55 protein-coding genes (1 of these 55 cut by a window edge) are annotated in these 56,668 nt (G+C 68.9%); 22 read left to right on the top strand and 33 right to left on the bottom strand.

Annotation, left to right across the window (positions count from 1 at the left end):
• Positions 1-140: 140 nt before the first annotated feature.
• From LL239_RS02570 to LL239_RS02580, 3 genes are all read right to left on the bottom strand, one after another.
• A complete protein-coding gene (locus LL239_RS02570; protein WP_228161890.1) occupies positions 141-1,565 on the bottom strand; it encodes an MFS transporter in 1,425 nt (474 codons plus the stop codon).
• A gap of 419 nt (positions 1,566-1,984) precedes the next feature.
• Positions 1,985-2,548 (bottom strand): TetR/AcrR family transcriptional regulator, encoded by a 564-nt coding sequence (locus LL239_RS02575; protein ID WP_228161891.1) that lies wholly within the window; start codon positions 2,546-2,548, stop codon positions 1,985-1,987.
• 178 nt (positions 2,549-2,726) lie between these two features.
• Positions 2,727-3,485 (bottom strand): SDR family NAD(P)-dependent oxidoreductase, encoded by a 759-nt coding sequence (locus LL239_RS02580; protein WP_228161892.1) that lies wholly within the window; start codon positions 3,483-3,485, stop codon positions 2,727-2,729.
• 153 nt (positions 3,486-3,638) lie between these two features.
• Between LL239_RS02580 and LL239_RS02585 the strand changes: the two genes are divergently transcribed.
• Positions 3,639-4,535 (top strand): helix-turn-helix transcriptional regulator, encoded by an 897-nt coding sequence (locus tag LL239_RS02585; protein ID WP_228161893.1) that lies wholly within the window; start codon positions 3,639-3,641, stop codon positions 4,533-4,535.
• Between the two features lie 344 nt (positions 4,536-4,879).
• Here LL239_RS02585 and dnaB read toward each other — a convergent pair whose 3' ends face one another.
• The gene (gene dnaB, locus LL239_RS02590) at positions 4,880-6,247 is read right to left on the bottom strand and encodes a replicative DNA helicase (protein WP_228161894.1); all 1,368 of its coding nucleotides are present in this window, start codon (positions 6,245-6,247) and stop codon (positions 4,880-4,882) included.
• A gap of 591 nt (positions 6,248-6,838) precedes the next feature.
• Between dnaB and LL239_RS02595 the strand changes: the two genes are divergently transcribed.
• Positions 6,839-7,927, top strand: a complete 1,089-nt coding sequence (locus tag LL239_RS02595; protein WP_228161895.1) for a hypothetical protein — start codon at positions 6,839-6,841, stop codon at positions 7,925-7,927.
• An 81-nt stretch (positions 7,928-8,008) separates the two neighbouring features.
• Entirely contained in the window at positions 8,009-9,328 is a 1,320-nt protein-coding gene (locus LL239_RS02600) for a chaplin family protein (protein WP_228161896.1), read from the top strand.
• Positions 9,329-9,421: 93 nt separating this feature from the next.
• Here the strand turns inward: LL239_RS02600 and LL239_RS02605 are convergent, their stop codons facing one another.
• From LL239_RS02605 to rpsF, 6 genes are all read right to left on the bottom strand, one after another.
• Positions 9,422-9,853 (bottom strand): cupin domain-containing protein, encoded by a 432-nt coding sequence (locus LL239_RS02605; RefSeq protein ID WP_228161897.1) that lies wholly within the window; start codon positions 9,851-9,853, stop codon positions 9,422-9,424.
• Positions 9,846-11,171, bottom strand: a complete 1,326-nt coding sequence (locus LL239_RS02610) for an amidohydrolase family protein (RefSeq protein WP_228161898.1) — start codon at positions 11,169-11,171, stop codon at positions 9,846-9,848. The genes LL239_RS02605 and LL239_RS02610 overlap by 8 nt, the downstream gene beginning before the upstream one ends.
• Before the next feature lie 373 nt (positions 11,172-11,544).
• On the bottom strand, positions 11,545-11,997 hold the full coding sequence (gene rplI, locus LL239_RS02615) for a 50S ribosomal protein L9 (protein WP_228161899.1): 453 nt from the start codon (positions 11,995-11,997) through the stop codon (positions 11,545-11,547).
• Between the two features lie 10 nt (positions 11,998-12,007).
• Positions 12,008-12,262 (bottom strand): 30S ribosomal protein S18, encoded by a 255-nt coding sequence (gene rpsR, locus LL239_RS02620; RefSeq protein WP_013584646.1) that lies wholly within the window; start codon positions 12,260-12,262, stop codon positions 12,008-12,010.
• Between the two features lie 101 nt (positions 12,263-12,363).
• The gene (locus LL239_RS02625; RefSeq protein WP_228161900.1) at positions 12,364-12,870 is read right to left on the bottom strand and encodes a single-stranded DNA-binding protein; all 507 of its coding nucleotides are present in this window, start codon (positions 12,868-12,870) and stop codon (positions 12,364-12,366) included.
• A 5-nt stretch (positions 12,871-12,875) separates the two neighbouring features.
• On the bottom strand, positions 12,876-13,268 hold the full coding sequence (gene rpsF / locus LL239_RS02630; protein ID WP_134125563.1) for a 30S ribosomal protein S6: 393 nt from the start codon (positions 13,266-13,268) through the stop codon (positions 12,876-12,878).
• 187 nt (positions 13,269-13,455) lie between these two features.
• Between rpsF and LL239_RS02635 the strand changes: the two genes are divergently transcribed.
• Positions 13,456-14,544 (top strand): hypothetical protein, encoded by a 1,089-nt coding sequence (locus LL239_RS02635; protein ID WP_228161901.1) that lies wholly within the window; start codon positions 13,456-13,458, stop codon positions 14,542-14,544.
• Positions 14,545-14,683: 139 nt separating this feature from the next.
• Here the strand turns inward: LL239_RS02635 and LL239_RS02640 are convergent, their stop codons facing one another.
• Both LL239_RS02640 and LL239_RS02645 read right to left on the bottom strand, forming a co-directional pair.
• Positions 14,684-15,433: a 3-hydroxybutyrate dehydrogenase gene (locus LL239_RS02640; protein WP_228161902.1), complete on the bottom strand. Its 750-nt coding sequence runs from the start codon at positions 15,431-15,433 to the stop codon at positions 14,684-14,686.
• Between the two features lie 6 nt (positions 15,434-15,439).
• A complete protein-coding gene (locus LL239_RS02645; protein ID WP_228161903.1) occupies positions 15,440-16,798 on the bottom strand; it encodes an MFS transporter in 1,359 nt (452 codons plus the stop codon).
• Positions 16,799-16,901: 103 nt separating this feature from the next.
• On the opposite strand from LL239_RS02645, the gene LL239_RS02650 reads away from it, so the two are divergent.
• Complete coding sequence (locus LL239_RS02650) at positions 16,902-17,804, top strand: LysR family transcriptional regulator (RefSeq protein ID WP_228161904.1); 903 nt, start codon at positions 16,902-16,904, stop codon at positions 17,802-17,804.
• A gap of 170 nt (positions 17,805-17,974) precedes the next feature.
• Here the strand turns inward: LL239_RS02650 and sfnG are convergent, their stop codons facing one another.
• Positions 17,975-19,108: a dimethylsulfone monooxygenase SfnG gene (gene sfnG, locus LL239_RS02655; RefSeq protein WP_228161905.1), complete on the bottom strand. Its 1,134-nt coding sequence runs from the start codon at positions 19,106-19,108 to the stop codon at positions 17,975-17,977.
• Positions 19,109-19,230: 122 nt separating this feature from the next.
• Here sfnG and LL239_RS02660 point away from each other — a divergent pair, with 122 nt between their 5' ends.
• A complete protein-coding gene (locus tag LL239_RS02660) occupies positions 19,231-20,292 on the top strand; it encodes an LLM class flavin-dependent oxidoreductase (protein WP_228161906.1) in 1,062 nt (353 codons plus the stop codon).
• Between the two features lie 302 nt (positions 20,293-20,594).
• Here LL239_RS02660 and LL239_RS02665 read toward each other — a convergent pair whose 3' ends face one another.
• The gene (locus LL239_RS02665; protein WP_228161907.1) at positions 20,595-21,908 is read right to left on the bottom strand and encodes an O-acetylhomoserine aminocarboxypropyltransferase/cysteine synthase family protein; all 1,314 of its coding nucleotides are present in this window, start codon (positions 21,906-21,908) and stop codon (positions 20,595-20,597) included.
• Positions 21,901-22,842: an ATP-grasp domain-containing protein gene (locus tag LL239_RS02670; RefSeq protein WP_228161908.1), complete on the bottom strand. Its 942-nt coding sequence runs from the start codon at positions 22,840-22,842 to the stop codon at positions 21,901-21,903. The genes LL239_RS02665 and LL239_RS02670 overlap by 8 nt, the downstream gene beginning before the upstream one ends.
• A gap of 164 nt (positions 22,843-23,006) precedes the next feature.
• On the opposite strand from LL239_RS02670, the gene LL239_RS02675 reads away from it, so the two are divergent.
• The 11 genes from LL239_RS02675 (at position 23,007) to LL239_RS02725 (ending at position 31,235) form a co-directional block, all read left to right on the top strand.
• Positions 23,007-23,837, top strand: coding sequence for a class I SAM-dependent methyltransferase (locus LL239_RS02675; RefSeq protein WP_228161909.1), 831 nt, complete (start codon positions 23,007-23,009; stop codon positions 23,835-23,837).
• 111 nt (positions 23,838-23,948) lie between these two features.
• Entirely contained in the window at positions 23,949-24,473 is a 525-nt protein-coding gene (locus LL239_RS02680; RefSeq protein ID WP_228161910.1) for a hypothetical protein, read from the top strand.
• A gap of 25 nt (positions 24,474-24,498) precedes the next feature.
• Positions 24,499-24,729 carry a hypothetical protein gene (locus LL239_RS02685; RefSeq protein WP_228161911.1) on the top strand — a complete coding sequence of 77 codons (231 nt, stop codon included), beginning with the start codon at positions 24,499-24,501 and terminating at the stop codon, positions 24,727-24,729.
• Positions 24,730-24,817: 88 nt separating this feature from the next.
• Positions 24,818-25,114, top strand: a complete 297-nt coding sequence (locus tag LL239_RS02690) for a hypothetical protein (protein WP_228161912.1) — start codon at positions 24,818-24,820, stop codon at positions 25,112-25,114.
• A 50-nt stretch (positions 25,115-25,164) separates the two neighbouring features.
• The gene (locus LL239_RS02695) at positions 25,165-25,656 is read left to right on the top strand and encodes a hypothetical protein (protein WP_228161913.1); all 492 of its coding nucleotides are present in this window, start codon (positions 25,165-25,167) and stop codon (positions 25,654-25,656) included.
• Positions 25,657-25,724: 68 nt separating this feature from the next.
• On the top strand, positions 25,725-26,660 hold the full coding sequence (locus LL239_RS02700) for an ABC transporter ATP-binding protein (RefSeq protein ID WP_228161914.1): 936 nt from the start codon (positions 25,725-25,727) through the stop codon (positions 26,658-26,660).
• A 126-nt stretch (positions 26,661-26,786) separates the two neighbouring features.
• Positions 26,787-27,452 (top strand): ABC transporter permease, encoded by a 666-nt coding sequence (locus LL239_RS02705; RefSeq protein ID WP_267188889.1) that lies wholly within the window; start codon positions 26,787-26,789, stop codon positions 27,450-27,452.
• A gap of 20 nt (positions 27,453-27,472) precedes the next feature.
• On the top strand, positions 27,473-28,582 hold the full coding sequence (locus LL239_RS02710; RefSeq protein WP_228161916.1) for a sensor histidine kinase: 1,110 nt from the start codon (positions 27,473-27,475) through the stop codon (positions 28,580-28,582).
• A complete protein-coding gene (locus LL239_RS02715) occupies positions 28,579-29,184 on the top strand; it encodes a response regulator transcription factor (protein WP_228161917.1) in 606 nt (201 codons plus the stop codon). Before LL239_RS02710 ends, LL239_RS02715 begins: the two co-directional genes overlap by 4 nt.
• A gap of 220 nt (positions 29,185-29,404) precedes the next feature.
• Positions 29,405-30,290 (top strand): IS5 family transposase gene (locus LL239_RS02720; protein ID WP_228161918.1). Its coding sequence is split into 2 segments (ribosomal slippage): positions 29,405-29,755 and positions 29,757-30,290, totalling 885 coding nucleotides; the frame shifts between segments, so codons are not numbered across the junction.
• 105 nt (positions 30,291-30,395) lie between these two features.
• The gene (locus LL239_RS02725) at positions 30,396-31,235 is read left to right on the top strand and encodes a hypothetical protein (RefSeq protein ID WP_228161919.1); all 840 of its coding nucleotides are present in this window, start codon (positions 30,396-30,398) and stop codon (positions 31,233-31,235) included.
• Between the two features lie 200 nt (positions 31,236-31,435).
• Here LL239_RS02725 and LL239_RS17960 read toward each other — a convergent pair whose 3' ends face one another.
• The 3 genes from LL239_RS17960 to LL239_RS02740 are packed head-to-tail and all read right to left on the bottom strand — an operon-like array spanning position 31,436 to position 35,040.
• Positions 31,436-32,863: a restriction endonuclease gene (locus LL239_RS17960; protein WP_228161920.1), complete on the bottom strand. Its 1,428-nt coding sequence runs from the start codon at positions 32,861-32,863 to the stop codon at positions 31,436-31,438.
• Positions 32,864-32,866: 3 nt separating this feature from the next.
• Positions 32,867-33,940, bottom strand: coding sequence for a DNA cytosine methyltransferase (locus tag LL239_RS02735; RefSeq protein ID WP_228161921.1), 1,074 nt, complete (start codon positions 33,938-33,940; stop codon positions 32,867-32,869).
• Positions 33,937-35,040, bottom strand: coding sequence for a DNA cytosine methyltransferase (locus LL239_RS02740; protein ID WP_228161922.1), 1,104 nt, complete (start codon positions 35,038-35,040; stop codon positions 33,937-33,939). Before LL239_RS02740 ends, LL239_RS02735 begins: the two co-directional genes overlap by 4 nt.
• A 170-nt stretch (positions 35,041-35,210) precedes the next feature.
• Between LL239_RS02740 and LL239_RS17965 the strand changes: the two genes are divergently transcribed.
• The gene (locus tag LL239_RS17965; RefSeq protein WP_228161923.1) at positions 35,211-36,212 is read left to right on the top strand and encodes an HNH endonuclease; all 1,002 of its coding nucleotides are present in this window, start codon (positions 35,211-35,213) and stop codon (positions 36,210-36,212) included.
• Positions 36,213-36,492: 280 nt separating this feature from the next.
• On the opposite strand, the gene LL239_RS02750 is transcribed toward LL239_RS17965, so the two are convergent.
• The 14 genes from LL239_RS02750 to LL239_RS02815 all read right to left on the bottom strand — a co-directional run bounded on the left by LL239_RS02750 (position 36,493) and on the right by LL239_RS02815 (position 51,621).
• A complete protein-coding gene (locus tag LL239_RS02750; protein ID WP_228161924.1) occupies positions 36,493-36,879 on the bottom strand; it encodes a DUF779 domain-containing protein in 387 nt (128 codons plus the stop codon).
• A 188-nt stretch (positions 36,880-37,067) separates the two neighbouring features.
• Positions 37,068-38,618 carry an acetaldehyde dehydrogenase ExaC gene (gene exaC, locus LL239_RS02755; RefSeq protein ID WP_228161925.1) on the bottom strand — a complete coding sequence of 517 codons (1,551 nt, stop codon included), beginning with the start codon at positions 38,616-38,618 and terminating at the stop codon, positions 37,068-37,070.
• Between the two features lie 160 nt (positions 38,619-38,778).
• On the bottom strand, positions 38,779-39,303 hold the full coding sequence (locus tag LL239_RS02760; protein ID WP_228161926.1) for a hypothetical protein: 525 nt from the start codon (positions 39,301-39,303) through the stop codon (positions 38,779-38,781).
• A gap of 28 nt (positions 39,304-39,331) precedes the next feature.
• Complete coding sequence (locus LL239_RS02765; RefSeq protein WP_228161927.1) at positions 39,332-40,639, bottom strand: GAF domain-containing protein; 1,308 nt, start codon at positions 40,637-40,639, stop codon at positions 39,332-39,334.
• Between the two features lie 126 nt (positions 40,640-40,765).
• Entirely contained in the window at positions 40,766-41,617 is an 852-nt protein-coding gene (locus LL239_RS02770) for a LamG domain-containing protein (RefSeq protein WP_228161928.1), read from the bottom strand.
• A gap of 26 nt (positions 41,618-41,643) precedes the next feature.
• The gene (gene manD / locus LL239_RS02775; protein ID WP_228161929.1) at positions 41,644-42,873 is read right to left on the bottom strand and encodes a D-mannonate dehydratase ManD; all 1,230 of its coding nucleotides are present in this window, start codon (positions 42,871-42,873) and stop codon (positions 41,644-41,646) included.
• Between the two features lie 9 nt (positions 42,874-42,882).
• A complete protein-coding gene (locus LL239_RS02780; protein ID WP_267188869.1) occupies positions 42,883-44,133 on the bottom strand; it encodes a mannitol dehydrogenase family protein in 1,251 nt (416 codons plus the stop codon).
• A gap of 41 nt (positions 44,134-44,174) precedes the next feature.
• Positions 44,175-45,167 carry a dihydrodipicolinate synthase family protein gene (locus LL239_RS02785; RefSeq protein ID WP_228161931.1) on the bottom strand — a complete coding sequence of 331 codons (993 nt, stop codon included), beginning with the start codon at positions 45,165-45,167 and terminating at the stop codon, positions 44,175-44,177.
• Between the two features lie 50 nt (positions 45,168-45,217).
• On the bottom strand, positions 45,218-46,258 hold the full coding sequence (locus LL239_RS02790; RefSeq protein WP_228161932.1) for an NAD-dependent epimerase/dehydratase family protein: 1,041 nt from the start codon (positions 46,256-46,258) through the stop codon (positions 45,218-45,220).
• Positions 46,259-46,330: 72 nt separating this feature from the next.
• Positions 46,331-47,326, bottom strand: coding sequence for a LacI family DNA-binding transcriptional regulator (locus LL239_RS02795; RefSeq protein ID WP_228161933.1), 996 nt, complete (start codon positions 47,324-47,326; stop codon positions 46,331-46,333).
• The gene (locus tag LL239_RS02800) at positions 47,323-48,495 is read right to left on the bottom strand and encodes a Gfo/Idh/MocA family protein (protein WP_228161934.1); all 1,173 of its coding nucleotides are present in this window, start codon (positions 48,493-48,495) and stop codon (positions 47,323-47,325) included. The genes LL239_RS02795 and LL239_RS02800 overlap by 4 nt, the downstream gene beginning before the upstream one ends.
• Positions 48,492-49,403 (bottom strand): carbohydrate ABC transporter permease, encoded by a 912-nt coding sequence (locus LL239_RS02805; protein ID WP_228161935.1) that lies wholly within the window; start codon positions 49,401-49,403, stop codon positions 48,492-48,494. The genes LL239_RS02800 and LL239_RS02805 overlap by 4 nt, the downstream gene beginning before the upstream one ends.
• Positions 49,400-50,332 (bottom strand): carbohydrate ABC transporter permease, encoded by a 933-nt coding sequence (locus LL239_RS02810; protein WP_228161936.1) that lies wholly within the window; start codon positions 50,330-50,332, stop codon positions 49,400-49,402. The genes LL239_RS02805 and LL239_RS02810 overlap by 4 nt, the downstream gene beginning before the upstream one ends.
• A complete protein-coding gene (locus LL239_RS02815) occupies positions 50,329-51,621 on the bottom strand; it encodes an extracellular solute-binding protein (RefSeq protein WP_228161937.1) in 1,293 nt (430 codons plus the stop codon). The genes LL239_RS02810 and LL239_RS02815 overlap by 4 nt, the downstream gene beginning before the upstream one ends.
• 78 nt (positions 51,622-51,699) lie before the next feature.
• Between LL239_RS02815 and LL239_RS02820 the strand changes: the two genes are divergently transcribed.
• Complete coding sequence (locus tag LL239_RS02820; protein ID WP_228161938.1) at positions 51,700-53,235, top strand: glycoside hydrolase family 3 protein; 1,536 nt, start codon at positions 51,700-51,702, stop codon at positions 53,233-53,235.
• Positions 53,236-53,395: 160 nt separating this feature from the next.
• Here the strand turns inward: LL239_RS02820 and LL239_RS02825 are convergent, their stop codons facing one another.
• A complete protein-coding gene (locus tag LL239_RS02825) occupies positions 53,396-54,085 on the bottom strand; it encodes a Gfo/Idh/MocA family oxidoreductase (RefSeq protein ID WP_228161939.1) in 690 nt (229 codons plus the stop codon).
• A gap of 181 nt (positions 54,086-54,266) precedes the next feature.
• Here LL239_RS02825 and LL239_RS02830 point away from each other — a divergent pair, with 181 nt between their 5' ends.
• The 3 genes in view from LL239_RS02830 to LL239_RS02840 are tightly spaced (each overlapping or abutting the next) and all read left to right on the top strand, a layout consistent with a single transcriptional unit that may run on beyond the window.
• Positions 54,267-55,022, top strand: coding sequence for a 6-phosphogluconolactonase (locus tag LL239_RS02830; protein WP_228161940.1), 756 nt, complete (start codon positions 54,267-54,269; stop codon positions 55,020-55,022).
• Positions 55,019-55,759, top strand: a complete 741-nt coding sequence (locus tag LL239_RS02835; protein ID WP_228161941.1) for a sugar isomerase domain-containing protein — start codon at positions 55,019-55,021, stop codon at positions 55,757-55,759. The genes LL239_RS02830 and LL239_RS02835 overlap by 4 nt, the downstream gene beginning before the upstream one ends.
• Positions 55,756-56,668, top strand: partial view of an N-acetylglucosamine-6-phosphate deacetylase gene (locus tag LL239_RS02840; RefSeq protein WP_228161942.1) — the 5' portion only. The gene runs 224 nt beyond the window's last position; the window shows 913 of its 1,137 coding nt (coding positions 1-913); the start codon lies at positions 55,756-55,758; its stop codon lies beyond the right edge, outside the window. Before LL239_RS02835 ends, LL239_RS02840 begins: the two co-directional genes overlap by 4 nt.

Below are 56,668 nucleotides of genomic sequence, written 5' to 3' on the forward strand. Positions count from 1 at the left end.
GGCATCCATCTCGTCCGCGATGGCGCGCAGCCACCCGGCCCGGACCTCGCGGCTCGCCGCGCGCAAGGCCGGGGCCGGGGGGGGGGGGGGGGGGGGGGGGGGGGGGGGGGGCCCCCCCCCCCCCCCCCCCCCCCCCCCGCTCAGTTCTTGCGGGCGAAGCCCGTGGCGATGGCTGCGACGACGGCGACGACAGCTGTTCCCAGGAACAGCCAGGAGAAGCCGCTGGTGATCGCTTCGGGCGCGGCGACTCCGGACGCAAGTAGTTCATCGGTCCGGAGGGCTGCGATGGTGCCGAGGACTGCGAGGCCGAGGGCGCCGCCGATCTGTTGGCTGGTGTTGACCAGACCACCGGCAAGGCCCGACTCGCCGCCCTCGACGCCGTCGACCGAGAGCTGAGTGGTGGTGACGAACGCGCCACCCATGCCGACTCCGATCACGATGCTGGGGCCCAGGACGTGGACGAGGAACTGGGCGTCCGCAGGTGCGAACGACAGCCACACGAGCCCTGCAGCGAGAACGACGAGCGAGCCGACGAGCGTCGCCTTCGCTCCCACCCGTGCGATCACCGCCGGGACGACACCCGCGACGATCACCAGTGCCCCCGCGAGCGGCAGCTGGGTGAGTCCGGTGGTGAGGGCGTCATAGCCGAGGACGGACTGCATGTAGACCGACAAGGCGAAGAACAGTGCCACCATCGCGGCACCGATCAACAGCATGACGATGTTGCCGACGGTCAGGTTGCGGTTGCGGAAGACCGCGAGCGGCACGAGCGGCTCGGCCGTACGACGCTCGATGCGAACGAACGCCACGCCGAGGACGACGGATGCCGCGGCGAGCCCGATCGTCAGCGGGTGCGCGAACCCGACTTGCTCGATCGCGCTGAGCGCACCGACGGCGGCGACGAGGGCTCCCGTGATCGTGGCGGCGCCGGGGAGATCGAGCTTCCCGCGGGCGCCTGCGGCGTCGGGGGTGATGAGCAGCGGGATGGCGATGAGCACAATTGCGCCGATCGGGACGTTGACGAAGAACACCGACTGCCATCCCAGAGCGGCGGTGAGAACGCCGCCGAGCAGGACGCCGGCCGCGGACCCGATGCCAGCGACTCCGCCCCACACGCCCAGCGCCTTGGTGCGGTCACCGGTCTCGGGGAAGAGGTGGGTCAGCAGCGCGAGGGCAGCGGGGGCGAGCAGCGCGGCCGAGGCGCCCTGTAGCGCGCGGGCGGCGAGCAGCATCTCGCTGGTGAAGGACAGGCCGGCAAGAGCCGAGCTGGCCACGAAGCCGGCGGTGCCGATGAGGAAGATGCGGCGGTGACCGTAGCGGTCGGCCAGGCGGCCGCCGAGCAGGAGGAGTCCGCCGAAGGCGAGCACGTAGGCGGTGATGACCCAGGCGAGGGCGGCGGTGTTCATGCCGAGCTGCGCGCCGAGGACGGGGAGGGCGATGTTGACGATGGAGGCGTCGAGGACGACGAGGAACTGCGCGAGGGCGAGGATGCTGAGCGCGAGCCAGCGGCGGGTGCTGCGGGTTGTCGTGGCGGGCGCGGCGACCGGGGCGGTGAGGGTGTTCACGGGGGCTCCTTTCGAGAGGATGCGGGGCGTGCCCGGCATCCGTGGTTTTCAGTGGGGGCCGGGGCGGCAGTTGCCGCCACGGCTGTGGTTCTCAGTTCCAGAGGCCGAGCATCAGGACGATGGCGAGGGTGAGGGCGCTGAATGTGATCCACCACGCGGTCTTCTCGCGGCTTCGGGTGGTTGCTGCCGGGGGCGTCGGCTCGGTCATGGGGTTCTCCTTCGGGTGGGTGCGGGGATGGTGGGTGGTGAGGTCAGTTCCACTGGCTGAACATCGCCAAGATGATGAGCGCGAGGGGCGACAGGGCGACCCAGCGCATCGTGATCTCGTTCTTCATGTGGTTCTCCTTCTATGCAGGGAGTGAGTGATCACTCACTCTTTCGGACATGCGTCGGTGTTGTTGAGCATGACGGTGAGGGGGTCAGTCGGGGTGGCGGATCCCGCGCGAGAGCAGCTGGGCCCAGCTCGCCGAAGACTCCTCGATACGTGCGGTCACGATCAAGTGGCAGAGCTGGCCGTAGGCCATGAATCGCTGAACCTCCTCGTCACTGCCGGCGGAGCGCTCCTTGGCGAACTCGGTCACGCGCGCCAGCCCCGCGCGCAAGGCTTCGCCGATCTCGGGGATGTCAGCGACAGACTGTGCGTGCACCTGCAGCATGAGGAGGGTGCGGTCCCGGATGAGCGCGGCGTAAGCGCCGCCCATTGCGTCGAGGATGGCGCACGGGTCGGTCGAGCCGATGTCCTCCGTCCCCTCGTCCAGCGCCTGGACGACCGCGTCGAAGCATGCTTCCAGCGCGGCGGCGAACAGCGATTCCTTGCGCGGAAACAGCTTGAAGACGTACGCGGCTGAGATCTTCGCCTCCTGGGCGACGCTGGCGACGGTCGTGCCGTGGTAGCCACCCTGGGCGAACTCGCGCAGCGCGGCCGCCGCGACGGCGGGCCGGCGGGTGTCCGCCGTGGAGAGGATCGAGCTTCGCGATGTCATGAGAGTGACTGTACACTCACCATGAGTGATTGGTCAAACACTCACGCCGTACATGTGCAACCCGAACACTCCAGATCGGACGGTTCTCCTGGGGTGAATTTCCTCGGATCGCGGCCCCGATCCCAGTAAAAAGTGTTCGATGGCCGTTCATCCGGCCTGCGAAGTTCGTGCGATCCGATCAGGGCTGGTCGGTGGGTCGGATGACGATCTCGTTCACTGCCACCCGTCGCGGGTTCGTGACGATGAATGCAACGGCTTCGGCGATGTCCTCGGCGTGAAGCTTCTCCACATCCCCGAACGCCGCGTTGAAGTCCGAGTTCGAATTTGCCTTCTGGTCGAACAGCTCGCTTTCGGTGCGTCCCGGCTCGATCACCGAAAAACGCAGATTACGTGTGGTGTACTCCTGGCGCCACGCCTCCGTCGCGCCGGTGACGGCGAACTTGGTGGCGTTGTAGAGGGCAACAGTAGGGGCTGCAAACCGACCCGCGACCGAGGAGATATTCACCACGTCCGCAACACCGCGCGGGCTTGAGGCAGGCGCCTCCAGTAGGTGAGGGAGCGCCGCCTTCGTGACGTACATCAGCCCCCGCAGGTTGATGTCGACCATCCGGTCCCATTCCTCCAGCGGGGCCTCGTCGGAGGCCCCGTTGAGCATGACGCCGGCGGCGTTGACAAACGTGTCGATGCGACCGAACTCCGCGATGACCTTCTCGACCGCCCCGGCCGCCGCATCGGAGTCGGTCAGGTCGGCGGCGACGACCAACGCCTCTCCACCTTCGGAACGAATGCGCTCGGCCAGCTCATTCAGTCGGTCTTCGCGTCGGGCGATGAGGGCTAGGCGGGCTCCACTTGATGCGATGCGCAAGGCGCTGGCACGCCCAATGCCGCTGGATGCCCCGGTCACAACCGCGACAGTGCCGTTCAGGTTCTCGGTCATGTCTCTTCCTTTCGCCAGCCGGTGAACTCCGGTAATACGATCCGACCGCCCGAGTAAGCCCACCGGAAGGTGAACGCTCGCCCTGCCATACCTAGGACTCGCCGGGCGAGATAAGCACTCCCAGAAGCCGTTGTGACCGAGCACACTTGTGCCATGACCAGCCATGATCTGCGGGATTTTCTGATGTCGCGCCGCGCGCGCATCGACCCCACGAGCATGGGTCTGCCTGAATCGCCGGTGGCTCGTCGAAGTTCAGGGCTACGACGAGAAGAGGTCGCGACGCTGGCCGGTGTCAGCGCCGATTACTACGCGCGCTTGGAGCAGGGCCGCGTCGGCCAGGTGTCCGACCAGGTTCTGGATTCCGTCGCGACGGTCCTCCGTTTGGACGAGCTGGAGCGCGCGTACCTACGCACCCTGGTCGGAACCTCGCACACGACCGCGCGCTCCCTCAGGTCCCCGAAGAAGGTGCGGGCAGGCATTGCCAATCTCATCGCCGCAATGGATCCGATCCCCGTTCTCGTGCAGGACCCGCACATGCAGATCGTGGCGTGGAATCGCGCGGCCAGCATCCTTCTCACCGATTTCTCTGCGATGCCGACCCAGGACCGGAACGTGCTGCGTTGGCTGTTTCTCGATCCCACCACGAAGGTGCGCTACCCCGATTGGGAGGAGGTCGCCGGCGCCACGGTCGCAGCACTCCGCGCCAACCGCGACCCACGTCACCCCGACGAGACGCTCGAGAGGCTCGTAGGCGAGCTTTCCGTGGCGTCGGCGGACTTCTCGCGATTCTGGGCCGGCTACCGACTGTTCAAGCACGGCCACGGCGCCAAGCGCGTGTTCCATGAAGCCGTCGGCACCATCACCCTGAACTACGAGACGCTCGAGGTCCCCGGCCCCGAGGGCCTGTTCATGTCCATCTACACCACGGACGTCGGCTCGCCATCGGATGAGAAACTCCGCATCCTCCTCAGCTGGGAACAGGACCTGTCCGCAGTCGACCCCGCGGCGCAGTCCACAGCCGTGCACCGCCACCACGACTCCGACCGCTGACACAGGCGTGCCTACGAGCGCTTTGTCGGCGACATGTTCACAGCGAGAGCTCGGGGTATGGCGTCAAAGCTCGCGACGGTGCGCCGCTCTCACGACCGGCGGCGAGACGACACCTGATTCGAGCCGGCATCGGCGCCGACGCGCTGCCGCGTGACCTCGGCCCGCAGCAGTGGGCTCACCTGTGGAAGCACCTGGGTCGGCGTCAAGGCTCTCTCAGGTTGGGAGCGCTGATGCGTTGGTCAGCTGGCGCGGGCGATGTGGCCGGCGAGAAAGACGGCGCCTGTCAGGCGATGAGCACCGACCTGGCCGCTATATCTAGTGATCAGCCGGATTTACGCAGTCGGTCACATCCCCGGCGCCATATCCGCGAATCGCGAATAGTGCCCCTGGAACGCCACCGTGATCGTGTCGGTCGGGCCGTTACGGTGCTTCGCCACGATCAGGTCGGCCTCACCCGCGCGCGGCGAGTCCTTCTCGTACGCGGCCTCGCGGTGCAGGAGCACCACCATGTCGGCATCCTGCTCGATCGAGCCCGACTCACGAAGGTCGGACAGGGCGGGCTTCTTGTCGGCGCGCTGCTCGGGACCACGGTTCAGCTGCGACAGCGCGATCACCGGCACCTGCAGCTCTTTCGCCATGAGCTTCAGCGCACGCGAGAACTCACTGACCTCCTGCTGACGCGACTCCACACGCTTACCGCTCGTGAGCAGCTGCAGGTAGTCGATGACGACCATCTTCAGACCCTCGCGCTGCTTCAGGCGACGGCATTTCGCCCGAATTTCGACGAGCGTCATGTTCGGGCTGTCGTCGATGTACAGGGGCGCGTCGTTGATGCGGCCACGGGTCGCGGCGACGGTCGTCCAGTCGCGCGAGTCGAGCGTGCCCTTGCGCATGCTCTGCAGCGGGATCGCGCCCTCGGCGCTCAGCAGGCGCATCGCGATCTCACTGCGCCCCATCTCGAGGGAGAAGAAGATCGTGGGGGCGTTGCCCTTGATCGCGGCCGCGCGCGCGAAGTCGAGCGCGAGCGTCGACTTACCCATGGCGGGCCGCGCGGCGAGGATGATCATCTGCCCCGGGTGCAGACCGTTCGTCAGCTGGTCGAGCCCGGCGAAGCCGGTCGGGATGCCGGTCATCGAGCCGTCGCGACCGCGCGCGGCCTCGATCTCGTCGACCGCGGCATCCACCGCTACCGTCAGCGGCACATAGTCTTCGGCGCTGTCGTCGCCCGAGACGTTGTAGATCTCGGCCTGGGCGCTGTTGACGAGCTCGATCGGGTCGCCCTCGCCCGCATAGCCCATCTGCACGATGCGGGTGCCCGCCTCGACCAGGCGCCGCAGCAGCGCCCGCTCGGCGACGATCGACGCGTAATACCCCGCGTTGGCGGCCGTCGGCACGATCGAGGTCAGCGTGTGCAGGTAGTCGGCGCCGCCGGCACGCTGCAGCTCACCGGTCTTGATGAGCTCGTCGGTGACGGCGACCACGTCGGTCGGCTCACCGTGCGAGTAGAGCGTGAGGATCGCCTCGAAGATCAGCTCGTGCTTGGGCACGTAAAAGTCGGGCCCGCGGAGCGTCTCGATGACGTCGGCCACGGCGTCTTTCGACAGCAGCATGCCGCCCAGGGCGCTCTGCTCGGCCAGCATGTCGTGCGGCGGCGTGCGCTCCGGACGCTGGGACCCCCCGAGACGCTCTTCGGCGATGTCGGCAATCGACACAGGCACTCCTTCTCAGTTTCGGACGCGCTCCCCACCCCGCCGCAGCCGGGCACCGGACGCGTCGGAGGGATCGGGAAGACGACCTCGGGCAGCATCGAATCACGGACATCCGACATCGACGCGCGGGTGTGGAACGGGTGTGCCCGATGGGATGCACCCACGCTAGGGACGACCCCTTCTGCACGCAAACGACCCTGTGGATAACTCTGTGGACAGCTTGCGAGAAACGCCGCGATTGCTGTGCACAACTCCTGTGGAGAACTTCGTGGATGATGTGGAATCGCCTTTGCGAAACTGCTTCTGACCCGGTCTTTATCTGTCCACAGGAAACCTGGGGGAATCCTGGTTGAACCACGAGTTGAAGGTTCTCGGACTTGACAAAAGGGTGTGTACAACCCGGGGGATAACTCCGCAGGGCAGCTACTGACAACCGCTCCCCGTGTCAAGTCATGTTCACGTGCGGCGTGTCGGTAGGTTCCCCGGCAGACACCGCGTGGTAACTGAGGGTTCCCTGTGACTCTTTCCTCCCTCCGCTATGAGGCGTAAAGTCGCCCGTCATAGGTCACCGCCGATCGACTTTGGGGAGTTGAGATGGATGCCACGGCCCGGCGCCGCGCGGTTCCCGCGCTCCGCCTGCTCGGCCTGGCCTTCCTCGCGGCCCTCGCCTGGATCGTGCTCTCCCTGACCCTCTCGACGTCGTCCGCCTCGGCTGACGACTCCCCCGGCTCCGGCCTTCTGGGCGCTGTCTCCGACACCGTGAACCACACGACCGACGCGGTTGACGGGATCGTCGACGACGTCGACGACACCGTGGCATCCGTCGTCCGGGTGACCGAACCCGTGACCGCCCCCGTCGCGAACGCCGTGCCCGAGCCGGTTCGCGCCGTCACCGAATCGACGGTGGATGCCGTCGACACGGTGGTCGAGCGCGTGGACGACACCGCGACGAGCGCCGTCGACACCGTCACCGAAACCGTGTCGGACGTCGCCGAGACGCCGGTCGTGGGCGCCATCGTCGAACCGGTCGTGGAGACCGTGGTGTCGGTGCCCGTCGTCGGCGGGGTCGTCGACGACACCGGTCTCGACGACGTCCTGACGGGTGTGGCCGAGACCGTCGACGAGACGGTACCGGGCGTCGTCGGAGCGCCTGAGCCCCTCGATCCCGTGCTTCCCGCTACCCCCGGCGGCGCCGTGGATGAGGTCGTCGACACCGTGATCCCGGGCGACACCGTCGACGAGGTCATCGACACCGCGACCCCTCCCACGTCCGCGACGCCGGCACCCGGCATTCCGCTACCGGGCGAATCCGCCCTCCCCGCACCGACCGAGACAGCCCTCGCCTCCCCGCCCGCCGGCAGGACGGTCGCGGCCAGCGCCCCCTCCCCCGCCGAGGCCGTGCGCGCCGCCGCCGAAGCCTTCGCCGCGACCGCGACGACGGCGCCTGGCCAGAGCTCTGCACACGTCGAGCCCGCGGAAGATGCGCCGGCCACACACGGGCTGGGCGATGGCATCCCGGGCTCGTCGTCGGCATCCGTGTCGTCCGGCTCCAGCGGCCCTGCGGCCGCGCGCCTCGACGACCGCCCGGACTCGCCCACCTTCGTTCTCCTCTCCCGCAGCGCACTCGTCGACGACGATCTCCCCGGCGCTCCCACCTTCGCCACCGACGTCTCTCCTGACTGAGGCGGGCCGCGTCGTGCTCCGGCACGGCAGACGGTCCCGCGCGTCCCGCGCACCTCATTCACAACCCAGGAGAGATTTCTCATGCGCAAGATCTACTCGCGCGCCATCCTCGGCGCGCTGATCGGCGGCGGCTTGGCCGTCGTCGGAGCCGGCATGGCCAATGCCGCGGAGACGTCGGGCACCGACGGCCTCCTCTCGGGCGACCAGGCGATCATCTCGGTCGACCTGCCCGTCACCGTCGGCGGCAACGCCGTCTCCGTCATCGGAGACAGCCACAGCGAGGATGCCGAGACGTCGGCACCCGCGCCCGAACCCGCCCCCGAAGCCACCACCGACGGCACCGACGGTGTCGGTTCGGGCAACCAGGGCATCGTGTCGGTGAACGTACCCGTGACCGTCGGCGGCAACGCCGTGTCGGTCATCGGCGACAGCCACACCGAGGATGCCGGCACCGCGGAGCCCGCCGAAGAGACGGCGCCGGCTCCGGTCGCCGACGTCGAGACCGATGGCACCGACAGCATCGGCGGCGGCAACCAAGTCGTCGCGCCGGTCGAGGCGCCCGTAACCATCGGCGGCAACGCCGTGTCCGGCATCGGCGACAGCACCTCCGAAGACGCCACCACCACCGGCAGCGGCTCCAACGGCTCCGCCGGCGACGCCACCACCGACGGCAGTGACAGCCTCCTCGGCGGCAACCAGGCCGTCGCGCCGGTCGAAGCGCCCGTGACCATCGGCGGCAACGCCGTGTCCGTCATCGGCGACAGCCACACCGAGGACGCCACCACCACCGGCAGCGGCTCCAACGGCTCCGCCGGCGACGCCACCACCGACGGGACGGACAGCCTCCTCGGCGGCAACCAGCTGATCATCCCGATCAGCCTCCCCGTCACGATCGGCGGTAACGCGGTATCCGTGATCGGCGACAGCACCACGGTCGGTTCCGAGACCGGCACCCCCGGGACCCCCGGCACCCCCGGAACCCCCGGCACCCCCGGAACCCCCGGCACCCCCGGAACCCCCGGCACCCCCGGAACCCCCGGCACCCCCGGCACCCCGGGAACGCCCGGAACGCCCGGCACCCCGGGAACCCCCGGCACCCCGGGAACCCCCGGCACCCCCGGCACCCCCGGAACCCCCGGCACCCCCGGAACCCCCGGAACGCCCGGTGAGCCCGGCACCCCCGGTGAGCCCGGCACCCCCGGAACGCCCGGAACGCCCGGCACCTCGGTCGTCACCGGATCGGTCTCCTCGGCCGCGGCGGTTCAGCCGATGGCATCCGGTAGCGGCGCCCTGGCTGTCACGGGCACGGACGCCGGCACCCTCTGGGGCCTCGGCCTCGCGGCGCTGGTGATGCTCGGACTCGGAGGCGCGGTGCTCGCCCGCCGTCGCGCCACCGCCTGACACCGCGCCGGGAGGGGCTTCGGCCTCTCCCGACGAGGCACCGGATGCCATCGTCCATCGGGGCGTGGCATCCGGTGTCCGGCGTGTCCGGCGTCAGTCGGCCAGACGCCAGTCTTCGAAGCTGAAGCCGGGCGACACCAGGCAACTCACCACCGCTTCCGCGTCGTCGACGAGCCGCGCCGACTGCCACACCCCCGCGGGGACCGTGGCCTGCAGCCGCTCCCCCGCCGCCAGGTCGGCACCGAGCACCACGGTGTGCGCGAGCGCGGGCTCGGCACCGTCGCCACCGAACGACAGCTCGAGGCGACCGGGACCATGCCACAACCACACCTCGTCGCTCGTGACGACATGCCAGGCGCTGTGCTCACCCGGCGTGAGCAGGTAGTGGATCAGCGTCGCCGCGGGTCGCGCACCCGCGGGGGTGTCGACCGCGTACGTCCCCGTCCACATGCGGCGGAACCACCCGCCCTCGGGGTGCTCTTCGAGGTCGAGCAGCCGGGCGGTGGCGGGGCGGTCGTCAGTCACAGTGCACTCCGGTCTCTCGGGTGAAGGCGGCGGATGCGAAGCGCACCTCGCCGTCGATGAAGGTCGCCGCGGCACGCCCGGCGCCGTCGACGACGAGGTGCTCGATCATGTCGTCGGCGGCGGCGGCGTCGATGTCGAAGAAGGCGAGGTCGGCCACGGCGCCGACCGACAGGTAGCCCGTGCGCTCGGGCCCGGTGTCGAGTCCCATGGCGTGTGCTCCGCCGAGGGTCGCCGCGCGCAGCAGCACGGATGCCAGATCCCGGTGCGCGTACCCCTGATCACGCGCGAGGCGGTGAAGGGCCGCCACGTCGGCGAGCAGGTCGAGCGACGGCGAGGACGACAGCGAGTCGGTGCCCACCGCGATCGCGTTCCCCTCGACGAGGTACGCGGCCACGGGCGGCTCGTCGAGCCCGATCACGGCGTTCGAGCGCGGGCACAGCGCGACGGTCGTGCCGCGCAGCCGGAGCGTCGCGCGGTCGCGCGCGGTCATGTACACCCCGTGCGCGATATGGCAGTCGGGCCCCAGGACGCCGAGCTCGTCGACGAACTCCGTCGCCCCGGTGCCGAAGCCCTCGTCGCGCAGCGCCTGGAAGCTCGCCGGACGCCGCTCGCGCCACGGCATCGCCTCACCGTGCTCGCGCTCGAACGCGGCCTCGCCGAGGTGGATGTGCAGCCGGCTCCCCCGCTCGCGCACGATGTCGGGGATCTCCAGCAGCGGCTCGACGTCGAGCGAGTACGGCGCGTGCGGCGACAGGCCGGTTCCCGGCGGCGACGGCAGCGAGTCCAGCCGCGCCTCAACCTCGGCCCTCCCCCGCTCGGCCCATGCCGCGTTGGTCCAGCTCATCACCTCCCAGTAGGTGATGCCGTGCAGCCGCGCGTCGTGCAGCGCCGACGCCGCCTCGACGTCGGTGACGATGTCGGCCACCGCGGTCGTGCCCGCCGCGATCAGCTGTGCGGCGCCGGCTCTGGCATCCGCCGCCCAATCCAAGCCCGACTCGTAGACCGGCTGGAAAGCTGCGGCCCAATCCTCGAACCCCGTGTACGAGCCGCGCCCGACCTCGGCCATGCCCGTGTACTGCAGGTGGGAGTGGGCGTTCACCAGGCCCGGGGTCAGCACGCCCGGCCAGTGCACCTCGTCGAACTCGACACCGCGCTGGCGCAGCTCGTGCCGCACCCACTCGCGGTCGCCGACGTGGCGGATGCGGCCACCGGCCACGGCGATGGCGCCGTCGACGATGGGCGGCGCGGTGATCGGGACGACGAGGGATGCCGAGTACAGCACGACCCGCGGGCGCTCGGGTGCGCGATCGACGGTCATTCGCCCAGCCTAGGGACGCGGTGTGACGGACGCGTGTCGCGGAGATCCCCGCGATGCCGCGGTGACCTTCCCGGTTTGGGGCGGATTCCGCGCATCGGGGCGCACGATGCACGGCCCGAAGGCCGAATTGCGCCCCAAACCCTCGAAGCGGCGCGGCCGGACGCCGAAGCACCGCCGCGAACACCGGAAACCGTTGGGGCGGAATCCGCGCATAGGGGCGCACGATGCACGCCCCGAAGGACGAATCGCGCCCCAAACCGGGAAGAACCGCAGCCACCGCACCGCCCGCCCCAACCCCGACCAGAGCACCGCACGGACAACGCGGAACGGCCCCGGTCCGCCGAAGCGGGGCCGGGGCCGTTGGTGCAGCGAATTACTTCGCGGCGACCACCTGGAGGGTGATCACGGCGGTGACGTCGTCACGCAGGCGAACGGTCGCCTCGTGCTCGCCCACCGACTTGATCGCCGAGGTGATCTGGATCTTGCGCTTGTCGAGCTCCCCGAGGCCGGCGGCCTTGACCGCGTCGGCGACGTCGCCCGTCTTGACCGAACCGAAGAGGCGACCCTCAGCACCGGCCTTGACGGCCAGCTTGACGGTGTTCGACTCGAGGGTGTTCTTCAGGGCCACGGCCTCTTCGTGGTCGTGGATCGCGCGGCTCTCGCGAGCGGCGCGGATCGACGAGACCTGCTTCTCGCCACCGCGCGTCCACGCGACAGCGAAGCCCTGGGGGATGAGGTAGTTGCGGGCGTACCCGTTCTTGACCTCGACAACGTCACCGGCGCTACCGAGCCCGGTGACCTCATTCGTGAGAATCAGCTTTGCCATCGGGTGCTCCTTAGCGGCCGGCGCCGGCGTAGGGCAGGAGAGCCATCTCGCGCGCGTTCTTGATGGCGCGGGCGATCAGGCGCTGCTCCTGCACGGAGACACCGGTGATACGACGGGCGCGGATCTTGCCGCGCTCCGAGATGAACTTGCGGAGGGTCGCGACGTCCTTGTAATCGATGACGCCGACGCGGATCGCCTTCGCGGGGGCTGCGTTCTTGGCGCCCTTCCGCGGCTTGCGGCGGTCGCCAGTGGCCTTTCCAGCCATGCTTCCTTCTTTCGTGTGGGTTCGGATGCCGGGGGCACATGCGGCGCCCGGGCTCGGCATCCGGAATTTCGGGGGTCGTCACGCCGTGAGGCGTAGCGAGATCAGAACGGGGTGTCGTCTCCGTAGGAACCGGGAGTGCTCCACGCGTCGGCGCCGCCGCCCTGGTTCGACCCGGGGGTCGACCACGGCTCGTCGTTCGACTGCTGCACCTGCGGGCGTCCGCCGCCACCGCCGCCGCCCGAGGAGGCGGCACGGGTGACCTGAGCGGTCGCGTAGCGGAGCGAGGGGCCGATCTCGTCGACCTCCAGCTCGATCGCGGTGCGGTTGTTGCCCTCGCGGTCCTGGTACGAGCGCTGCTTGAGGCGACCGGTCGCGATGACACGGGAACCCTTCGTCAGCGATCCGGCGACGTGCTCGGCGAATTCGCGCCACACCGAGGCGCGCAGGAAGAGCGCCTCGCCGTCCTTCCACTCGTTCGCCTGGCGGTCGAACGTGCGGGGGGTCGACGCGATGGTGAAGTTCGCCACCGGAAGCCCGTTCTGCGTGTACCGCAGCTCGGGGTCGGCCGTGAGGTTCCCCACGACGGTGATGACGGTTTCGCCGGCCATCGTCGTTACTTCGCAGCCTTCTCGGCGGACTCGACCTTGCGGGGAGCGGCAGCCTTGCGGGCGGCCTTCTCCTCGGAACGCTTCGCCTCGGCGGCGACCTGCGCGATGGCCTCCTCGGCGCGGAGGACCTTGGTGCGCATGATCTGCTCGCTCAGCTTCAGCTGACGGTCGAGCTCCTGCGTGGCCTCGCTCGTGGCGGTGAAGTCGACGACGGCGTAGATGCCCTCGTTCTTCTTCTTGATCTCGTAGGCCAGACGGCGGCGTCCCCAGACATCCACCTTCTCGATGGTTCCCCCATCGTTGGTGATGACCTTGAGGAACCCGTCGAGCTTCGGAGCGACCTGGCGCTCGTCGACCTCGGGGTCGAAGATGACCATGAGTTCGTACTGGTGCGTCACTAACCCACCTCCTTCGGACTAGAACGGCTGACGGGCATTTCCCGGCAGCAGGAGGGTGTGTTGCACGTCGTCTCGGGCTTACACGCGCATGGGCGTCGCCAGACAACCTTCGTAGTCTAACGGATGCCGTGACCCAGCGCGGAACCCGACCTCCCGGCATCCGGCCGCCCCTCGGTAGCGTGGGGCCATGAGCGGCACGGCCCTGGACACTACTGCCCTGACGAGACCGGTCCCCCGCGCCGACGTGCGCGCGTTCACCGCGCAACTGCGGCGCGAGGGCAAGCTCACGAGCGTCGCCTTCACGGCGATCGGGATCGTGCTGGTGGGCGGCATCTTCCTCGTGGTGGCGGTGCTGATGGCATCCGTCGTCAGCTTCGGACTGTTCGCGACGGACGGGCGGCCGAGCCCGATCGGCATCGGCTTCCTCATCTTCTTCGCGGCGGTCATCGCACTGATCGTCTACGCGCTCATCGTGCTGTTCCGCGGCCGCGCGGAGCGCCGCTACCGCCTCGCGCACTTCGCCGAGGCGAACGGGATGACGTGGACGCCGACCGAGCCCGACCCCGCCCTTCCGGGCATGATCTTCGCCGAGGGGCGCGATCGCGAGGCGACTGACGTCATCCGCGGTCCCCGGCCGCGCCTTGTCGAAGTCGGCAACTACACGTACAAGACCGGCTCGGGAAAGAGCGAGCAGACGCACAAGTGGGCGTACGTCCAGATGCGGCTCGACACGCCGCTCCCCCACATCGTGTTGGACGCCGTCGGCAACAACGGCCTGTTCGGCATCTCGAATCTGCCCGCGACCTTCGGCCGCGACCAGCGTCTGAGCCTTGAGGGCGACTTCGACCGGTACTTCGCGCTCTACTGCCCCAAGGGCTACGAGCGCGATGCGCTCTACCTCTTCACCCCGGACGTCATGGCGCGGTTCATCGACAACGCCGCGGCCCTCGACGTCGAGATCGTCGACGACCGCCTCTTCCTCTACGCGCGGCGCGAGCTGTCGACCACCGACCCCGCGGTGTGGGAATGGGTCTTCGGCACGGTCGGGGCGATCGACGACAAGCTCGCGCAGTGGGCGCGTTGGCGCGACGAGCGCCTTGCCGCGGAGGAGGCGCCCGCCGCCTCGCGCGTGCCACTGCTCACTCCCCCACCCGCCGGCGTCGCCCGGGAGGGGCGCCGACTGCGCCGCGGTTTCTCGTGGATCACCGCGGCGTTCGTCGTGCTCGGCGTGGGGTGGTGGCTGCTCACGGTGGTCTTCGACATGTTCGTACGCTGACCGGCCGCGGCCGGGTGTCCGGGTGTCCGGGGCTCCGGAGTTCCGGCCTCTTTCGCCGGGGTTCGGCCGGATTGCTCGGCGTTCCGGCCCGTTACTCCGGAGCGCGGCACAAGGCCCGCGCCGGACACAACGGCCGCACTCAGTGCGCCGACCAGCCGCCATCCATGACGTAGCTCGTTCCCGTGACCATCGCGGCATCCGGGCCCGCGAGCCACAGCGCCAGCGACGCGACCTCGGACGGCTCGACGAGCCGCTTGATCGCGGCATCCTTCAGGAGCACCTGCTCGAGCACCTCGGACTCCGGGATGCCATGCGCTCGCGCCTGGTCCGCGATCTGCTTCTCGACCAACGGCGACTGCACATACCCCGGGTCGATGCAGACGCTCGTGACCCCGCGCGGGCCTCCCTCGAGGGCCGTGGTCTTGGACAGACCCTCCAGGCCGTGCTTGGCGGTCACGTACGCCGACTTATATGCCGATGCGCGTATACCGTGCACGCTGGAGACGTTCAGCACGCGCCCGAACCCCCGCTCGTACATCCCGGGCAGGGCGGCGCGGATCAACAGAAAGGGTGCCTCGAGCATCAACCGCAGCATGAAGGAGAAGCGCTCGGGGGCGAACTCCTCGATCGGGCTGACGTGCTGGATGCCGGCGTTGTTGACCAGGATGTCGACGTCGAGGCTGAGGTCGGCCAGGGCCACCGTGTCCGACAGGTCGACCGCCCACGCGCGGCCGCCGATCTCGGCGGCGAGGGCGTCGGCACCCTCGGCGTTGAGATCGGCGACCGTCACGGTGGCCCCGGCCTCGGCGAACGACCGCGCGATCGCCGCGCCGATGCCGCTGGCACCGCCGGTGACGAGGGCGCGACGTCCGCTGAGGTCGATGCTCATGTGGTCCTACTTCCTGCGCGCGGCGTCGGCGGCGTCGATGTCGCGCAGCGAGATCCCGCGCGTCTCCTTGAGCGACAGTACGGTCACCGACGTCAGCGCGCACGCGACGACGATGTAGATGGCGATGGGCAGCCACGAGCCGAAGTCGCGCAGCCACTGCGTCGCGAGGATCGGAGCGAGCGACCCCGCCAGGATCGCGGTGACCTGGGCCCCGAGCGACACCCCCGAGTAGCGCATACGCGTCGGGAAGAGCTCCGCCATCACGGCCGGCTGCGGCGCGTACATGCCGGCGTGGAACACCAGGCCGATCGAGACGGCGGCGACGATCACCACCGGGTTGAGCGTGTCGAACATCGGAAAGGCGAAGAAGGCCCAGGTCGCACTGAGGACGGCGCCGGCGAGGTACACCGGCTTGCGGCCGATGCGGTCGGCGAGGCGCCCGAGTGGGGGGATCACGGCGAAATGGATGACGTGAGCGATCAGCAGCGCGAGGAGCAGCTGGCTCGTGTCGTACGAGTGGACGAACTTCAGGTACACGATCGAGAAGCTGACGACGATGTAGTAGACGATGTTCTCCGCGAACCGCACACCCATCGCCTGGACGACGCCCTTCGGGTAGCGGCGCAGCACCTCGACGACCCCGAACGACGTGGCCTTCTCCTGCTCGACCTGCTGCTTGGCCTCGAGGAAGATCGGCGCTTCCTCGACATGCGTGCGGATGTAGAAGCCGACGAGCACGATCACGGCCGAGAGCCAGAACGCGATGCGCCAGCCCCAGTCCAGGAACGCCGCGGGCGAGAGCACGAACGACGTCACGAGCAGCACCATCGTGGCCAGGAGGTTTCCGACCGGAACGGCGGCCTGCGGCCAGCTCGCCCAGAACGCCCGCGAGCGGTTCGGGCTCTGCTCGGCGACGAGCAGGACAGCCCCGCCCCATTCGCCACCCACCGCGAAGCCCTGGATGAAGCGGAGCGCCACGAGCATCGCGGGCGCCCAGTATCCGACGGAGGCGAAGCCGGGAAGGCATCCCATCAGGAAGGTCGCCGCACCGACGATGATGATCGTCGCCTGCAGCGTAGGCTTACGGCCGAACCGGTCGCCGATCTGGCCGAAGACGATGCCGCCGAGCGGACGGGCGACGAAGCCGACGGCATACGTGACGAAGGCGGCGATGATGCCGTCGAGCGGTGAGCCCGACGACGGGAAGAAGAACGTGCCGAACACCAGGCTCGCGGCCGTGGCGTAGAGGAAGAACTCGTACCACTCGACGACGGTGCCGGCCATGGAGGCGGCGACGACGCGGCGGATCTTGCTGGTCGAGATATCAGGGGAGGCGCTGCGTTGCGCTGCGGTGGGGGATTCCATGCTGCTCCTTCGGTGTCGACGGTGACATCCGGGAAGAGTTTGCGCCGCGACCCGTGCTGCGGCAATGCCCAGAGATGCGGGTACGATGTGCACAATTGCACACATGGATGCCACGAACGTCCGCGCTGACGACCTCCTGATGCTCCTCGCGGTCGCTCGGACCGGCCGCTACACCGCCGCAGCGCAGGTACGCGGCGTCGACCACACCACCGTCGCGAGACGCATCGCCGCCCTCGAGGACGCACTCGGCGGGCGCGTCGTCGCCGCCTCGGGCCGCGGCTGGGAGCTCACCGCACTCGGGCAGCACGCCGTCGAGACGGCGGGCCGCATCGAGGCCGCGATGTCACGGCTGTCCGGCGGGGGAGAGGAGCCCGATCCGGTGTCCGGGGTCGTCAGGATGTCGGCCACCGACGGCTTCAGCGCCTACATCGCCTCTCCCGCGATCGCGGCGTTGCGTCAGCGGCATCCCGAGCTCTCTGTCGAGATCGTGGCGACGCAACGACGGGCCGCCCTGCACCGTCCCGGCCTCGACCTGGAGGTGGTGGTGGGGGAGCCGCAGACATCGCGTGGCACCGCGACCCGGCTCGGCACGTACACCCTCGGAATGTACGCGTCGCGGGCGTACCTGGAGCGCGAGGGGACGCCTCGCGACCTCGCCGAGCTGGAGCGCCACCGACTCGTCTACTTCGTCGACTCGATGCTGCAGGTGGAGGCGCTCGACCTTCCGCGACGGCTCGTGCCGCGCATGCGCGACGGCGTCACGTCGACCAATGTGTTCGTGCACGTGGAAGCGACACGGGTAGGTGCCGGAATCGGCATGCTTCCGTGTTTCGCCGCGGACCGGCACGACGATCTGGTGCGTCTGCTGCCCGAGAGCGTCGACGAACGCCTGCCGTATTGGATGATCGTGCGCTCGGATTCGTTGCGGATCCCCGCCGTGGCGGCCCTCGCGGACGCCCTCCGCGCGCAGACCGCGCTGTCTCAGCCCATGCTCGACGGCGCGTGAGTCGTATACGCGCCGCCGCATACCTCCCACGTCTCTCCTTCGCCGAGTGTCCAAGACACGCCGTATCCGGCAGTACCCATGCGGCGTGTCTTGGACACTCGACATGGAGCGGAGAGCCCGACGCGGAGGGCGGCGCGGAGCACTCGGCGCGGAGGGCGGCGCGGAGGGGGTCAGCGGCCGGCGACGCCGATCGGGTCGCCGGTGCGGGCGAGGTCGGCCTCGAGTTCGCGCACGATCGGGATCACGGTCTCGCCGAACCGCTCGAGTTCTTCCTGGAAGTGCAGGAACCCCAGAAGGAAGAGGTCGACGCCGCGCTTCTTGTACTCGATGATCCGCTCGGCGATCTGCTGCGCGTCGCCGAAGAGCTGGGTGCGGAACCCGTCGTTGTACTGCACGAGGTCGTCGAACGACGAGTCGGCCCACATGCCCTTCTTGTCGCTGGTGGCGTTGCCCGCCTCCTGCACGCTCTTGCGGAATCCCTCGACCGCGCCGTCGTCGGCGTGCGCGATGATCTCGCGCAGCTGCTGCTCGGCTTCGGCGCGGCTGTCCCGCTGGATCACGAAGCCGTTGAGGCCGAAGCGCGTCCGGCGTCCGTGCTCCGCCGCGACACGGGTGACGTCGTCGTACTGCTCGGTGAAGCCGTCGAAGTCCTTGCCGTTCGAGAAGTACCAGTCGGCGTAGGCGCCGCCGTTGAAGCGGGCCGCGGTGGAGTTGCCGCCCTGGAAGATGTCCGGGTGGGCGCGCCCCGGCACGTCGTACGGGAACGGACGCAGCGTGAAGTCGGTGATGTCGTAGTACTTGCCGTGGAACGAGAACTTCTCCTGCGTCCACAGGCCGCGCAGGACCTGGATGAACTCCGCGGCACGCTCGTAACGCTCGTCGTGCTCGAGCCACTCGAGGCCCAGGTCGGTGTACTCGTCCTTGAACCAGCCGCTCACGACGTTGACCGCGGCGCGGCCGTGAGAGAACTGGTCCGCGGTGTTGATGAACTTCGCGAGGACCGCCGGATGCCAGATGCCGGGGTGGATGGCCGAGATCACCTTCAGCTTCTCGGTGGCGAGCAGCAGTGCGAGGCTGATCGACGTGGACTCGTGCTGCTGTGCGGCGCCGTAGCTGGAGGCGTACCGCACCTGACTGAGCGCGTACTCGAAGCCGACGCGCTCGGCGGTGCGTGCGAGTTCGACGTTGTACTCCAGGCTCCAGTCGGTGCGCTGGGGGATCGAGCTGATCACCAGACCGCCGCTGACGTTCGGCACCCAGTAGGCGAACTTCAGCGGCTCATGCGTGGGGGCGATGTCGTTCATGGAACCTCCTCGTGACGGGACCCGGCTACGGTCGCACCCCCCGCGAGGGCGGTCAACGACATATGACGGCCCGTGTCCTCGCGTGACGACACACTCCGTACAGCCGGGTGAGGATGGATGCCATGACTTCCCCCCAGCGCGTCCGCTTCGGTTACTGGACCCCGATCTTCGGCGGATGGCTCCGCAACGTCGACGACGAGCAGACCCCTGTGTCGTTCGCGCACATCGCGGAGATCGCGCGCGCTGCGGAGGAGGGCGGCTTCGACCTGACGCTGATCCCCGAGTTGAACCTCAACGACATCAAGGGCGTCGAGGCGCCGTCCCTCGATGCCTGGGCGGTGACCGCGGGGTTGGCCGCCGTGACCTCGAAGCTCGAACTCCTCGCCGCTGTGCGGCCGGGCTTCCACAGCCCCTTCCACACCGCGAAGCAGGCGGCGACGATCGACGAGATAAGCGGCGGCCGGTTCACCCTCAACGTCGTTTCCGCGTGGTGGGCGGAGGAGGCCAAGCAGTACGACGGCCTCTTCAGCGCACACGACGACCGCTATGCCCGCACGATCGAGTGGGTCGAGGTGCTGCGCGGACTGTGGACGCAGACGCCGTTCGCCTTCGAGGGCGAGTACTACCGCACCGAAGGCACCTACCTCGAGCCGAAGCCCCGCGTGATCCCGCGTCTGTACGCCGGAGGCGAGAGCGAGGCCGGTCGCACGGCGATCACCCGCTTCGCCGACGCCTATCTCACCCACGGCGGCACCCTCGACGAGCTCGAGACGAAGGTGGGGGACATGCGGCGACGCCGCGCGGAGGCGGGCGCGACACCGTTCGAGGCCTTCGGCATGGCGGCGTACGCGATCGTCCGCGACACCGAGGAAGAGGCGCAGGCCGAGATCGACCGCATCACCGACGTGCGCGGGGGAGCGGCCTACGGCTCGTACCAGGAGTTCGTGAGCAAGTCGAAGCTCGACACCCAGGTCGACCTCAAGGAGTACTCGGTCTCGAACCGGGGCCTCCGCCCCAACCTCGTCGGTACGCCCGACCAGGTCGCCGAGCGCATCATCGCGTTCGCGAACGTCGGCGTCTCGACGCTGCTGCTGCAGTTCTCGCCCCACCTGCCTGAGCTGCAGCGCTTCGCCGCCGAGGTGATCCCGCGCGTGCGGCGCCTCGAGGCGCTGCGCGACGCCTGACGCCGCGCTGCGGGTTCCGCGTCGCGACCCGGGTCCGGGTCCGGGCTACGCCGGGGACCCGGGGCGGGTCCGGGCTACGCCGGGGACCCGGGGCGGGCCCGGGCTACGCCGCACCCCGTTGGGTCTCCCACCAGCCGACGCGGACGCCGGCGCGTCGACGCCGGCCAGGACGCCGGCGCACGCACGGACGCCGGGGTACCGACGCCGATCGGGACGTCGGCGCACGCACGGACGCCGGCATGTCGACGCCGGGGCGCGCACGGGAAGGCCTAGAACCGCCCCGCCTCCCGGAATCCGGCCCCTTACGCCGCCGCGCGGAGCGCCTGGTCGAGGTCGGCGATGAGGTCGGCGGCATCCTCGAGTCCGATCGACAGGCGGATGAGCCCGTCGTGGATGCCGAGGCGGTCTCGGATCTCCTGCGTGAAGCCGAGGTGCGTCGTGGTGGCGGGGTGCAGCGCCATCGACCGCGTGTCGCCGATGTTCGTCATACGGCTGAACAGGCGCAGTGCGTCGAAGAAGCGCTCGGCGCCGTCGCGTCCGCCGCGCACCGTGAACGAGAACACCGACCCGGTGAGGCCGCTGTAGTCGCGGACGGCGAGCGCATGCTGCGGGTGCGAGGGGAGGCCGGCGAAGTCGACGCTCTCGACGAGCGCATGTCCGTCGAGCCATTCGGCGATCTCGCGGGCGGATGCCAGGTGCTGACGCATCCGCACCGAGAGTGTCTCCATGCCCTGCTGCAGCAGGAAGCCGTTCAGCGGCGACAGTGCGGGGCCGGTGTCGTTGGCGATGCCGAACCGGAGATACAGCTCGAAGGCGCGGGGACCGAAGGCGTCGACGAACGAGGCGCGTCCGGCGATCGGGGTCTCGGTGATGCCGGGGTAGGGACGCGTGGCTCCGGCCCAGTCGAACGTTCCCCCGTCGACGATGGCGCCGGCGAGGTTGGCACCGTGACCGGAGAGGAACTTCGTCGCGGAGTGCACGACGACGTGGGCACCCTGCTCGAAGGGACGAAGCAGGAACGGCGTCGCGATCGTGTTGTCGACGACGAGGGGCAGGCCGTGGCGTGCGGCGATCCGCGCGACGTGCGCGATGTCGACGACGTCGTTCTTGGGGTTGGGGAGCGTCTCGGTGAAGATCGCCTTCGTCTCGGGGCGGATCAGGGCGTCCCACTCGGCGTCGTCTTCCGGATCCCAGACGTACTCGACGGTGACGCCCATCCGCGCGAACGTGCGGCCGAACAGCACCCGCGTGCCGCTGTAGATGCTCGCGGTCGACACGATGTGCTCGCCCGCACCCGCGAGTCCCAAGAGCGTCGTCGTGATGGCCGCCTGCCCCGACCCGACGACGAGCGCCCCCGTTCCGCCTTCGAGAGACGCGAGTCGCGCTTCGGCGACCTGGTTCGTGGGGTTGAGGTTGCGCGAGTACAGATGCCCGAGGTCGGAGCCGCCGAAGCGGTCGGTCGCCTCTTGGAACGACGCGAACCGGTACGCCGCCGAGAGGTGCACGGGCGTGACACGGGAGCCGTGCGTGAGATCTTCGACCTCACCGGCGTGCACCTGTCGGGTCGCGAATCCGAATCCGTCCCAGTCGCGGTGGGGTTCTGCCGGCTCAGCCACGCACACCGACCGCCTCGTGCGGCAGCAGCGCACCGAGCCAGCGGGCGATCTCGCGCGGCCCGGAACGAGGGGCGGATGCCTCGACGTCGGGGTTGTAGTTCGTGTTGGTGTTCACGTCGTAGGTGACGACGCGGCCGTCACGCGTCTCGATGAACTCGATGCCGGCGACGCCGATGCCCTCGGCCGCGAGGAACGCCAGGTACCGGTCGATGATCGCGGGGTCGACGTCGTCGCGGAGGCGGAAGAGCGGCTCGGGCTCCACGCCATCGGAACCGGGGATCGCGCACGCCTCGGCCGGGCAGAGCTCGAAGCTGCCCGCGCTCGTGTCGACCCGCACGGCGTAGACGAACTCGCCCCCGACGAACTCGGCACGCGTGATGAACGGCGCCCGCGCGATCAGCAGCTCCTGCAGCAGCGTGATGCCGTCGGGGGAGGGCTCGAAGTCGGGACCGGAGACCCAGGCGGCGAACTCGGCGTGCGACTCCCACCGGCGCACGCCGAGGCCCTTGCCACCCTGGTTGTGCTTGCTGATAAAGGGAGCCTCGAAGTCCTCGGCCTTCGCCGCGAGCTGTGCGGTGCCGAAGACCGCCGCCGTGCGCGGCACCTCGATGCCGGCGTGCCGCAGGGCGGCGTGCTGCGCGACCTTGCTGACCTCGAGCTCGAGCACGTCGGCACCGTTCACGACCGTCCGCCCCCACGAGGCGAGCCACCGCAGCACGGCGCGGCCGTACTCCTTGCTCGCCGCGTGGTCGCGCGTGTGCGCCGAAGCGCTGAGGCGTGACCAGAACACCCCCTCGGGCGGCTCGACGGACAGGTCGATGGAGCCATCCGTCAGAAGCCATTCCTTCAGCGGAATACCCTCCGCTTCGAAGGCCGCCTGGAACGGCGGAAGCCACTGGGGGTTCTCATGGATCACGTACACACTGCCCGACATGCCGCCAGGCTAACCCGGGCCTCCGACAGCGGCACAGACCCGCGTCACGCACGGTCACGACGGCCCGCACGCACCGCACGACCGCGACGTCCCGACGCTCGCGGCCTGGCCCCCTGGCATCCGGGTGTGTATCGTCACAAGGCTGTGCCGACGGAAGGGATGCCATGTCCACCGAGTACCTCGACGCGAACCGCGCCAACTGGAATGAGCGCGCGACTCTGCACGCCGCCCGCGACGGGTCGGGCTATGGCGTGCTGCGCTACGTCGAGGACCGCGGCGCACTCAGCGACGTCGTCACGTTCGACCGGCCTCTGCTCGGCGATCTCACCGGGAAGCGCGCGGTCCACCTGCAGTGCCACATCGGCACCGACACTCTGTCGCTCGCGCGCCTGGGTGCGCGCGTGTCGGGCCTGGATTTCTCGGAGAACGCGATCGCCGAAGCCCGTCGGCTCGTCGCTGAGACCGGGGATGACGTCGATTTCGTCCAATCGGACGTCGCGCACGCCCTCGACGTCCTTCCCCCGGGTGCGTTCGATCTCGTCTACACGGGTATCGGAGCGCTGTGCTGGCTACCGTCGATCACCGAGTGGGCCGGCATCGTCGCGGATCTGCTGGCGCCGGGAGGCACGCTGCACCTCCGCGAGGGGCACCCGGTGCTGTGGTCGATGAATGAGACGCTGCCGGGCCTCACGCTCGCGTTCCCCTACTTCGAGCAGCCCGTGCCCCTGGAGTGGGATGACGACACGACCTACGTCGAGGTGCCGGTGCCGCTGCAGTCCACGCGAACGTACGAGTGGAACCGCGGGCTCGGCGAGATCGTCACCGCACTGCTCGATCGCGGTCTCCGGCTCGAAGCGCTGATCGAACACGACAGCGTCCCGTGGGAGGCGCTCTCGGGGCGCATGACCCTGCGTCCCGACGGTGAGTATGCGCTCACCGAGCAGCCGTCGGTCATGCCGCTGAGCTACACGATCCGGGCGTCGAAGCCGGCCTGAGCGGGCGCAGGATCCTCGGCGACCAGCGGAGTGTCAAGACCCGCGAGGCCCACTCGCGTGCCGTGGAAGAGTACACCGATGGAGCCGAGAGCCATCGAACGAACAGCTCCGATGACGTTCCGGAGCACCGCTGCGGCGGTCGCCGCACTCGCCCTCACCGCCGTCGGGGTAGCGGGCTGCACTGCGCAGACGACGAACGCGGACTCGCCGCCGCCCGTGGTGTCCGAGACTCCCTCACCCACGCCAACCGACGACGCTCGTGCCGACGAGGCGATGCTGCCGATCCCCGTCGACGAGATCGGCGACTGGGCGGAGACGGCGGTGCCACCCTCCGACAGCGGTGCGCTGACGGGCAGGCTGACCGGCTGGATGAGCCAGAACACGTCCCCGCATCAGCGGAACTCCTTCGAGTTTCTCGAGGCCGGCGACTATCAGGGCCAGCTCGCCTGCCGTGGTGGCGGAACCATCGTCCTGTCCGCCGGAGAACTCGGCAGCGAGTCCCTCGCCGACACGGTCTCGTGCGACAACTCGACGATCGCGTTCGGCGTGTCCATATCGCAGACCGGGATGACGATCGACCTCGATCTCGAGGGAGATCCGTCGATCTACGCGGTGTCACTCACGCGAATGGGGTGACGACACCGCCTACGTCGAGGTTCCGGTGCCGCTGCAGACCACGCGAACGTACGAGTGGAACCGCCGGCTCGGCGAGATCGTCACCGCGCTGCTCGATCGCGGGGTGCGGCTCGACGCGCTGATCGAGCACGACAGCGTCCCGTGGGAGGCTCTGCCGGGCCGCACGACCCTGCGTCCCGACGGTGAGTGTGCGCTGACGGAGCAGCCGTCGGTCATGCCGCTGAGCTATACGATCCGCGCGTTGAAGCCGTTCTGACCAGGACTTCTCCGGTCGAAGATGAGAACAAGATGAGATTGTCCACAACCCTCTGAGGGTGAGCAGCGGCCCCGATTAGGTTCGGACGATGCGGTACTCGGTGGATGCCACGGCGGTGACGGCCCTCGTCACCGAAGTCGCGTCATGCCTGGACGACGCGACGACAGCTGCCGCACAGGTTCTCACGGCCGCCGATGATGCGGTCGGCATCGAGACTCGAATCGTCTCCGACCCCACGCCCACCGTGTTCGGTCGGGGCGGTCCTGTCAACGCCATCTCGTTCGGCACCGCGCCGGGATACACAATCAGCCTCGGCGGAGTGCGCGTGCCGGGCGACCCGCTCGATTACCACGACGACACCCTCACGCCAGCGCCGAGTTCCTGATGCACTGCCTCGATCGCTGCGCCGAGAATCGCCCAATCGCCGCGAAGCGGGTGGACGCCACCCGCACCGCACTGATACTCCTCGCGGCGGGCGCGCTCGCCCTCACCGGCTGTGCACCGACCCCGCTGCCGACGTACGAAGCGGTGCGCGGCGAAGCTCAGGCCGCGATGCAGCGCGTGGTCGACGAACTCCCTGCCGGCCTCGAGGTTGCGAAGAATCCCTCGGACAATCCCTTCGGATGCTCGGGAGACGGGGTCTTCTACACGGGTCAGTGGACCATCGACACGCCGGAGAGCTTCGACGGTCAGGCGTTCGTCGACGGGCTGCCCGCAGCCCTCGGTGAGGACTTCCTCGTCGAGGAGACACGCCTCGAGCTCAGCTACCCGGCGGTCAGCTTCATCGCCACCGGCTACGCCAACAGCACTGTCGATGTCTCCGTCCTCACACGCGACGAGGGAATCGTCGTCGATATCCTCTCGACGTCGCGATGCGCGCAGCGACCCGCGACAGAAGCGCCGCAACGCCTGACGCCGCACCCATGACGAACGTCACCCCCACAAGGTGACCGCCGCCCCAGGCACGGGGCACGGCGCCGGGCCAGCATGAGGACATGACCTCCACCACCACCGGCCCCGCCGCGATCGACGCGCGGGGCGTCGTCAAGAGCTTCGGCTCCGTCCACGCCGTCCGCGGCGTCGATCTGCGGGTGCAGCCCGGCGAGATCGTGGCGTTCCTCGGCCCGAACGGCGCCGGCAAGACCACGACGATCGACATGATCCTCGGCCTCACGAACCCCGACGCCGGCTCCATCGAGGTGTTCGGACACACCCCGCGCGGAGCGGTGTCGCGCGGCCTTGTCTCCGCCGTCCTGCAGACCGGGGGTCTCCTGAAAGACCTCACGGTCCGCGAGACGGTCGAGCTCACGGCATCCTTGTTCGCCGAGAAGCGTCCCGTCGACGAAGCGCTGGAGCGGGCTGGCATCCGGGATCTGGCGAGCCGCCGCGTCGGACTCTGCTCGGGCGGCGAGCAGCAGCGGCTGCGCTTCGCGATGGCGCTCGTGAGCGATCCAGCGCTGCTGATCCTCGATGAACCGACCACCGGCATGGACATCGAGGCGCGCCGGTCGTTCTGGAACGCGATCCGGACGGATGCCGCCCGCGGCCGCACCGTGATGTTCGCGACGCACTACCTCGACGAGGCCGACGAGTACGCCGACCGCATCGTGCTGATGAGTCGCGGGCAGATCGTGGCCGACGGGACGACCGCCGAGATCAAGAACCTCGTCTCGGGTCGGGTCGTGCAGGCGACCATCCCGGATGCCGATCTCGCGGCGTTGGCGTCGCTCGCGGGCGTCGACTCGGTCGAGGTCTCCGGCGAGCGCGTGACGCTGCACACGCGGGACTCCGACGCGCTCGCCCGGCACCTGCTCACCGCCACCGCCGCGCGGGATCTCGAGATCACCGCGCAGAAACTCGAGAGCGTGTTCGTCGCGCTCACCATCGACTCCCCGGCATCCGCCGACGCTGCGAACGGAGCACTCCGATGACCGCCATCCGCCTCGATCGCCCCGCACCCGTCCTGGGCGGCTTCACCCTGACGTATCTGCGGATCGAGCTGGTGCGGAAGCTCCGCAATCCGCGCGCTGTTCTTCACGGTGGCGTTCCCGGTGCTGATGTTCTTCATCGTCGGGTACCAGTGGCTCGACGAGCCGCTGACGAGCGTTCCGCTGGCCGACGGGGGAGTGTCGGTGGCCGCGTACATCATGGTGTCGATGGCGATGTACGGAGCGATGATGTCGGCGACCCAGACGGGTGCCGCGGTCGCGGTCGAGCGCGCGCAGGGCTGGACGCGTCAGCTGCGCCTCACCCCGCTCAGCCCGCTCGTCAACGTGATTATCAAGCTCGCGGCCGGCATGGTGTTCGGACTCGTCGCCGTGGTCGCAACCTATGTCGTGGCATCCATTTCGGGGGTCGAGTTGTCGGCGGTGCAGTGGGTCGTCACCGGGGTCGCCGCGTGGTTGCTGGCCGGGGCGGTGTTCACGACGCTCGGACTCATGGTCGGGTACATGGTGCCGGGCGAGAACGTCGCGCAGATCACGAGCCTCGCGGTGGTGCTGATGTCGTTCCTCGGTGGGCTGTTCTACCCGCTTTCGTCGATGCCCGACTTCCTGCAGACGGTCGGCAAGCTCACGCCCGTGTACGGCATCGCGCAGCTCGCGCGTGCGCCGTTGACGGGGGATGCCTTCGACCTCGGCGCCCTGATCAACGCGGTGGTGTGGCTCGTGGTGTTCGTCGCCGGCACGGTGTACTTCTTCCGGCGGGACACGCGGCGTTCGTGAGCCGCCCTATCGTGAACGACATGGACGAGACGACCGGCCCGGGGCGCGTGCGCGCTTCGGGCCGCCGCTCGTTCACGCGCGGGTGGTTCATCGGCGGCGGACTCTCGCTGATCTGGACCGTTCCCACGCTGCTGTCGGTCTGGGAGGTCCCCCACCTCGGAGCGAACCTCGTCGGCACGGCCATCGTCGTGGTGTTCGCGGCGGTGTTCCTCGCGAGCGTGCCGTTCGCACGCCGAACTCCCGCGAGCTGGCAGAGGGTGATCCCCGCCGCGGTGATGTTCGCACTGAGCCTGGGCCTGGCCCCGCTCATCGGCGACGACGTGCGGTGGATGTGGACGTTCATCGGCGTCGCGATCGCGGTGTCGAACATCGGGCGGCGACCCACCTGGATTCTCGTGCTGCCGCTGAGCGCCCTGTCGTTCGCGGTGGGGGAGTGGACCGGCGCCGACACCTTCACGAGCTTCCTGAACTCGGCGATCATCCTGTCCGTCTCGGTCATGATGCTGAGCTTCATCGAGAACATCACGACGCTCGAGCGGCTTCGCACCGCTCAGGAGCAGGTCGCCGAACTCGCCGCCGAGCGGGAGCGCAGCCGGGTCGCGCGCGACGTACACGACATCCTCGGCCACTCGCTGACCGTGATCACGGTGAAGGCCGAGCTGGCCGGACGACTGATGGATGCCGGCTCCCCGGCCGCCCGCGACGAGGTGGCGCAGATCGAGCAGCTGTCGCGCGGCGCGCTGGCCGACGTCCGCGCCACGGTGCACGGGTATAGAGGCGTGAGCATCAGCGGCGAGCTCGCCGCGGCCCGCGCGGCGCTGGAGAGCGCCGGGGTTGCGGCCGAGCTGCCCGGGTCGACGGATCAGGTGCCGTCGGACCGGCGTGAACTCGCGGGGTGGGTGGTCCGCGAGGCGGTGACGAACGTGGTGCGGCACGCCGAGGCATCCGTGTGCCGGGTGTCGCTGGACGCGCGGTCGGTGGAGGTTGCGGATGACGGGCGCGGGCCGTCTGATGCGCCGTCGTCCGGCTCGGGACTGTCGGGGCTGCGCGAGCGCGTGGAGACGGCGGGTGGCCGCACGACCGTGGGGCCCAGCGACCTCGGCGGATTCCGTGTGAGGGTGACGTGGTGATCCGACTTCTCATCGCCGACGACCAGGCGCTCGTCCGCGGGGCCCTGGCCGCGCTGCTTGGTCTGGAGCCCGACATCGAGGTCGTTGCCCAGGTCGGCCGCGGCGACGAGGTGGTCGAGGCCGCGCGTACGTCCGAGGCGACCGTGGCGCTGCTCGACATCGAGATGCCGGGCATCGACGGAATCGCCGCCGCGTCATTGTTGCGAACGCAGGTTCCCGGATGCCGCGCCCTCATCGTCACGACCTTCGGCCGGCCGGGCTATCTGGCGCGTGCCATGCAGGCCGGGGCTTCGGGGTTCGTCGTGAAGGACACGCCCGCGGCGGAATTGGCTGATGCGGTGCGGCGGGTGTCGCAGGGGCTGCGAGTTGTCGACCCTGTCTTGGCGGCGGAGTCGCTGGCGCAGGGCGATTCGCCGCTCACCGAGCGTGAGACCGACGTGTTGGCCGCGGCCCGCGCCGGAGGGTCGATCGCCGATATCGCGCGGATGGTTCACCTGTCCGAGGGCACGGTGAAGAATCACCCGTCCAGCGCGATCGGGAAGACCGGCGGGCGGAATCGCGCGGATGCCGTGCGGGTGGCGGTGGAGCGGGGGTGGCTGTGAGGTACGGACGGTCGCAGTGACGTGCCGTGACGAAAGGACGACTATTACGAGCACAGCCGTGCAACCTCCGTTCGGCGTGACGACGCGAGATCCCGTCATTTCGTCGGAGCCGAAGAACGTGAAGATGAATGGACTGTCGATCGTGACGTTGTTCGCCTACGCGACGACGGCTAGGGCGTGTCTCGTAACTTTCGGGTGATCGTCGTCTGAGACTTGGGGTGTGTCGCGTACTCAAGTTCTCTCGGACGTTGCGTGGGCTCGGATCGAGCCGTTGATGCCGAAGGCGTCGCCGAAGGGTGGGCGGCCCTTCAGTGATCACCGGCCGATCGTGGAGGGCATCATCTGGCGCTTCCGGACCGGCTCGCCATGGAGGGATGTGCCAGCTGAGTTCGGTCCCTGGCAGACGGTGTGGCGTCGTCACAGCGAGTTGAGCAAGGACGGCACCTGGGACAGGATCCATGCCGAACTGCTCGCCGACGCGGACACTGCGGGCGAGTTGGTGTGGGATGTGAGCGTGGACTCCACGGTGAACCGTGCGCATCAGCACGCGACGAACCTCCCTCGCGACACAGGGGGCTGAATCGAATTACAGGAATCCACGCGAAGAGCCGCCCGATCATGCGATCGGCCGGTCACGGGGCGGATTGTCGACGAAGATCCATCACCTCGTCGATGGCAAGGGCGGTCCGCTGGTCGTGCTCGTCGGCCCCGGGCAGGCCGGTGACGCACCGATGTTCCCGATCCTGATGAGCCACCTCCGCGTCGCCCGCCGCGGGCCCGGCAGACCCCGCACCAGACCCGACCGCGTCCGCGGCGACAAGGCCTACTCGTCTCGCGCTATCCGGCAGCACCTGCGCGATCGCGACATCGTCTCGGTCATCCCCGAGCCCTCCGACCAGCAAGGGCACCGCAAGCGACGCGGCTCCCGCGGCGGCCGACCCGTGACCTACGACCGCCACGACTACAAGGGCCGCAACGTCGTCGAACGCGGTTTCAACGAAGACAAGCAATGGCGGGGCCTGGCCACCCGCTACGACAAACTCGCCCGCAACTACCGCGGCGGAGCAGTCCTGAGAGCCATCACCATCTGGCTCAAACGGTTATGAGACACGCCCTAGGGGCCTACCGTGTGCGGGGAACGACCGGAGCCGGCCACGTGATTGAGCTTCATTGCCTACCCGCCCGCACGTTCGCCCTGGCACGATGAGGGCATGACGCTAATCGTCGGAGTAGTCGAACCGAGAACCGGTGCCGTGTATCTCGCTGGAGACACGAAGGTCACGTGGGACAGCGATACGACACGATCGCGAAAGATCTACACGCAGCCGGTACTCAAGATCATCCGGCTGTCCGAGGACCTCGCAGTGGGCTACGCGGGGATGGGCCCGGACACACTTGCTCACGAGGTGGCGAAGCTCCGAGACTTGGATCTCCAAGGTGTATTAAGCGGGCTTGAGAAGATCAGCGGAGCCACTTTCATCCTCGCCGGGCGGAACCCGGGTCGCCTATGGAAAATTCTTGACGGTGAGTGGGCGGAAGTCACCAAAGAAGGCGTAGTAATTGCGGGTCAAGACGAACAGATCAATGGCACGACTGTTTTCGAGATCGTCAGGTCTCGCATGCTTGACTTCCCAAACGATGACGCCGGAGTGCGACTCATGTCGACGATGCAGCACGTGATCCAGTTCGTGAAGCCGAGCTCCATTGGGGGCTTGCTCGTGATGATCTCCGCGACGAACGTCGAGGGCTTCCGCTACGACATGACTCCTTCAACGAGCTTCGAGGCGATCTACGAGGGAGTGATCACAGAGCGTCCGCTTAGTTTTCATACGCTGCCGGGCACTGAAGATACCCCTGGGGCGCTGGGGCTCTGGATCGAGAATTCCGGTACCGGGCTCATGTTCAAGGACGGTGAACCTGACGTCCGACATGAACTGCGGGTTGCCTCCGAGGCTCAGTTCGTGGAGGAGGCGAGGGAATCGTTCGGTCAGTCGCTGCTTCTACCACCCAAGGATGCGATGAGCGAGGTGATCCGCCAACTCTCCGGCTAAGGCACTGCTAGCCGATGGCGCGGGGTCGGACGCTGTTGGGTGGGACTCGTCCAGCGCACCGACTCACTGGCGTGGACGCCCAGCGGATTCTTGTCAACCACTCCGCCGCGCTTGGCGCTGGGACAATCCCGTAGTCGGTGTAGGCAGCGCCGAATGGGCTCGTCTCGTAGGCTTTCGACTTCCACGGCAAGCCTGGCCCGCTACTCTTTAGGCACCTCGGCGAGTTGAGGTCGTTTCCTGCGCAACGCCCCTACCGCGAACTGATGCAGTTCGGCCCGTAGTCCCGCTGGACCCTTTGCGCGATAGTTCGCCAACGACTGGCCGTCAAGTAGCACTATCTGGATTGCGGTCGCCTCGGCCGCCTCCCGAGCGTAGGCGACGACCGACTTTGCAAAGACCCCGGTAGTGAGAATGATAACTACCTGCGCACGCAACAGCGTGGCCATACCGATCTCTTTCGCGAGCACCGACAGAGACACCGGCGCCACTTGGTTCTTGCACTGGAACAGCCACCGAGTGAAATGGAGATGTGCGCCCTCGGCGACGAGGTCGACTTCTGCGCCGCCGGTCTGCGCGCTGCGCAGCCGCATTTCGGCGGGTATCAGCCCGACATCAGCAGCCACCCGAAGTGCAAGCAACTCCAGTGCGACACCCTTCTTTCCGGTGTCGGCTGAGCCCAGGTCCGCGAGAATGCTGTCCGTCGAACGGTTCAACTCCGCCTGCAGGTCTGCCGGAACGTCTCCGAGCTCGAGGCCGTCGATGAGCCCGACATCGAGGTCCAGCGCGCGCTGGGTGAGTTGAACGGTCCCCCCCTTGCCTCCCCGCCCGGCTTCCTTGAGCGTCCTCTCGATGAAGCCAGCGGCGACGAGAGGCTCATAGATCTGCTTGCCGACAAGCCCCGCGTTGAACTCGATACCTCGCTGTCGAAGGAGTTCGAGGACTTCAGCCGATTGAGCCGCCGTACGGTTGCCGAGGCCTCTCACTCTCAGGACTTCAACTACTGCCCGCTGTGGAGGTGTGAGACCCCGCCAGCTTCGAACCTCTTCTGGAGTGGCACCACCCAACTCCAGAAGAATCTGGTGATCGACATTCCAGTACATGTCGACAACCCCCGAGGGCTCAAGCCACTGTCGCAGCTTGCCCGCGTATGAACTATTGGTCGACACCTGGTACCCGCGAGACCGCAACTCATCGTCTATCTGCCTCTTTGTAACGGCACCATCGCGCGACCGCACGTCAAGAGCGATTTGGAGCAACTCCATCCCATAGCGTTCACGAAGGAGGAAGCTGGTGAACAATCGGTGCCCATCGGCAGGCTCAGCCGCGAAGGTGAGCATTTTGGAGCCCAACTCCGTGAGCACCAACGGGTCGCGTGGTGAATCAAGGAGGCCGTACTGCTGCATACCAGTGACGACGTTGTTGGCGCGTTTCCGTTGCTGATCGAGTTGAGCGTTCGGGTCGTGCGCACGTTTCTCAGCGGAGGTCGCAAACCACCTGCTGCGTATCCACTCGACAACTTGCGCTCGATCCCCCTTCACTCCGTCGATGTGTTTGAGGATCTCGAACACAGCGTCGGGAGAACCCAGCTGACCTGGCGTGAACTCATTGGGAGCGGGAAGCTTCGGCACCAGTCAGGCCGCTTTCCGCTCCGAGGTCATCTCCTGCACATGTGCCGCCAACTGAGTTCCGAGCGCGTTCGCCAGCTTGGGGGGCACCGCGTTTCCTACCTGACGCCACTGCTGCTCAACGTTTCCTGCCAGAAACCAGTTATCCGGGAATGTCTGAATGCGTTTGACTTCCTCGATGCGCAGAATCCGGCTCCTCCAGTGAAACGGGCCCATGTTATTTGAGCGCCGTGCCTGAATTGTCCACGAAGGCATGTCTGGGCTGAGCTTCAGAAGAAACGACCAATACCGTTTGCGCCACTCGAACTGTGGATCTGGATGGCCGCGTTTTGCAGTGAAGAAGAGATAGTTCTCGCCTGGAGGGATCTGCTTCAGCAGGTCCCGATGTTTCCCTCCAGCAACGTGCCCCTCATCAGAGGCATTCTCTTCCGTGTCAAGATCCGCAAGAACTGAGCCCGCGGTCGCCCAGGGTCGAAGAACACCTTCGACCGAAGGGTCTGCGTGTGTCGGACTCGGCCAGACGAAGCCGTGACCAAGTGTTCCAACGATGAAGAATCGCTGGCGAACCTGCGGAACACCATAGTCGGCTGCGTTCAGGACCCGATATTCACAGCGATAGCCGTAACTCTCTGCGGTCGCGATGATGTGCTCAAGTGTTTCTCTGTGCACCTTGAACGCCATGCCTGCAACGTTCTCGAGCAGGAACGTCTTCGGGCGAAGCCAGCGAAGAGTCTCCAGGTAACCAGTGATGGTCACTTCTCCGATTGGATCCTCCATCGCGCGCGGTTTGTCCGTGCGATAGAACCTGCTCTTTGAGAACGGCGGGCAAGGCGGACCGCCGACGAGCAAGTCCACATCCTCGAGCTTTGCCACACCCACCATGTCGGTGACTCTCTGCTGAGTGAAGTCCGAGATGCTGCCGTTGAAGAATGCCGTCTCTGGGAAATTCTGCTCATGACTCTTGGCGGCGTAAATGTCAGTGTCAACCGCTGCAATGATCTCGAACCCGGCATCCCTCATTCCGAGGTCGAGCCCGCCTGCTCCAGAGAAAAGGCTCACAGCACGCATTGGCGTGTTCATGCGGCCACCTCGGAGCGAGATACCGACGCTACGGCCGACGCGACCATCGCCTCGGCCATCACTGACGGCACGGCATTGCCAATCTGTCGCACCTGCTCGCGTCGAGGACCTGCAAACGTGTACCCAGCCGGAAACGACTGCAGCGCAGCAAGTTCAGCGACTGACAGGCGACGGCTGTCCCAATGGAACGGCCCGGTCCACGGACCCGGGCTAGCGGGTATAGTCCACGACGGCCGGTCGGGGGAGAGCTTCAGCAAGAAGTTCCAGTAGCGTGTCTCAGCCTCGAAGGTTGGGTTCGGGTGCCCTGCCCACGCCGAATGGAACTTGTAGTTCATGCCGGGTGGAATTTCCCGCAGATGTTGAGCCCAACGGCCCTCGACAGCGACGACGTCATGTGACACGAGGACCGGGTCCACCTCGGCGAGGGCGTCACCAGCCGTGCGCCACGGCAACAAATCGATCGACGGAGTCTCTGCATGGGTAGCCACCGGCTCCGGAGGTGTCTGCTCGAGCGAGCCCAGCAGAAAGACCCTCTGCCGCGACTGGGGCGCACCGTAGTTCGTTGCAGTGGCAACGACGGTCCGCGTGAAGTAGCCCGCTGCCTCCGCGTCTGCGCGTAGCGCCTCGAAAATGTGCTTATTACGAGGGTGAAGAATGCTTGGCACGTTCTCAAACACGAACGCTGAGGCATCGGTCTCGAGCACAAGGCGCAAGAACTCGTGCACCAACGTGCGCCTGCTGTCGGGACGGGCGGCCGGTCTCTCCGTCGGGCGGTCTGCGGCCTCTCCGCGAGCCCGCGCGCGTCGGTATGCAGCCTCTTCACCCTTGTCGACCCAGTAAGCCGCCTTGCTGAACGGTTGGCAGGGTGCGCCCCCGATCACGACTACATCCTCGCTCGCTCGCAGACCGGCGTCTGCACGAAGCTGACGACCGGTCAGGGCGGTCACGTCCCCCAGCATCGAGCGCCCGGGGTGAAGCCTCGGGTTCTTCGCCATCGTCTCGCACGAGTAGGAGTCGTTGTCGACAGAGAGCCGCAGATCCGCACCAGCACGGTGCGCGCCTATGCCGAGGCCGCCCGCGCCTGCGAAGAGATCGATCACAGGAAGATCTTTGATCACGGGATACCTTTCGTACTGACCGGTGAGGATGCTGCGACGGTACGCCGACCCTCCGACATCGCCCGCCAGCCACATCCGAGCGTACCTTCGGTGGAGGCGCCTGCCAGGGAGCGTCGCCAGCGGGTCGAGGACCAGTCGCGGTAGGGTCAGCCGTGGCCCCCGATGAGTCTTCCCGTCTGCTGTCCTCACGCGAACTGCACGAGCGGGTCGAGGACAGCCTCGTCGCCGCGGGCCTCTCGGTAACGGCGTTGCCGCAGGAGGCCGTAAAGCCCTTTCGATACGCAATCGGAGGGAATCGCCTCGATGAACCGACGCTCGTCCGAATCTACGCATGGAACGTGACGCACGGGGGCGGTCACGTTCGTGCTCCGGATGAGTTCCGGATTCAGTTGACCACCTACCTGCCCGCACCGCGGGCGGGGGAAGTTCTGATCATCGTCGGATGGAGCCAAGAGCACCGCGTGTTCGTCGGATGGGACCCCTCCATCCATGACCACCGTAGCTCAGGCTCTCCTTCTCTTCAGGTGCGGGAGGAGGTGATGCGCGGTGCCGCCCAGCGTGGATTCGCTGCCGCGACTCGAACGAGTGGTGACATAGTGGTCGCGTTCCGTCCCCAGCTGCTGGCCACATACTGCCTCAACGTTCGAGAACTCCATGAGAGTCACGAACGGGCCAGCGAGTGGACACTGGCAACCGATGCCTCTGAGCCATCGGCGCCCGATACTGAGGATCAGGTTCGCTCGACGGTTGAGCGCCGACTGAGACTCGCGTTTCGAGCTTGGGACTTCAGCTACAGGATTCGCATGGCCTATCGGCGCCGATGCGCGATGTGTGGACTCGGACTCGGCCTCATAGAGGGTGCACACATCGTGCCGGTGGCATGGCCGGGGAGCACTGATCAGACAGACAACGGTCTAGCGCTGTGCAGGAACCATCACGCTGCGTACGACAGCGGGATCATCTCGGTATCGCCTGAGTACGAAGTCCAGGTCTCTGCCCGTTCGCACGCGCTCGACCATCTAGACGAGCTCGACCGCTGCTGGCTGGATGACCTCGACGGGCGCCTGCTTAGGATCCTTCCCGCTTCCGATCGGGAGCGCCCCAGCCCGCGAAACCTTGCGATCGGAAGAGAAGCTCGCCGTTGGGAAGGATAGCCAACCGCTCCACGTGTTGATTCGAGGGGCCAGTCGCCCCCCCGCCCCGGCTTGGATGGCTCCTTGTCTGTTCGCAGCGAACGTATTCGCAGACCTGACAGCGCGATACGCACAAGAGTGTGAAGACCAGGGCACTGAGAAAGCTCTTGCCCGACCTTGTGCTCTTCACTCGCGCACAACGACGAAGGCGCTTTCTCCAGGCAGCGCTGCGAAAATCACCAGCCCAGTCGGCAGGTTGCGAGGGAGACCGTAGCGCATGCAAGGCCTTTGGCTACACCCGTCAGCCGGTCACCCCAAACGCCACAGCCTCCTCCTCAGTCAGCATCCGCGACCGGATCAGGAACCGCATGCCCGTCGGTCCCTCGACCGAGAACCCGGCGCCACGACCCGGCACGACGTCGATCGTGAGGTGCGTAAACTTCCAGTACTCGAACTGCGACTCCGACATGTAGACCTCAATGGGGTCGTCGAGACCGACGTCGATGTGGCCGAGATGCACGTCGCTGGGGCCGGTGAGGAACATCCCCACCGGGTAACACATAGGGGAGCTGCCGTCGCAGCAGCCGCCCGACTGGTGGAACATCAGCGGGCCGTGCTTCGCCGTCAGGTCGCGCAGCAGCGCGGCCGCGGCATCCGTCACATCCACGCGGGAAGGCTGGGTCGTCATGTCCCACTCCTTTCGGTTCATGTCCCAGAATGTGCCGACAGGGGGCCTGCCAACCCGCCATAAGTGGGACGAGGGTCCGGCACCGCAACGGGCAACCGCCCAGCACCGGACTGAAACGGGGAGACCCCCGGGCGTGAACCCGGGGGTCACGAGGGCCGGGATCGCCGCCACGACCCCGGCTCCGCGGATCAGAAGAAGCCCATCGAGCCTTCGGCGTACGACACGAGCAGGTTCTTCGTCTGCTGGTAGTGGTCGAGCATCTTGAGGTGGTTCTCGCGGCCGATGCCCGACTGCTTGTACCCGCCGAACGCGGCGTGCGCCGGGTACTGGTGGTACGTGTTCGTCCAGACGCGTCCGGCCTCGATGGCGCGGCCGGCGCGGTAGGCGGTGTCGCCGTTGCGGCTCCACACGCCGGCGCCGAGGCCGTAGAGGGTGTCGTTCGCGATCGAGATCGCGTCGTCGAAGTCGTCGAACGACGTGACCGACAGCACGGGGCCGAAGATCTCCTCCTGGAAGATGCGCATGTCGTTCGTGCCCTCGAACACCGTCGGCTGCACGTAGTAGCCGCCCGACAGCTCGCCACCGAGGTCGACCCGCTCGCCACCGGTGAGCAGCTTCGCGCCGCCGGCCTTACCGATCTCGATGTACGACAGGATCTTCTCGAGCTGGTCGTTCGAGGCCTGCGCGCCGATCATCGTCTCGGGGTCGAGCGGGTTGCCCTGCTTCACCTTGCCGACGCGGGCGAGGCCGTCGCCGAGGAACTGGTCGTAGATCGACCGCTGGATCAGCGCCCGCGACGGGCACGTGCACACCTCACCCTGGTTCAGCGCGAAGAGCGTGAAGCCCTCGAGCGCCTTGTCGTAGTAGGCGTCGTCGGTCGCGCGGGCCACGTCCTCGAAGAAGAGGTTCGGGCTCTTGCCGCCGAGCTCGAGCGTCACCGGGATGAGGTTCTGCGACGCGTACTGCATGATCAGACGGCCCGTGGTGGTCTCACCCGTGAAGGCGACCTTGCGGATCCGCTTGTGCTGCGCGAGCGGCGCCCCCGCCTCGATGCCGAAGCCGTTGACGATGTTCACGACACCGGCCGGCAGCAGGTCGCCGATGATGTCGAATAGGAACAGCAGGGATGCCGGGGTCTGCTCGGCCGGCTTGATCACGACGCAGTTGCCGGCGGCGAGCGCGGGAGCGAGCTTCCACGCGGCCATGAGGATCGGGAAGTTCCACGGGATGATCTGCCCGACGACACCGAGCGGCTCGTGGAAGTGGTATGCCACGGTGTTCTCGTCGAGCTGGCTGAGCGACCCCTCCTGCGCCCGCAGCACGCCCGCGAAGTAGCGGAAGTGGTCGACGGTCAGCGGGATGTCGGCGGCGAGCGTCTCGCGCACCGGCTTGCCGTTCTCCCACGTCTCGGCGACGGCGATGGCCTCGAGGTTCTGCTCCATGCGGTCGGCGATCTTGTTCAGGATGATGCTGCGCTCAGCGGGCGTGGTCTTCTTCCACGACGCGAACGCCTTCCACGCGGCATCCACGGCCCGATCGATGTCTTCGGCGTCGCCGCGGGCGATCTCGCAGAAGGGCTTGCCGGTGACGGGGGTGATGTCTTCGAAGTACTGGCCGCTGTGCGGCTCGACCCACTCTCCGCCGATGTAGTGCCCGTACCGCTCGCGATACTGGGCGACGGCCCCGCGCTGTCCGGGGGCGGCGTAGACGCTGGAAACGCCTTCTTCGACGATGGTCATGCGTGTCTCCTTCGACGGTCATGAGACGCCGCGTCCGCTTCGGGCGGCGATGCGCTGACGGTACGCCGCGCCACGTTGCATCCGGTTGCACCGGTGACGTGCGGCCCGGAGACACAGGATGCCGCGACCCCGAGGCCGCGGCATCCACTCTGTTCTGCACTTACGCGTCGGCGTCGACCAGCACCGATCGCAGCGGCGGGACGTTGACCTCGTGCAGGTCGACGTCGTCGAGGCGCTCGATGCTCACCACACGCGGAGCGATCGCGCGGTCGTCGGCCACGATCCAGCTGCCGACGAGGAGGAAGCGGTCGTTGCCCGCGGTGATCGGCCCCGTCACGGCGAACGTCGCGGCCGTCGGCGTGACGAACGTGACGCGCACCGGCGTGCCGTGGGGGAGGGTCGAAGGGTCGACGACATCGGCCGAGAGCGCCGGCTCGGGGGCCGGGATGCCGAGGTCGATGCGCTGGATCTCGGCGCTGGTCGCGAGGATGACGTCGCCGACGAGAGGCTGCCCACCCACGCCGATGCGGACCGTGCCCTCGATCGCGTACAGACCGTAGCGCGGCGACCGGACCAGGACGCGGGCGATGTCGCCGGCCTTCACCTCGGCGACGGCTTCGCGGATGCGCCCCACATCGCGTCGGGCGCGAGCTGCCGAGAAGATGTCGAGCGTCTGTTCGTCCATGGATTCAGCGTAACGAGGGCCTCCGACATCAGTCCCGCTCGAGACGCTCGATCCGGGAGACGAGCCCAGCACGCTTCGGCGACCGGGCGGGCAGCATCTCGAGGCACAGCCGCAGGACCTCGGCGTCATCGCGGCCGTCGACGGTGTCGGCATAGGTGAGGAGCACATCGACGCCCGCCTCTTCGATGAGGGCCTCGCGCAGCGCCTGGCGCACCGACTCCCGCACCTCGGCCACCCCCGGCGCCACCGAATCCGGCAGAACCGGCCCGCGGTAGGCGGCGAGCGCGACGCGGTGCGCCCCGCGATCGAGCAGTGACAGCACGTGCTGGGCGTCGGTCTCGAGGCCGTCGGGCAGCCGGTACGGACGGGATGCCGGGACCAGCGCCGGCGCGAGGGGCTCGAGCACCTTCCGCAACCGCACCATCTCGGGGCGCAGCGTCTCGGTCGCGGGGTGCCCGTACACGGCCTCGCTCAGCGCCTCGGCCGACATGCCCTCGCGGTGCACGGCGAGCAGCAGGAGGATCTCGGCGTGGCGGGCGCCGAGTTCGATCACCGTCTCACCGGCCTCGCCCTCGACCTCCAGGAGCGCGCGGTCACGCCCGAGGATCCGCAGCAGCGCGCGCGTCCCGGGCGAGCGCTTCGGTCGCCGCGTCGGGGGGTCCTGCTGCGCCCGGAGCCGCCCGACCAGGATCTCGCTCTCGATCGCCCGGGCAGTGGCATCCACGAGCAATTGAGCCTGCGGAGTCACGGCCTCGGGGCCGCCGGTGACGTCGATCATGCCGAGCAGCCGCCGCGTCTCGGGGTCGTGCACCGGTGCCGCCGTGCACGACCACGGCTGGACGAGTCGATTGAAGTGCTCGGCGCCGCGGATCTGCACCGACCGGTCGAGCGCGATCGCCGTTCCGGGTGCGGACGTTCCCACGGCATCCTCCGACCAGTTCGCCCCGGCGACGAAGCCCATGTCGCCCGTGAGCGTGCGCACGCGCCGATCGCCCTCGACCCACAGCAGGCGCCCCGCGGCATCGCCCACGGCGACGACCACGCCCGAGTCCTCGGCGGAGCCCGGCAGCAGCAGCGCCCGGACCATGTCCATGACCCCGGCCAACGGATGCGCACGGCGATATGCCTCGAGTTCCTCGGAGGCGAGATCGAGCGTCGGCAGGCCCTCCGGACCGACGAGGGATGCCAGCGACCGCCGCCACGACTCCTGCACCAGCGGGCGCACGTCGGCGAGCCGGCGATCCTCGTTGCCGGCGAGGAGTTCGTCATGCGCACGCGCGATCAGCAGCCCCGAGGTCTCGGGGGAGATGGCTGGTCGCGACCAAGGCGAAGACACGGAAACTCCCATCGGCGGTGACGGAGGTGCGTCCAGTGTAGGTCGGGTGGGGCCGGCGCGGGAGGGTCGGGCGCAAGGGGGTACCGCGGTGGTCTGCGTCGAGCGGGCAGACCACCGCGGTACGCGTCAGGACGTCATGGCGTCGTAGTGGGCCTGGATCTGCGCGGCGCTCAGCTCGGAGTCCCACATCGCGATCTTGCCCACGGCGCCGTCGAACCACGACCCGAAGTCGCGCGTTCCGGCGCGGAACGGCGCGGTCCCCCGCTCGGGCACGATGACCTGGCCACGGATGCTGAGGTCGTCCTGATCGCGCAGCACGCCGTCGCGGTAGACCTTCGTGTACCCGTTCGGGTAGGCGGTGCTCGTCGCCGTGGAGTTGATCACGAGCACGTAGTGGATCCACTCACCGGCGCTCACGGCATCCTGGAAGTAGGATCCCGCTCCCAGACCGCCGCTCAGATTGAACGAGTATCCCGAGATGCGGTTGGGACGGTTCTCGTCGTTCTGCAGCGAGTACATGCGCGAGACGTACTCGAACTGCCCCGTCGTACCCTTGCCCATCCAGTGCACGTAGCCGCTGCTCTCGTCGTTCGGGAACTGCAGCACGTCCGGGCGCATCCACGCCTCGATCGTGATGACCCCCGTCGTCGCGGGGCTCAGCACATCGGCATCCGCCGCCTCGAAGTACTGCGTGGCGCCGTCGAAGTCGACCGCGGTGTCGCCGTTGGGCAGAGTCGTGGGTGACGGAGCGCCGACGTAGGAGCCGGTGAGCTGACCGCCGGTCAGATCCGGTTCGCTGCCCGCGGCGGCGCCCGACATCGCCCAGTACACATCGGGGTCGTCGGCGAGGACCGCCGCGTCGTACGTCGAGACGTCGTCGGGCGCACCCGGCAGAACGGACGCGGCCGCCAGAAGCAGCGCGACGGTGGAGCTGAGGCCGAGCCGGAGGGCGCGACGCAGGATTCGTGCGGATGACATCAGTTCTCCTTCGAGGGGTGGGGTTTTCACCAGTCGTGCATGGTGCCGTCGGGCAGACGATTGAAGGGCAGGTAGGCCCGCTGATAGGGGAAGGCGGCAGCGGCCTCCTCGTCGACCTCGACACCCAGGCCGGGACGGTCGGACGGGTGCAGGAACCCGTCGACGAACGTCATCCCCTGGTCGAACACGCTCTCGGTGAGCGAGCTGTGGAGCATGTACTCCTGGATGCCGAAGTTGTGGATGGCCAGTCCCACGTGCACCTGCGCGGCGAAACCGATGGGGGAGACGTCGGTGGGTCCGTGGAAGCCGGACTTGATCTGGTACTGCGCGGCGAAATCCATGACCTTCTTGAGCGGGCTCACGCCCCCGAAGTGCGTGGACGCGGCGCGCACGTAGTCGATCAGCTGCGCCTGGATCAGGTGCTGGAAGTCCCAGATCGTGTTGAACACCTCACCGATGGCCAGCGGGGTGATGGTGTTGCGGCGCACGACCTCGAGGGCGCGCTGGTTCTCGGCGGGGGTGCAGTCCTCGAGCCAGAACAGGTCGTACGGCTCGAGCGACCGGCCCAGGCGCGCGGCCTGCAGCGGCGTCATCCGGTGGTGGCCGTCGTGCAACAGCGGCAGCTCGGACCCGAACTCGTTGCGGACGGCCTCGAAGACGGTGGGCAGATGCCGCAGGTAGGCGCCGGTGTCCCAGTCCTCCTCGGCGGGCTGGGAGCCGCGGCCGGCCGGCTCGTAGTCGTACCTCTCACCCGTCGACTGCGCCTGGGACGCGACGCCGTACACCGCCCGCACTCCCGGGATCGACGTCTGGATCCGCACCGACCGGTGCCCCTCCTCGAGCGTCGCCCGCACGGAGTCGAACAACTCGGGCAGGTCCCGCCCCGAGGCGTGCCCGTAGGTGTGCAGGCCGACACGGCTGGCCCCGCCGAGCAGTTGATACAGCGGAAGTCCGGCGACCTTGCCCTTGATGTCCCACAGAGCCATGTCGACCGCGGCGATCGCCGCCATCGTGACGGGGCCACGGCGCCAGTACGCGCTGCGGTACAGGAACTGCCACGTGTCCTCGATGCGGTGGGCATCGCGCCCGATCAGCAGCGGGAGGACGTGCTCGCTCAAGTACGACGCGACTGCCAGCTCCCGGCCGTTCAGTGTGGCGTCGCCCCAGCCGACCACACCGTCTTCGGTGACGATCTTGAGGGTGACGAAGTTGCGACTCGGGCTGGTGACGATGATGTCGGCGGAGGAGATGCGCACGGAGTGCTCCTATCGGTGGGTCGTGGGAAGGCGGGCGGCCCGGGCCGCCCGATCGCGAAGCGTGGTCATGACCGTGTCGTCGGTGGCCCACGGAGCATGCAGACGCGAGACAGCGGAGGGGAGGTCCGTCCCCGCCTCGGTGGCGAGGAATGCGGCGACGGCACGCAGACCGGCATCGCCGTCGCGACCGGCACGGCGTTCGGCCTCGATGGTCGGGATGACACGGGTGCGGAGCTTCTCCGCGCTGCCGGCCGCGATCTGATCCAGGCGATGGGGGATCGCCGCATCCGCGAACCGGACGGCCAGAGCGGCGCGGTAGTCGTCGAGGCCGGTCGTCGCGGGGATGCTGCGCGCCGCGGCGTCCCACAAGTCGTCGACCCCTCGCCGCAACGCCGGATCGGCGAAGGCCTCGGCGACCGTGACGTGACCGCGCAGGCGTCCTTCGAGGGCGAGGAACGTGTGGGCGGCGTTGAGCAGGCGCAGCTTGCGCAGTTCGTACGGTGCCACGTCGTGCACGACGACGGCACCGGCGCGCTCCCACGCCGGCCGGTCGCCGGCGAAGGCGTCCGCGATGATCCACTCGCTGTGGGCCTCCGCGAGCACGGCTGCGCGATCCTCGAACCCCGTGAGGTCCTCGGCCAACCGGCACGCCTCCGGTGTCGGGGCCGGGGTGATCCGGTCGACGACCGAGTCGGGGAACGCGACCTCGGCGCGAATCCAGTCGGCGAGCGCCTCGTCGACACCCGCGGCGATCGCGAGGACCGCCGACCGGAGCAGGCCGCCGTTCCCACTGAGGTTGTCACAGGAGACCACGGTCAGGGGGACGCCGGTGCGTCGCCGTGTGTTGAGCGCGTCGGCGAGACGCCCCGGCGCGGTCTGGGCCGCACGCCCCTCGCGCAGAGCGACGATGTCGGCGCGAGCCGCCGCGGACCCGGGATCGACGCGCCCGTCGTCGCCCAACAGGTAGCCCGCCTCGGTCACGGTGACCGTCACGACCGCCACGCCCTCGTCGGCGATCGCGGCACGGAAGGCATCGCGGTCCCGTCCCGACGACACCGCGGTGAGCTGGTCGATCACCGTGGCCTGCGGACGTTGCCCAGGGACGACGAGCGTGTACACGCCGTCCTGTTCCGCGAGCGCCGGGGGAACGGCCGACCGGCCCGTGAATGCGGAGATCCCCCATCGGCGTTCGTCATCCACCCGCTGCGTGTAGGCCGCCTGGTGGGCGCGATGGAACGCGCCGACGCCGACGTGGACCATTCCCGTCCGTGCGCGCGGGCGGGTCCTCCCCAGCCGGGGTCTCACGCCAGCCATTCGTCTCGCCGATCGGCCACGAAGTCGACGTCGAGCAGTTCGGGGAATCGCGCGAGCGCGTCGGCGATGAGCTGCTCCTGGCCGGGCGAGAGCCGCTCGCGATCGGTCAGGCACAGGCTCGTCGCCAACAGACCCTGCTGCCGCAGCACCTCGTTGACGCCCGCGACGCACCCCGCGAAGTCGCCGGATACGTCGAACACCGCCGCGTTGATCTCGGCCAGGTCGGTCGCAGCGGCGAGGGTCGACGCCGACACGGCTCCGGCGTCTGCTTCACCGACGGCGTGCCGACGCAGTCGTGCCGCCGCTCGCGCGCCGACCGCCCACTGCCCGAGCAGTCCGCCCCGGGCCCGGACCTCGCGCTCCTGACCGCCGACCACCGCGCGGGTGGGAGTGATCAGGTCGTGCACGATGGCGTCGTCGTTCCCGGTGAGCAGTGCGATCTCGTCCCATCGGTCGTGGTGCAGGAGGGCTCGGACCACATCGTTGGTGCGATAACGGTCGAACGGAGCGGTCTTCACCGCCACGGTCGAGGGCTGGTCGAACAGCGCCGTCCAGAACCCCCGGCTCAATCGCAGCCCGCCCACGCTCTCCTGCAGGTAGAAGCCGATCGTCGGCAGCACCTCGCCCACCGCCCGCGCGCGATCGAGCAGAGTCTGCTCGGTGCGATCCGCCATCCCCCACGGCGAGAGCAGCACCGCGTCGTACCCGAGCTCCGCGGCGACGGATGCCTCGGCCACCGCCTGCGCCGTGTCGCCGACGATGCCCGCGATGCGGAGGGGGTCCCAGCCCGCAACGGGTTCGGCCGCCATCGCCCAGACACCGCGCAGGGCACCGAGATCGTCGTGCAGTTCGAACTGGGTCGTGTGCACACCGACGGCGATTCCGTCGACCTGGGATGCCGCGTAGTAGCGGGTCAGCGCGCGTTGCGCGCGCTCGTCGAGGCGCCGCCGCTCGTCGAGAGCGAGCGGGTGCGCCGGCACGGCGACGCCTGCGGCGAGCCGATCCGCGACGCTCCGAACATCCGGCCGCATCAGTAGGCCCCCCGACGCTGCTCGAACTTCGTCGCCTTGCCCAGGGCGCGGTTGCCCGCCGACACCCAGTCCGCGACCCAGTCGATGAGGGTGCGCAGCGGGACCGTGGGATAGCCGTACAGCGCGAAGCAGTCCGACGCGTCGCTCAGGAGCGCGTCGGTCGCCTCGGCGCCGGTGAACGTGGCATCCGCCCCCATCCTCTCGGCCAGAAGCGTCGCGATCGTGCGCACGGGGATGGTCTCGGGCCCGGTCGCGTTGAGGATGCGCGGAGGCGTCGCGGCCAGCTCGATGCTGCGCAGCGCCCAGCTGCTGATGTCCCCCTGCCACGCGACGTTCGCCGCCGGCATGGTGACGTCCACCGGCGACCCCGCTGCGATGGTCTGCGCGATGTCGGCGATCACGCCGTACCGCAGCTCGCACGCGTAGTTGAGCCGGAAGATCGTCGTGGGGGTGTCCCACCGCTCGGCCGCGTAGGTGAAGACCCTCTCGCGCCCGAGGCAGGACTGCGCATAGTCGCCGTCGGGGCGCGGCACGTCGGTCTCACGACTCCCCCCGGATGTCAGGGAGGTGAGCCCGTAGACGTTGCCGGTGGAGTAGATCATCGACGGGACGCCGCGGTAGCGGTCCGCGACGAGGGTGGGGATCGAGACGTTCGACCACCAGGTCCGGTGCTCGGCGCCGGATGTGCCGAACTTCATCGCTGCCAGGTAGAACATGCCCGCGGCGTCGGGAAGGGTTCCATACGCTGCGGGGTCAGCCAGATCGGCTGCGACCGTGCGGATGCCCGCGTCGTCCAACCCGCGACGGGTCTCGGCGTCGGTCCACCGCGAGACGGCGATGACTTCGGCCGTCGAGCCCGCCTCGTCGAGGGCCGCGCGCGCCATTCGCGCCATCGTCGGACCGATCTTGCCGCCCGCACCGAGCAGCACCACGTCGCCGCCGAGCGCCGCCAGGGCAGCGCCGACACCGACGCCGGGCTCACTCAGCAGGGCGTCGAGCGCGCGATCGGTGTCAGGTGCGGGCTGGGAGACTTTCGCCACGGTGTTTCCTCTCATCAGTGTTCAAACGTTTGCATCTGGGAGACGCGAGGACCAGGACGGTGCCGTGGGGGATCAGCCCGCGGCAGGTCCCGTCGACGCGCGGAACACCGCGTGGGCGGTGACGGCCAGGGGAGTGGTGTCATTGCGCTCGCCCTCCGCGAGCGACAGCAGCCGCTCCACCGCGAGGCGACCGACGCGCTCGCCCTGTGCGGCGATCGTCGTCAGGCCCGGATGCGCGAGCTCGGCGAGGATGTCGTCGTGACCGACCACCGAGATGTCGGTGGGCACGGTGAGTCCCTCGCGACGAAGACCCTCCACGAGTCCCGAGGCGAGAACGTCGTCGAAGGCGATCACGGCCGTGCCGCCCGCCGCGACGACCGCCGGAGCCACGGAGATCCCGTCGGCGTAGGTGGCGGGACTCGCGTCGACCGTCGCGAGCTCCATGCCCGCGCGGCGCGCCTGCTCCGTGACGACCTTGAGGCGCTGGCGATTCGCCCACGACGCCGCGGGACCCTGCAGGTAGGTGAGCCGACGATGCCCGAGCCCGCGCAGATGCTGGACGATCTCGGTCAACGCCGCCGAGGACTCCGTCACCACGGACGAGACGTCCTCGACGACGCGGTTGATGAGGACGACGGGCACGCTGGCGGCGAGCTCACGGATGCGCGGGGCACTCATCCGCGGCGCGGCCAGGATCAAGCCGCGCGTCTGGCGCGCGAGCTGGTCGGCGACCTGGAACTCGATCTCGGCGCTGTCGTCGGTGTCGGCGACCAGGACACCGACGCCCGAGGCCCGCGAGCGACCCTGCGCGAACTTCAGGAGGGTCGTCATGTAGGGGTTCGTGATGTCGGGCACGATCAGTCCGATGTTGGACGCGATCCCCCGCTTGAGCGCGCGGGCGACGACGTTCGGCGTGAACCGCAGCTGCGCCGCGACGGCCTTCACGTGCTGCACGGTCGCCGGCGAGAGACGCTCGGGGTTCGAGAAGACGCGGGAGACGGTCGAGATCGACACCCCCGCGGCATCCGCGACGTCGCGCAGTTTGGCGGGTCCGTTGACACCGGTCATGCGCGCACCCCCTCGGTCGGAACTCCGGACTCATCGTAGAGCGCAGCCGCCCGCGTCTCGGGGAAGATCCGATGCGAGGTCAGCGGCACCCCGCTTTCCGAGAGGGCTCGGCCGGATGCCGCAACCGCGTCGATGGCGTCGGCGATACCCGGCAGCGTGACCCACCGATCCCCGTCGCGGTCGATGGCGATCCCCGAGCGGGAGAGGCTCGTCGTCGCGGGGATGCCCGCGGCGGCCTCGACCACCCGCACGAAGGACTCGGCCGCCGACGCGCTGAGCCACGGGTCGCCCTGGCCCCGCGGGTCGAGCACGGCGGCGCGAAGGGTCGGGACGTGCGCGCCGGGGGCCACGGGTCGCCCGTCGAGCGTCGCGGCGAGGTCGCGCAGCCGGATGCGAAGCGTCGCCCGCTCCCCCTCCACGAGGAGGCCGGGTTCGATCACGCGGTCTGCCGCGGTCGTGCCCACTGCCGTCACGACCGGCCCGGTCGACGAGGTCACGCGGAACGCGGCCACGTCGTCGGCCTCGATGTCGCGCACGGATCCGAGTTCGACCTCGATCTCCTTCGGCATCCATCCCGCCGACACCCTGGCGGCGACGACGAGAGCGGCGTGCGTGGCGTGCGCGAGGGGGTTCACGAGCGACCCGTCGCCCACCGCGACCCCGTCGAGCGTGCGTCGTCCCGCCCAGGCCGAACGGCGGAAGTAGGCGTCCGGGCGCTGCAGGGCGCCGTAGCCGGTGACCCGCCGGACCGGGCCGAGGGCCGTTCGAGCCGCCTCCACCATGCGCACCACGCCCGGGGTCTGCTGGAAGCCGATCTCGAATCTCCGCCCCTGCGCCAGCCGTGAGAGCTGGTGCAGCTCCGCGACCGTGGGCACCGGCGGCTTCTCGAGGTAGAGCGACGCGCCGGACCGCAGCGCGAGGGATGCCAGAGCGGCGTGCGTGTGCGGAGGCGTGGCGACCACCACGGCGTCGACCGCCTCCCGCTCGAGGGCGACCGAGAGATCGGTGTCGAACGCCGGCGCACCGGCGAGAGCCTCGAGATCGTCCGGGGGGCGCACGTCGACGACGCCGACGAGCGCCACCTCGCCCTGCAGCTGCAGGACCAGCAGCTCATCGAGGTGGCGGCGCCCGTATCCCGACGCACCGACGAGCACCACGCGCGGCGTCATCCCTTCAACGCCCCTTCGGCGAGACCCGTGAAGACCTGCTTCTGCATGAGGAAATACACCAACAACGGCGGGATCATCACGATCACGGCCGCGGCGCTGATGACGCGCTGGTCGGCCGAGAACGCGCCGGAGAGGAACTGCACCCCGACGTTGACGGGGTAGTTCGCGGGATCACTGAGCACCACCAGCGGCCACAGGAACTGGTCCCAGCTGTCGAGGAACCCCAGGACCGCGACCACCGCGAGTGAGCCGCGCACTCCCGGCAGCATGATCGACCAGAACGTGCGGATCGGACCCGCGCCGTCCACCGTCGCCGCCTCTTCGAGCTCGTTCGGGATTTGGAGGAAAGCTTGGCGCATCACGAAGATCGACACGATCGATACCGCCTGCGGCAGGACGACGCCGAGGAGGGTGTCCTGGAGAGCGAGCCCGCGCGTCACCAGCAGGGTCGAGATCAGGATGACCTCGAAAGGCAGGGCGGCGGTGGCCAGAAGGATGCCGATGTAGAGCGCCCGGCCGCGGAACGCGATCCGCGCGAGCGCGTAGCCGGTGAGGGTCGCGAGCACCAGGTTCAGCGTGACCCCCATCGCCGAGATCGCCGCCGAGTTCAGCAGGTATCGGCCCAAGGGCACGCTCGTGAACGCGGTGACGAAGTTGTCGAAGGTCGGCTCGCGCGGGATGAGGCTCCCCGGGAAGCCGACTGCCTGTTCGCCCGCCCCCTTCAGCGCCGTGCCGAGCTGCCAGAGCAGCGGGCCGAGGACCACCGCCATCGCGAGGGCCATGAGCACCCAGCGGACGGTGCGCTCCACGGGCCCGACCCGGCCGGGTACGCGGCGGCGGCGCGCGCGGGGCGGGAGCGGGGCGGGAGCCGACACGGATCGGCGGGTCGGCGTCACGGTCGCGGTCATCGCAGCGCCCTCCGTCGGGAGAAGATCCAGGACACCGCCGACACCACCAGGACGAGCGCGAACAGCACGAGACTGATCGCCGAGGCCAGGCCCGCTTCGGTTCCGGGGGAGATTCCTTTGCTGAACAGGTAGAGCACGACCGTCGTCGACGACGTGCCCGGGCCACCGCCCGTGAGCACGTACGGCTCGGTGAAGGCGCGCAGGGAGGCGATCGCGGCGAGGATGGCGACCAGCCCGATCGTCCCCTGGATCTGCGGCAGCGTGATGCTCCATGTGCGGCGACCCCACGCCGCACCGTCCAGCTCGGCGGCCTCGTCCAGCTCGCGCGAGACGTTCTGCAGGGCCGCCAGGAGGATGAGCGTGTACAGGCCGCAGCTCTTCCACACCGTGACCAGCACCGCGCTGACGAGAGCCAACTGGGTGCTCGTCAGGAACGGCACCGGCGCGCTCACTATCGACAGGCCCTGCAGGATCTGGTTGACCAGACCGTTCGAGCTCAACACGTACTGGAACATCAGCGCGACGACGGCCATGGGCATCACCAGCGGCGAGAAGAGGATGGGGCGCACGATGCCCGTGCCCCGCATCTTCGTGTTCAGCAGGATCGCCAGGGCCAGCGAGATGCCCGCGATGAGTGGCGTGGCCAGAATCATGTAGATGCCCGTGTGGGCCGTGGCATCCCAGAAGGATGCCGACGAGAAGATCCGGACGAAGTTGTCGATGCCCGTGAACGTTCCCCCGCCGATCGTGCTGGCGTCGGTGAACGCCAGCACGAACGTGTTGAGCAGCGGAAGGAAGAGGAACGTCAGCTGCAGGATCAACACCGGGCCGATGAAGACCACGGGCACCCACCAGGCGTGCCGCCGTCCCTTCGAGCGGGAGAGTCGACGCGACACCGGCCGCGCGACGGGGGAAACGAGGGCCGTCACTTCGCGCGCGCCTGCAGCATCTCGGTCAGCTGGGTCTCGGCATCCGCCAAGGCCTGGGCCACGGGGGTCTCGCCGGTGATGGCGGTCTGCACCGCGCTCCACAGCGTGCTCGCGTACTCGGAGTCCACCGCTGCCGGCTTGGGCATCGTGCCGCCGTCGAACAGGCTCGTGGCGACGATCCGACGCGCCTGCGTGGCCAGATCGGTGGGCTCGGCCTGGAAGAAGTCGGCCTCGAGCGACTCGACCGTGCTGGGGAACACCGACGACTGCTCGGCGAGGGCCAGCTGGTTCTCGGGCGAGGTCAGGAAGGTCGCGAACGCCAGCGCGGTGGCCGCGTTCTCGCTGCTCTGCGGCACCGCGATCCCGTGCGCGACGACCCAGGTCGTTCCCTTCGACGCGCCGAGCGGCTCGGCGATGCGCAGGTTCTCGAGCACCTGAGGTGCGTTCTGACCGATGATCTTCAGGCGCGACGGCCCGGTCTCGAGGTAGGCCGTCTCGCCCTGCGAGAACGTGTCGATCTCCGTGCGCTGAGCGGCCGTCACCGAATCGGCGGGGATGCCGCCGTTCGCGTAGAGGTCCGCCAGCCGCTGCAGGAAGTCGGCCGCTTCGGGCGTGTTCACCACGGCCGCGGTGGAGTCCTCGTTGACGAGGGGAACGCCCATGCTCAGCAGGTAGTTCGGCAGGCCGATGGAGGTCGGCTGGAAGCCGGCCTTGCCGGTCGTGCGAGCGATCTCCGCCGACACGTCGAGCAGCTCGCTGTACGTCGTCGGGGACGCGGGCGAGCCGGCCTGGTCGATGAGCGAGCCGTTCTCCATCAGCACGGGCGAGTTCAAGTACCAGGGGAGGGCCGCGACCGCCGTGGTGCCGTAGTCGAACGACTTCCACGCCGAGGGGACGTACCGGCTCTCCAGGTCGGCCGCGCTCTGCGACATGTCAAGGACGCGGCCGTCCCGGCCGAGGGGCGCGAGTGTCGCGGCATCCAGGTCCAGGACGTCGGGGAGCGTGCCCGCGACCGAGTCGGCGCTCACCTTGCGCGCTGCCTGGTCGCTCGGGATGTCGGTCCACTGGACCGTCGTGCCAGGGTTCGCCTGCTCGAAATCGGCGATGACGCCGTTGATGTAGTCGTCGAACGTCGGCGACAGCTGCATGGTCTGGAAGGTGATGGTCCCGCCGATCTCACCGCCCGTGTCGGCGGACTGCGCAGGAGCCGGGCCCAGTCCGCATCCGGACAGGGCGAGAAGCGATGCGACGCCGCCGACGAGGGTGACGGTCTTGATACTGCGATGCATGAGCACTCCGGGTCGTGAGAAGAGTGAAACCGAAAAGTGGTGCTTCGTTCGCGTGCAAACGTTTGATAAGAAGTTGACATGGCTTCTTCCATCCGTCAAGTACCCGTCGAAATTCGTCCGGTCACCGACCGCGATCTGCGGCGGCGGATCGCCGCGTGCCTCCTCGTCATGCCCGGCGTCGACCGGCACGGACGGCCTGACGAAGCGACCACGGCGGCGATCCGCGCGGGCGTGGGCGCGCTGCACAGCGTCACGGGGATGCCCGCATCCGCAGCCGCGCGGTACCACGCCGAGGTCCGGCGCATCGCGGCGGAAGCGGGTCTGCCCGCGCCCCTCATCTCCGGGAACCTCGAATCGGGCATCGGCTACAGCCTCGGCCGGACGGGCACCGACCTGCCGTACCCGCGGGGGGTCGGGATCGCCGACGACGAGGGCCTCGCGTATCGGGTCGCCCGTCGGGCGGCCGAAGAGGCTCGCGCCGTCGGCTACGACTGGACGTTCAGCCCCACCGTGGACGTTCTCACCACGTTGCGCGACCCGATCCTGGGCGTCCGCGCCTTCGGGGTGGACTCCGCCCGCACGGCGGCGCTGGGCGCCGCGCAGGTACGCGGATTCCGCGACGGAGGCGTCCTCGCGAGCGCCAAGCACTTCCCCGGTCACGGGGACAGCGTCGTCGACAGCCACCTCGGGCTGCCGGTCATCGACCGGGACGAGGCCGAGTTCGAGGACGTGCACCTTCCGCCGTTCGTCGCGGCGATCGCTGCCGGGGTGCAGACCATCATGGTGGGCCACGTCGTGCTCCGCCGGCTCGGCGAGGACCTCCCCGCGAGCATCTCTCCGACCGTCAACCGCGAGTGGCTGCGCGACCGGCTCGGCTTCTCGGGCGTCATCATCTCGGACTCGCTGCGCATGGCCGCGATCGCGGCGCGCTGGGCCCCGCCGGAGGCAGTCGTGCGGGCCCTCGCCGCGGGGGCGGACGTCGCGAACTCGAAGTGCGAAGCCGATGCGCTGCCTGCCCTGATCGACGCGGTCGTCGCGTCGATCCGTGAGGGCGTGATCGACGAAGCGCAGATCGACGCCTCCGTGACCCGCCTCGACACCGCACGCGCGAGCCTTCCGGCCGCACCGGGTCCCCACGAGGCCGTACGCCTCGACGCCCCCCTCGCGTGGGACGACCCGGATCGGGCGAGGACCGTGGATGCCGCGGAATCACCGCGAGCAGCCGGCGAGATCGTCGTCGTCGGGGAGCACGCGCTGGCGGAGCGGGTGCATGCGGCGCTGAACGAACGGGGGAGGAGCGCGCGACTCCGCCCCGAACGCGTGTCCACCGCCGCGCTCGAGCGCATCGCCCGTGACACGGGCGGCGCCGTGCTGCCCGTGATGGTCCCGCCCACCGCGGTCACGGATGCCGAGATCAGCTCGTTGCGGGACGTCGTCGCCGCGACGGCGGCTCTCGGAGGGGTCGCGACGATCGTCAACGGAGTCGTGCCCGCCGCGATGTTCGACGCACACGGTTCCGCGGTCATCGTCGCCCCGGCTGTCGACGCGTTCGACATCTGCACACAAGCCGCGGTGGATGCTGTTGCCGACCGGATCATCGCCGATGCACCCTGACCTCCCGCATCCCGGGGGCGCTGCAGCCCCGGGATGTCTCGGGATCGCGGATGCCTGAGGATCACGACGCCGCCGCGGTGCCCCGGGAGATGCCCGAGGATCCCTGGCGGCACCGTGATCCACGCGGCATCCAAGACTGAGGTCCGGAAGAGGCGCGCCCCTATTCCGCCAGAGACGCCACGATGCGCTCCATGAGGGCGATCGGCCGCACGATCCTCCGTTCGTCCACCGCCGTGTCGCCCGCGCGACACCGCGCCAGGAAACCATCGATCAGGCGCTCGAGGTAGTCCGTCGGTGGGAGGAGTGTCCGCGAGTCGGGTCCCCGGCGAAGCGCGAAGACGCTCCGCGGATCCGAGAGGAAGCGGAGCGCGACGCCGTCCACGCTCGCGACGATGCCGTCACGCTCACGCCGCACTTCGGGTGCCGCATTCCCCGCCAGAGGCAGCAGTTCGTCGAGGATCTGCGCGTGGTGGATGCCGTAGAAGGCGAGTCCCCCCTCGGGCGCGTGTGGATCCGCCGGCCCCTGCACCTCCCACCTCGTCACGTCTCCGCAGTGCCGACGAACCTCCGCGTCGACCGCCAGGCGGTATCCCGAGTCGCTTTCCAGGAGGACGCCGTTCGCACGGGCGAGCGCGACGAGCTCCCGCGCGTCCGTCGCCGTGAGCGCCAGCGGCTTGTCGCACATCACGTGGATGCCGGCATCCAGGATCGGTCCCAACCGCTCGAGGCGGTGGTCGGCCGCGTGCGCGAACTCCAGGACGACGTCGACGTGGATGTCACCGAGAGCCGCGCCGAGATCGTCGACCACGGCACCATGGGACCCGAGGAGCGCCGCGAGGTCAGCGGGCACGGACCGCCCGTCCGTGGCGAGGACGGAGATCCCTCCCCGGGCGGCAAGGTGCTGCGCCACTCGTTTCGGGCGAGAACTGTCGAGGCCGGTCACGGCGATGCGCATGATCCTCCGGTTGCTTGTGCAAACGTTTGTCATTATCGTGGCCGCATCGTCGCCATCCCGCAAGGAGCCCCTCATCGTGTCCACGAGCACCGAACACCGCCCCGCCATCGTCACGTCCGTCACGCCGGAAGCCCTCGGGGCGGCGGCAGCGGACGCGGCAGCCGCCGTCCTGCGCACAAGCCTCGCGGACGGCGGCGACGTGCGCGTCATGCTGGCGGCTGCACCGAGCCAGGAGCACACGCTGGCGGCCCTCGCGAACACCCCCGGCATCGACTGGAGCCGCGTCGTGGCCTTCCACATGGACGATTACCTCGGCCTCCCCGACGACGCACCGCAGGGCTTCGCCAACTGGCTCGAGCGCCACTTCATCTCGCGGGTGCCGGGGCTCCGCTTCGAGCGGATGCGTCCCGACGGGGATGCCGAAGCCGAAGCGCAGCGCTACGAGGCCGTCCTGGGGACCGACCCCTTCGACCTCGTCCTCCTGGGGCTCGGTGTGAACGGCCACCTCGCGTTCAACGACCCCCCGGCGCTGCTGGACGACCCTCGTGGGGTGCGCGTGGTCGAGCTCGACGACGTCAGCCGTCAGCAGCAGGTCGACGAAGGCCACTTCGCCACGCGGGACGACGTCCCCCGGCGAGCGCTGACCGTGACCATCCCCCGCCTGCTCAACGCGCGAGAGATCATCGCCTCGGTACCCGGTGGCCAGAAGCGGCAGGCCGTGATCGAGGCGCTGAGCGAGCCGATCGGCGGAACCCATCCCGGCACCGCCCTGCGCACGCACCCGCGGGTCCGTCTCTTCCTCGACGTCCAGTCCGCACCTTCCCTGCCGTGACCGGGCTCGGCTCGACGATCGCCGCGCGAGTCGGCGCACTGTACGCGGAGATCATCGCCGCGAACCCCGACAGCGTGCCCCGCGCCGCACAGCGCATCGCCTCGGCCGTGCGAGAGGATCGCCTCGTGTACGCCTTCGGCCCGGGAGCCCACTCGCACCTCGGGATCCAGGACGTCTTCTACCGGCCCGGGATGCTCGCTGCCGTGGCCCCCGTGCTGGATGAGGCGACGCTGCTCACCAACGGCGCTCGCGCCTCCACCCGCGCGGAACGCACTCCCGGCCGCGGCGAGGAGATCGTCGCCGCGAGCGGCATCGGGCCCGGCGACGTCGCGCTCGTCGTGAACACGGCCGGGGTGAACGCCACGGTCGTCGAGATCGCCCGCGCGATCACGACACGCGGGGCGCAGGTGGTCGGGTTCTCGTCCCGTGCGTGCGAGCGGGCCGTGGACGCGGATCACCCGGGTCGACTCGAGGGCGGTACCGCTCTGTCGACGCTGGCCGCGACCCACGTGGACACGTGCGTTCCCCCCGGCGACGCCGAAACGATCGACGGGGGACCGCTCGGCGTGCCGCTCACCACCGCCGCCCAGTCGTTCGCGCTCACGTGGACCTTGGCGGAGAGCGCGCGGCTGCTCGGCCCCGACGCCCCGGTCTGGGCGTCGAGCTACTCCGACGGCGGAGACGCGCACAACGCCGCGATCATGGCGCGGTACGCCCCCCGGGTGGTCGCGCTGTGAGCGTCTTCGAGGGCCTCGCCCCCGCCGGAGACGCCGTGCTGCGGATCGAGGTGCGCGACGGCGTCATCGTCGATGTGGTCCGTCGAGCCACCGCGGATGCCGATGGCATCCCGCTCCTCCTCCCCGGACTCGTCGACGTCCAGGTCAACGGGTACGCGGGGTGGGACGTCAACGCGGACGATGTCAGCTCCGACACCATCGTCGAGATCACCGCCGCTTTGCGCGCCGTGGGCACGACCACGTGGGTTCCCACCGTCATCACGGCCCCCGAGGAGAAGATCGTCCGCGCACTGAGGGCCGTACGAGACGCCCGCGCGAAAGACCCACGGGTCCGTGACGCCATCCCGTGCGCCCACGTCGAGGGCCCGTTCATCTCTGCCGACGACGGTGCGGCCGGGGTGCACGACCGGGCGTGGATCCGCCCCCTCGACGCCGACGAGGTGGAGCGGTGGAGCCAGGCGGGACCGGTCGGAATCGTGACGGTGTCCCCGCACACGGCGGATGCCGCCGACCACATCGCCCGCATCGTGCGGCGTGGTGTCGTCGTCTCGGTCGGTCACACCTCGGCCGACCACCGCCAGATCCGCGCCGCCGTCGACGCGGGCGCCACGATGGCCACTCACCTCGGCAACGGCATCCCGACGATGCTGCCGCGGCATCCGAACCCGATCTGGACACTGCTCGACGACGACCGCGTCACCGTCGGCCTCATCGCGGACGGGCATCATCTGCCGGACGAGACGCTGCGCGCGATGATGCGGGCGAAAGGTCCGGGGCGGGCCTACCTCGTCTCGGACCTCACGGCTCTGGGCGGTCTTCCCCCGGGCGAGTACGAGACGCCCGTCGGTGGCCGAGTCAGCCTGTCGGCCGATCTGCGTCTCGGACACCTCGGTTCCGACATGCTCGCCG

Source organism: Microbacterium testaceum (assembly GCF_020781835.1).
Taxonomy (GTDB): Bacteria; Actinomycetota; Actinomycetes; order Actinomycetales; family Microbacteriaceae; genus Microbacterium; species Microbacterium testaceum_H.

Excerpts from the sequence above, each read along its gene's own strand:
- LL239_RS02575 (WP_228161891.1), bottom strand. The coding sequence starts at position 2,548 with ATGACATCGCGAAGCTCGATCCTCTCCACGGCGGACACCCGCCGGCCC.
- LL239_RS02580 (WP_228161892.1), bottom strand. The coding sequence starts at position 3,485 with ATGACCGAGAACCTGAACGGCACTGTCGCGGTTGTGACCGGGGCATCC.
- LL239_RS02585 (WP_228161893.1), top strand. The coding sequence starts at position 3,639 with ATGACCAGCCATGATCTGCGGGATTTTCTGATGTCGCGCCGCGCGCGC.
- LL239_RS02595 (WP_228161895.1), top strand. The coding sequence starts at position 6,839 with ATGGATGCCACGGCCCGGCGCCGCGCGGTTCCCGCGCTCCGCCTGCTC.
- LL239_RS02600 (WP_228161896.1), top strand. The coding sequence starts at position 8,009 with ATGCGCAAGATCTACTCGCGCGCCATCCTCGGCGCGCTGATCGGCGGC.
- LL239_RS02610 (WP_228161898.1), bottom strand. The coding sequence starts at position 11,171 with ATGACCGTCGATCGCGCACCCGAGCGCCCGCGGGTCGTGCTGTACTCG.
- rplI (WP_228161899.1), bottom strand. The coding sequence starts at position 11,997 with ATGGCAAAGCTGATTCTCACGAATGAGGTCACCGGGCTCGGTAGCGCC.
- rpsR (WP_013584646.1), bottom strand. The coding sequence starts at position 12,262 with ATGGCTGGAAAGGCCACTGGCGACCGCCGCAAGCCGCGGAAGGGCGCC.
- LL239_RS02625 (WP_228161900.1), bottom strand. The coding sequence starts at position 12,870 with ATGGCCGGCGAAACCGTCATCACCGTCGTGGGGAACCTCACGGCCGAC.
- LL239_RS02635 (WP_228161901.1), top strand. The coding sequence starts at position 13,456 with ATGAGCGGCACGGCCCTGGACACTACTGCCCTGACGAGACCGGTCCCC.
- LL239_RS02640 (WP_228161902.1), bottom strand. The coding sequence starts at position 15,433 with ATGAGCATCGACCTCAGCGGACGTCGCGCCCTCGTCACCGGCGGTGCC.
- LL239_RS02645 (WP_228161903.1), bottom strand. The coding sequence starts at position 16,798 with ATGGAATCCCCCACCGCAGCGCAACGCAGCGCCTCCCCTGATATCTCG.
- LL239_RS02650 (WP_228161904.1), top strand. The coding sequence starts at position 16,902 with ATGGATGCCACGAACGTCCGCGCTGACGACCTCCTGATGCTCCTCGCG.
- sfnG (WP_228161905.1), bottom strand. The coding sequence starts at position 19,108 with ATGAACGACATCGCCCCCACGCATGAGCCGCTGAAGTTCGCCTACTGG.
- LL239_RS02660 (WP_228161906.1), top strand. The coding sequence starts at position 19,231 with ATGACTTCCCCCCAGCGCGTCCGCTTCGGTTACTGGACCCCGATCTTC.
- LL239_RS02670 (WP_228161908.1), bottom strand. The coding sequence starts at position 22,842 with ATGTCGGGCAGTGTGTACGTGATCCATGAGAACCCCCAGTGGCTTCCG.
- LL239_RS02675 (WP_228161909.1), top strand. The coding sequence starts at position 23,007 with ATGTCCACCGAGTACCTCGACGCGAACCGCGCCAACTGGAATGAGCGC.
- LL239_RS02680 (WP_228161910.1), top strand. The coding sequence starts at position 23,949 with ATGACGTTCCGGAGCACCGCTGCGGCGGTCGCCGCACTCGCCCTCACC.
- LL239_RS02690 (WP_228161912.1), top strand. The coding sequence starts at position 24,818 with ATGCGGTACTCGGTGGATGCCACGGCGGTGACGGCCCTCGTCACCGAA.
- LL239_RS02700 (WP_228161914.1), top strand. The coding sequence starts at position 25,725 with ATGACCTCCACCACCACCGGCCCCGCCGCGATCGACGCGCGGGGCGTC.
- LL239_RS02705 (WP_267188889.1), top strand. The coding sequence starts at position 26,787 with ATGTTCTTCATCGTCGGGTACCAGTGGCTCGACGAGCCGCTGACGAGC.
- LL239_RS02710 (WP_228161916.1), top strand. The coding sequence starts at position 27,473 with ATGGACGAGACGACCGGCCCGGGGCGCGTGCGCGCTTCGGGCCGCCGC.
- LL239_RS02725 (WP_228161919.1), top strand. The coding sequence starts at position 30,396 with ATGACGCTAATCGTCGGAGTAGTCGAACCGAGAACCGGTGCCGTGTAT.
- LL239_RS02735 (WP_228161921.1), bottom strand. The coding sequence starts at position 33,940 with ATGAACACGCCAATGCGTGCTGTGAGCCTTTTCTCTGGAGCAGGCGGG.
- LL239_RS02750 (WP_228161924.1), bottom strand. The coding sequence starts at position 36,879 with ATGACGACCCAGCCTTCCCGCGTGGATGTGACGGATGCCGCGGCCGCG.
- exaC (WP_228161925.1), bottom strand. The coding sequence starts at position 38,618 with ATGACCATCGTCGAAGAAGGCGTTTCCAGCGTCTACGCCGCCCCCGGA.
- LL239_RS02760 (WP_228161926.1), bottom strand. The coding sequence starts at position 39,303 with ATGGACGAACAGACGCTCGACATCTTCTCGGCAGCTCGCGCCCGACGC.
- LL239_RS02770 (WP_228161928.1), bottom strand. The coding sequence starts at position 41,617 with ATGTCATCCGCACGAATCCTGCGTCGCGCCCTCCGGCTCGGCCTCAGC.
- LL239_RS02780 (WP_267188869.1), bottom strand. The coding sequence starts at position 44,133 with ATGGTCCACGTCGGCGTCGGCGCGTTCCATCGCGCCCACCAGGCGGCC.
- LL239_RS02795 (WP_228161933.1), bottom strand. The coding sequence starts at position 47,326 with ATGACCGGTGTCAACGGACCCGCCAAACTGCGCGACGTCGCGGATGCC.
- LL239_RS02800 (WP_228161934.1), bottom strand. The coding sequence starts at position 48,495 with ATGACGCCGCGCGTGGTGCTCGTCGGTGCGTCGGGATACGGGCGCCGC.
- LL239_RS02805 (WP_228161935.1), bottom strand. The coding sequence starts at position 49,403 with ATGACCGCGACCGTGACGCCGACCCGCCGATCCGTGTCGGCTCCCGCC.
- LL239_RS02815 (WP_228161937.1), bottom strand. The coding sequence starts at position 51,621 with ATGCATCGCAGTATCAAGACCGTCACCCTCGTCGGCGGCGTCGCATCG.
- LL239_RS02820 (WP_228161938.1), top strand. The coding sequence starts at position 51,700 with ATGGCTTCTTCCATCCGTCAAGTACCCGTCGAAATTCGTCCGGTCACC.